General features: G+C 72.1%; 55 protein-coding genes and 1 riboswitch (1 of these 56 only partly in view). Of the genes, 18 read left to right on the top strand and 37 right to left on the bottom strand.

Annotation, left to right across the window (positions count from 1 at the left end; translation table 11 throughout):
* Positions 1–68 precede the first annotated feature (68 nt).
* The 4 genes from OHB44_RS16750 (at position 69) to OHB44_RS16735 (ending at position 3,557) form a co-directional block, all read left to right on the top strand.
* Positions 69–1,340: a GNAT family N-acetyltransferase gene (locus tag OHB44_RS16750; protein ID WP_238685749.1), complete on the top strand. Its 1,272-nt coding sequence runs from the start codon at positions 69–71 to the stop codon at positions 1,338–1,340.
* A gap of 52 nt (positions 1,341–1,392) precedes the next feature.
* The gene (locus OHB44_RS16745; RefSeq protein WP_238685750.1) at positions 1,393–2,124 is read left to right on the top strand and encodes a histidine phosphatase family protein; all 732 of its coding nucleotides are present in this window, start codon (positions 1,393–1,395) and stop codon (positions 2,122–2,124) included.
* A complete protein-coding gene (locus OHB44_RS16740; protein WP_330437484.1) occupies positions 2,108–2,977 on the top strand; it encodes an NAD(P)H-hydrate dehydratase in 870 nt (289 codons plus the stop codon). The genes OHB44_RS16745 and OHB44_RS16740 overlap by 17 nt, the downstream gene beginning before the upstream one ends.
* Positions 2,978–3,056: 79 nt before the next feature.
* Entirely contained in the window at positions 3,057–3,557 is a 501-nt protein-coding gene (locus tag OHB44_RS16735; protein ID WP_238685752.1) for a hemerythrin domain-containing protein, read from the top strand.
* A gap of 60 nt (positions 3,558–3,617) precedes the next feature.
* Here OHB44_RS16735 and OHB44_RS16730 read toward each other — a convergent pair whose 3' ends face one another.
* Positions 3,618–4,424 carry an SDR family NAD(P)-dependent oxidoreductase gene (locus OHB44_RS16730; protein ID WP_330437483.1) on the bottom strand — a complete coding sequence of 269 codons (807 nt, stop codon included), beginning with the start codon at positions 4,422–4,424 and terminating at the stop codon, positions 3,618–3,620.
* Between the two features lie 149 nt (positions 4,425–4,573).
* A riboswitch (ZMP/ZTP riboswitch) is annotated at positions 4,574–4,663 on the top strand.
* 19 nt (positions 4,664–4,682) lie between these two features.
* Here OHB44_RS16730 and OHB44_RS16725 point away from each other — a divergent pair.
* A complete protein-coding gene (locus OHB44_RS16725) occupies positions 4,683–6,119 on the top strand; it encodes a glycine hydroxymethyltransferase (RefSeq protein WP_238685754.1) in 1,437 nt (478 codons plus the stop codon).
* A gap of 105 nt (positions 6,120–6,224) precedes the next feature.
* Here OHB44_RS16725 and OHB44_RS16720 read toward each other — a convergent pair whose 3' ends face one another.
* The 6 genes from OHB44_RS16720 to OHB44_RS16695 form a co-directional block, all read right to left on the bottom strand.
* Positions 6,225–6,485 (bottom strand): hypothetical protein, encoded by a 261-nt coding sequence (locus OHB44_RS16720; RefSeq protein WP_238685973.1) that lies wholly within the window; start codon positions 6,483–6,485, stop codon positions 6,225–6,227.
* Positions 6,486–6,552: 67 nt separating this feature from the next.
* Positions 6,553–7,887, bottom strand: a complete 1,335-nt coding sequence (locus tag OHB44_RS16715) for an aminotransferase-like domain-containing protein (protein ID WP_330437482.1) — start codon at positions 7,885–7,887, stop codon at positions 6,553–6,555.
* A gap of 3 nt (positions 7,888–7,890) precedes the next feature.
* The gene (locus OHB44_RS16710) at positions 7,891–8,994 is read right to left on the bottom strand and encodes an alpha-hydroxy acid oxidase (protein WP_238685974.1); all 1,104 of its coding nucleotides are present in this window, start codon (positions 8,992–8,994) and stop codon (positions 7,891–7,893) included.
* On the bottom strand, positions 8,987–9,976 hold the full coding sequence (locus OHB44_RS16705) for an alpha/beta hydrolase (RefSeq protein ID WP_238685756.1): 990 nt from the start codon (positions 9,974–9,976) through the stop codon (positions 8,987–8,989). Before OHB44_RS16705 ends, OHB44_RS16710 begins: the two co-directional genes overlap by 8 nt.
* A 7-nt stretch (positions 9,977–9,983) precedes the next feature.
* A complete protein-coding gene (locus tag OHB44_RS16700) occupies positions 9,984–11,195 on the bottom strand; it encodes a cytochrome P450 (RefSeq protein WP_266302578.1) in 1,212 nt (403 codons plus the stop codon).
* A 68-nt stretch (positions 11,196–11,263) separates the two neighbouring features.
* Positions 11,264–12,541 carry an SGNH/GDSL hydrolase family protein gene (locus OHB44_RS16695; RefSeq protein WP_330441241.1) on the bottom strand — a complete coding sequence of 426 codons (1,278 nt, stop codon included), beginning with the start codon at positions 12,539–12,541 and terminating at the stop codon, positions 11,264–11,266.
* A gap of 313 nt (positions 12,542–12,854) precedes the next feature.
* Here OHB44_RS16695 and OHB44_RS16690 point away from each other — a divergent pair, with 313 nt between their 5' ends.
* Positions 12,855–14,420, top strand: coding sequence for an AMP-binding protein (locus tag OHB44_RS16690; RefSeq protein WP_330437481.1), 1,566 nt, complete (start codon positions 12,855–12,857; stop codon positions 14,418–14,420).
* Positions 14,417–15,640 (top strand): MFS transporter, encoded by a 1,224-nt coding sequence (locus tag OHB44_RS16685; protein ID WP_266302580.1) that lies wholly within the window; start codon positions 14,417–14,419, stop codon positions 15,638–15,640. The genes OHB44_RS16690 and OHB44_RS16685 overlap by 4 nt, the downstream gene beginning before the upstream one ends.
* Positions 15,641–15,666: 26 nt before the next feature.
* Here the strand turns inward: OHB44_RS16685 and OHB44_RS16680 are convergent, their stop codons facing one another.
* A complete protein-coding gene (locus OHB44_RS16680) occupies positions 15,667–16,647 on the bottom strand; it encodes a pentapeptide repeat-containing protein (protein ID WP_330437480.1) in 981 nt (326 codons plus the stop codon).
* A 493-nt stretch (positions 16,648–17,140) separates the two neighbouring features.
* Entirely contained in the window at positions 17,141–17,716 is a 576-nt protein-coding gene (locus tag OHB44_RS16675) for a hypothetical protein (RefSeq protein WP_266302582.1), read from the bottom strand.
* Between the two features lie 221 nt (positions 17,717–17,937).
* On the opposite strand from OHB44_RS16675, the gene OHB44_RS16670 reads away from it, so the two are divergent.
* On the top strand, positions 17,938–18,876 hold the full coding sequence (locus tag OHB44_RS16670) for a sialidase family protein (RefSeq protein ID WP_330437479.1): 939 nt from the start codon (positions 17,938–17,940) through the stop codon (positions 18,874–18,876).
* A gap of 39 nt (positions 18,877–18,915) precedes the next feature.
* Positions 18,916–19,608, top strand: a complete 693-nt coding sequence (locus tag OHB44_RS16665; protein WP_238685763.1) for an SGNH/GDSL hydrolase family protein — start codon at positions 18,916–18,918, stop codon at positions 19,606–19,608.
* A gap of 81 nt (positions 19,609–19,689) precedes the next feature.
* Here OHB44_RS16665 and OHB44_RS16660 read toward each other — a convergent pair whose 3' ends face one another.
* From OHB44_RS16660 to OHB44_RS16605, 12 genes are all read right to left on the bottom strand, one after another.
* Complete coding sequence (locus OHB44_RS16660; protein WP_238685764.1) at positions 19,690–21,048, bottom strand: hypothetical protein; 1,359 nt, start codon at positions 21,046–21,048, stop codon at positions 19,690–19,692.
* Complete coding sequence (locus OHB44_RS16655; RefSeq protein WP_238685765.1) at positions 21,045–22,013, bottom strand: alpha-ketoacid dehydrogenase subunit beta; 969 nt, start codon at positions 22,011–22,013, stop codon at positions 21,045–21,047. Before OHB44_RS16655 ends, OHB44_RS16660 begins: the two co-directional genes overlap by 4 nt.
* A 1-nt stretch (position 22,014) precedes the next feature.
* Positions 22,015–22,986 carry a thiamine pyrophosphate-dependent dehydrogenase E1 component subunit alpha gene (locus OHB44_RS16650; RefSeq protein WP_330437478.1) on the bottom strand — a complete coding sequence of 324 codons (972 nt, stop codon included), beginning with the start codon at positions 22,984–22,986 and terminating at the stop codon, positions 22,015–22,017.
* Positions 22,983–23,774 (bottom strand): DUF3050 domain-containing protein, encoded by a 792-nt coding sequence (locus OHB44_RS16645; protein ID WP_330437477.1) that lies wholly within the window; start codon positions 23,772–23,774, stop codon positions 22,983–22,985. Before OHB44_RS16645 ends, OHB44_RS16650 begins: the two co-directional genes overlap by 4 nt.
* A gap of 1 nt (position 23,775) precedes the next feature.
* Positions 23,776–24,705 (bottom strand): phytanoyl-CoA dioxygenase family protein, encoded by a 930-nt coding sequence (locus OHB44_RS16640; RefSeq protein ID WP_330437476.1) that lies wholly within the window; start codon positions 24,703–24,705, stop codon positions 23,776–23,778.
* Positions 24,706–24,760: 55 nt separating this feature from the next.
* Positions 24,761–25,852, bottom strand: coding sequence for a 4-hydroxyphenylpyruvate dioxygenase (gene hppD, locus OHB44_RS16635; RefSeq protein ID WP_238685768.1), 1,092 nt, complete (start codon positions 25,850–25,852; stop codon positions 24,761–24,763).
* Between the two features lie 75 nt (positions 25,853–25,927).
* The gene (locus tag OHB44_RS16630; RefSeq protein ID WP_238685769.1) at positions 25,928–27,166 is read right to left on the bottom strand and encodes a beta-ketoacyl-[acyl-carrier-protein] synthase family protein; all 1,239 of its coding nucleotides are present in this window, start codon (positions 27,164–27,166) and stop codon (positions 25,928–25,930) included.
* The gene (locus OHB44_RS16625) at positions 27,163–28,779 is read right to left on the bottom strand and encodes a class I adenylate-forming enzyme family protein (RefSeq protein ID WP_266302589.1); all 1,617 of its coding nucleotides are present in this window, start codon (positions 28,777–28,779) and stop codon (positions 27,163–27,165) included. Before OHB44_RS16625 ends, OHB44_RS16630 begins: the two co-directional genes overlap by 4 nt.
* Complete coding sequence (locus OHB44_RS16620) at positions 28,776–29,213, bottom strand: beta-ketoacyl synthase chain length factor (RefSeq protein ID WP_238685771.1); 438 nt, start codon at positions 29,211–29,213, stop codon at positions 28,776–28,778. The genes OHB44_RS16625 and OHB44_RS16620 overlap by 4 nt, the downstream gene beginning before the upstream one ends.
* Positions 29,214–29,368: 155 nt before the next feature.
* The gene (locus OHB44_RS16615; RefSeq protein ID WP_266302591.1) at positions 29,369–30,472 is read right to left on the bottom strand and encodes a beta-ketoacyl-[acyl-carrier-protein] synthase family protein; all 1,104 of its coding nucleotides are present in this window, start codon (positions 30,470–30,472) and stop codon (positions 29,369–29,371) included.
* Positions 30,465–30,710: an acyl carrier protein gene (locus tag OHB44_RS16610; protein ID WP_112587240.1), complete on the bottom strand. Its 246-nt coding sequence runs from the start codon at positions 30,708–30,710 to the stop codon at positions 30,465–30,467. Before OHB44_RS16610 ends, OHB44_RS16615 begins: the two co-directional genes overlap by 8 nt.
* Complete coding sequence (locus OHB44_RS16605) at positions 30,710–30,976, bottom strand: acyl carrier protein (protein WP_203119726.1); 267 nt, start codon at positions 30,974–30,976, stop codon at positions 30,710–30,712. The genes OHB44_RS16610 and OHB44_RS16605 overlap by 1 nt, the downstream gene beginning before the upstream one ends.
* A 15-nt stretch (positions 30,977–30,991) precedes the next feature.
* Here OHB44_RS16605 and OHB44_RS16600 point away from each other — a divergent pair, with 15 nt between their 5' ends.
* Complete coding sequence (locus tag OHB44_RS16600) at positions 30,992–31,678, top strand: 4'-phosphopantetheinyl transferase family protein (protein ID WP_266302592.1); 687 nt, start codon at positions 30,992–30,994, stop codon at positions 31,676–31,678.
* Here OHB44_RS16600 and OHB44_RS16595 read toward each other — a convergent pair.
* From OHB44_RS16595 to OHB44_RS16545, 11 genes are all read right to left on the bottom strand, one after another.
* Positions 31,606–32,994 carry a class I adenylate-forming enzyme family protein gene (locus tag OHB44_RS16595; RefSeq protein WP_266302593.1) on the bottom strand — a complete coding sequence of 463 codons (1,389 nt, stop codon included), beginning with the start codon at positions 32,992–32,994 and terminating at the stop codon, positions 31,606–31,608. The genes OHB44_RS16600 and OHB44_RS16595 overlap by 73 nt on opposite strands.
* 286 nt (positions 32,995–33,280) lie before the next feature.
* A complete protein-coding gene (locus tag OHB44_RS16590) occupies positions 33,281–34,108 on the bottom strand; it encodes a M55 family metallopeptidase (protein WP_330437475.1) in 828 nt (275 codons plus the stop codon).
* 156 nt (positions 34,109–34,264) lie between these two features.
* Positions 34,265–34,582: an antibiotic biosynthesis monooxygenase family protein gene (locus OHB44_RS16585; RefSeq protein WP_238685776.1), complete on the bottom strand. Its 318-nt coding sequence runs from the start codon at positions 34,580–34,582 to the stop codon at positions 34,265–34,267.
* Positions 34,582–35,853, bottom strand: a complete 1,272-nt coding sequence (locus tag OHB44_RS16580) for a beta-ketoacyl synthase N-terminal-like domain-containing protein (protein WP_330437474.1) — start codon at positions 35,851–35,853, stop codon at positions 34,582–34,584. The genes OHB44_RS16585 and OHB44_RS16580 overlap by 1 nt, the downstream gene beginning before the upstream one ends.
* Positions 35,850–37,124, bottom strand: coding sequence for a beta-ketoacyl-[acyl-carrier-protein] synthase family protein (locus OHB44_RS16575; protein WP_112673494.1), 1,275 nt, complete (start codon positions 37,122–37,124; stop codon positions 35,850–35,852). The genes OHB44_RS16580 and OHB44_RS16575 overlap by 4 nt, the downstream gene beginning before the upstream one ends.
* A complete protein-coding gene (locus OHB44_RS16570; protein WP_112587250.1) occupies positions 37,121–37,525 on the bottom strand; it encodes a cupin domain-containing protein in 405 nt (134 codons plus the stop codon). Before OHB44_RS16570 ends, OHB44_RS16575 begins: the two co-directional genes overlap by 4 nt.
* Complete coding sequence (locus OHB44_RS16565) at positions 37,518–38,273, bottom strand: SRPBCC family protein (protein WP_330437473.1); 756 nt, start codon at positions 38,271–38,273, stop codon at positions 37,518–37,520. Before OHB44_RS16565 ends, OHB44_RS16570 begins: the two co-directional genes overlap by 8 nt.
* On the bottom strand, positions 38,270–39,706 hold the full coding sequence (locus OHB44_RS16560; RefSeq protein WP_330437472.1) for an acetyl-CoA carboxylase biotin carboxylase subunit: 1,437 nt from the start codon (positions 39,704–39,706) through the stop codon (positions 38,270–38,272). The genes OHB44_RS16565 and OHB44_RS16560 overlap by 4 nt, the downstream gene beginning before the upstream one ends.
* Positions 39,707–39,725: 19 nt before the next feature.
* Positions 39,726–40,256 carry an acetyl-CoA carboxylase biotin carboxyl carrier protein gene (locus tag OHB44_RS16555; protein ID WP_330437471.1) on the bottom strand — a complete coding sequence of 177 codons (531 nt, stop codon included), beginning with the start codon at positions 40,254–40,256 and terminating at the stop codon, positions 39,726–39,728.
* The gene (locus tag OHB44_RS16550) at positions 40,253–42,001 is read right to left on the bottom strand and encodes an acetyl-CoA carboxylase carboxyltransferase subunit alpha (protein ID WP_238685781.1); all 1,749 of its coding nucleotides are present in this window, start codon (positions 41,999–42,001) and stop codon (positions 40,253–40,255) included. Before OHB44_RS16550 ends, OHB44_RS16555 begins: the two co-directional genes overlap by 4 nt.
* Positions 41,998–42,336, bottom strand: a complete 339-nt coding sequence (locus OHB44_RS16545; RefSeq protein ID WP_238685782.1) for a TcmI family type II polyketide cyclase — start codon at positions 42,334–42,336, stop codon at positions 41,998–42,000. The genes OHB44_RS16550 and OHB44_RS16545 overlap by 4 nt, the downstream gene beginning before the upstream one ends.
* A gap of 425 nt (positions 42,337–42,761) precedes the next feature.
* Here OHB44_RS16545 and OHB44_RS16540 point away from each other — a divergent pair, with 425 nt between their 5' ends.
* The 4 genes from OHB44_RS16540 to OHB44_RS33490 all read left to right on the top strand — a co-directional run bounded on the left by OHB44_RS16540 (position 42,762) and on the right by OHB44_RS33490 (position 47,000).
* Positions 42,762–43,559 carry an AfsR/SARP family transcriptional regulator gene (locus tag OHB44_RS16540; RefSeq protein WP_238685783.1) on the top strand — a complete coding sequence of 266 codons (798 nt, stop codon included), beginning with the start codon at positions 42,762–42,764 and terminating at the stop codon, positions 43,557–43,559.
* 130 nt (positions 43,560–43,689) lie between these two features.
* Entirely contained in the window at positions 43,690–44,100 is a 411-nt protein-coding gene (locus OHB44_RS16535) for a TcmI family type II polyketide cyclase (RefSeq protein ID WP_238685784.1), read from the top strand.
* Between the two features lies 1 nt (position 44,101).
* Positions 44,102–45,451: an FAD-dependent oxidoreductase gene (locus OHB44_RS16530; RefSeq protein ID WP_330437469.1), complete on the top strand. Its 1,350-nt coding sequence runs from the start codon at positions 44,102–44,104 to the stop codon at positions 45,449–45,451.
* 295 nt (positions 45,452–45,746) lie between these two features.
* Positions 45,747–47,000: a helix-hairpin-helix domain-containing protein gene (locus OHB44_RS33490; RefSeq protein WP_442932610.1), complete on the top strand. Its 1,254-nt coding sequence runs from the start codon at positions 45,747–45,749 to the stop codon at positions 46,998–47,000.
* A gap of 407 nt (positions 47,001–47,407) precedes the next feature.
* Here OHB44_RS33490 and OHB44_RS16520 read toward each other — a convergent pair whose 3' ends face one another.
* Together OHB44_RS16520 and OHB44_RS16515 are read right to left on the bottom strand one after the other, a co-directional pair.
* Positions 47,408–48,124, bottom strand: coding sequence for an isocitrate lyase/PEP mutase family protein (locus tag OHB44_RS16520; RefSeq protein WP_330437468.1), 717 nt, complete (start codon positions 48,122–48,124; stop codon positions 47,408–47,410).
* 35 nt (positions 48,125–48,159) lie between these two features.
* Complete coding sequence (locus tag OHB44_RS16515; RefSeq protein WP_330437467.1) at positions 48,160–48,333, bottom strand: SDR family oxidoreductase; 174 nt, start codon at positions 48,331–48,333, stop codon at positions 48,160–48,162.
* Here OHB44_RS16515 and OHB44_RS16510 point away from each other — a divergent pair, their 5' ends adjacent.
* Entirely contained in the window at positions 48,334–48,924 is a 591-nt protein-coding gene (locus tag OHB44_RS16510) for a TetR/AcrR family transcriptional regulator (RefSeq protein WP_330437466.1), read from the top strand.
* A 22-nt stretch (positions 48,925–48,946) separates the two neighbouring features.
* On the opposite strand, the gene OHB44_RS16505 is transcribed toward OHB44_RS16510, so the two are convergent.
* Positions 48,947–49,249, bottom strand: a complete 303-nt coding sequence (locus tag OHB44_RS16505) for a GNAT family N-acetyltransferase (protein WP_330437465.1) — start codon at positions 49,247–49,249, stop codon at positions 48,947–48,949.
* Between the two features lie 155 nt (positions 49,250–49,404).
* Between OHB44_RS16505 and OHB44_RS16500 the strand changes: the two genes are divergently transcribed.
* From OHB44_RS16500 to OHB44_RS16490, 3 genes are all read left to right on the top strand, one after another.
* A complete protein-coding gene (locus OHB44_RS16500) occupies positions 49,405–50,100 on the top strand; it encodes a DUF1223 domain-containing protein (RefSeq protein WP_330437463.1) in 696 nt (231 codons plus the stop codon).
* 40 nt (positions 50,101–50,140) lie between these two features.
* A complete protein-coding gene (locus tag OHB44_RS16495; protein WP_238685791.1) occupies positions 50,141–50,563 on the top strand; it encodes an MmcQ/YjbR family DNA-binding protein in 423 nt (140 codons plus the stop codon).
* A 157-nt stretch (positions 50,564–50,720) separates the two neighbouring features.
* Entirely contained in the window at positions 50,721–53,588 is a 2,868-nt protein-coding gene (locus tag OHB44_RS16490) for a glycosyl hydrolase (RefSeq protein WP_330437460.1), read from the top strand.
* Positions 53,589–53,686: 98 nt separating this feature from the next.
* Here OHB44_RS16490 and OHB44_RS16485 read toward each other — a convergent pair whose 3' ends face one another.
* Together OHB44_RS16485 and OHB44_RS16480 are read right to left on the bottom strand one after the other, a co-directional pair.
* Positions 53,687–55,066: an endo-1,4-beta-xylanase gene (locus OHB44_RS16485; protein WP_266302608.1), complete on the bottom strand. Its 1,380-nt coding sequence runs from the start codon at positions 55,064–55,066 to the stop codon at positions 53,687–53,689.
* 322 nt (positions 55,067–55,388) lie between these two features.
* Positions 55,389–56,436 carry the 3' portion of a family 43 glycosylhydrolase gene (locus OHB44_RS16480; RefSeq protein WP_442932676.1) on the bottom strand. Its footprint extends 803 nt past the window's final position, so only the last 1,048 of its 1,851 coding nucleotides appear in the window; its start codon lies beyond the right edge, outside the window; its stop codon occupies positions 55,389–55,391.

The raw sequence follows: 56,436 nt of genomic DNA, 5'->3' as shown, positions 1-56,436 counted from the left end.
CCCGACGGCCGCCCGGGCACCGACCGGCGTCGATCGCACTCCTTGACCCGGTCGGGCAGGATGGCGTCGTGCGCCAGCAGAAGACCGGATCGGGCGGGGCAGCCACCGTCCGGATCGACGACGCGTCGACCGAGGACATCCCCGCCCTGCTCGCCCTCGACGCGCTCTGTTTCCCGCCCGGCGACCCGGCGTACGAGCCAGCGGCGCCGAGCGAGATCGAGAACGGCGTCGCGGCCGGGCACGTCCGGGTGGTCCGCGCCGGCACGGAGATCGTCGGCTTCCTCCAGTACGAGTTGCCGAGCGCCCATCACCTCTACCTGAGTGGGCTCGGGGTGCACCCGGATCGGCGGCGCACCGGTGTGGGTGCGGCACTGCTCGACGACTTCGTGGCCCGGGCGCGGGCGTTCGGGGTGCAGCCCCACCCGACCATCTCCACGGTGACCAGCCCGGAGAACCTGGCCATGCTCGGGCTCCTGCTGTCTCGCGGGTTCGTTGTGCGCACCATCGTGCCGGACTACTTCGGCCCGGGACGCGACCGCTACTACTGCCAGCACAAGTCACGGGTCGAGTACGTCGACGCCGACGAGCGCTATCTGATCCCGGTTGCCGCGTCGTCGCAGATCGCCACCCTGCTGGCCAGCGAGCAGAACGTCATCACCGGACTGGTGAACCTGCCCGCCGGGCCGGCCCTGGAGCTGTCCCGATTCGAGAAGGAGGACTTCGCGGCCCTGCAGTCCGACGAGAGCGCCGCCGGGATCGCCTTCTCCAGCGGCATCCTCGCCTCGATCGCGTTCGTGCTCGGCCTGTCGTTCGCCTCCCCGAACTATCCCGATGGGGTCCGGGTGCTGCTGATGTGCTCGGCCCTGGCCACCACCGCGTCGCTGATCATCTATGCCAACACCTCCGGTGAGCTGGCCCGGCTGCGAACCAACAGCTTCGGCAGGTACACCAAATGGGGCAACGTGCTGTCGGAGTTCGGCGGTGTCTTCCCCTTCCTCATCGCCCTACCTGTCACCTTCGCGAAGATCACCTCCTCGGTGGGCGTGGCAGTGGCGGCCGCGGCCCTCTTCGGCGCCGCTCTGCTCGTCTACGACAGGTCGACCTTCGCCATCTCGGCGCGCTTTCGACAAACCGTCAGCACAACCGCGCTGTCCGTCTTCGTCGCCGCCGCGCCGGTGCTGGGCGTCCTCGCGGTACGCCACTCCGCTCCGATGGTCCCCTGGGCCTGGACGGGAGCGGTACTCCTGGCCCTCGCCGCCCAGTCCTTCACGTACCTCTTCCGCCGACGCGACGAGTCGACGCTCCAGGCAGGGCTGCGTCCCTGGCAGAGCCGCCGCTAGGCGGCGGACGGCGGTCCGATTACCGGACGCTCGTGCCGGGTAGGGGGGCCGCATGGCGGAACTGGCAACCCTGTGGATCGTCCGGCACGGCGAGAGCACCGCGAACGTCGCGGCGACGCACGCCGAGGCGTCGGGCGCGGAGCTGATCGACCTCACCCACCGCGACGCCGACGTGCCACTGTCCCCGACCGGCGAGGAGCAGGCTCGGGCGACCGGCCGTTGGCTGGCCGAGCTTCCGGACGCGAGGCGCCCGGACGTGGCGGTGGTGTCGCCGTACCTGCGCGCGGTGCAGACCTCGCGGCTGGCGCTGGCCGGCACCGACATTCCCGTGCACCGCGACGAGCGGCTGCGCGACCGGGAGCTGGGCGTCCTGGACGGGCTGACCGGGCACGGGGTGCGCCGACGGTACCCGGACGAGGCCGAGCGCCGGGAGCGGTTGGGCAAGTTCTACTACCGGCCGCCGGGCGGGGAGTCCTGGACGGACGTGGCGTTGCGGCTGCGGACGCTGCTGGGCGACCTGCGCCGCGACCACGAGGGTTGTCGGGTGCTGCTCTTCGGCCACGACGCGCTGGTCTTCCTGCTTCGCTATCTGCTGGAGGGGTTGACCGAGGACGAGCTGATGGCGCTGACCCGGCAGGACGTGATCGCCAACTGTTCGATCACCGAGTGGTCGGCGGACGGCGAGGACCGCCTGGCCCTCACCGCCTTCAACGATGTCGCGCACCTGCGTCAGCAGGGTGCCCAGCCGACCAGGGAGGACGAGATCCATGCCGAGCCGGTCTGAGGTGAAGGTGATCACCCCGGCGTTGTTGCGGGACTGGGCGCTGCCGGTGCCGGTCGGGGGAAAGGAGAGCCGGGGCACCGTGCTGGTGGTCGGCGGTTCCCGCTTCACGCCGGGCGCGGTGCTGCTCGCCGGGGTGGCCGCGTTGCGCGCCGGTGCCGGGGTGCTCCAGTTGGCCGCCGCCGAGTCCACCGCCGCCGCGCTGAGCATCCAGGTGCCCGAGGCGCTGGTGATCGGTCTGCCGGAGACCGCCGACGGCGCGGTGGCCGCGGATCGCGACGGCCAGCTCGGCGACCTGGTCGCGCAGGCCGACGTGGTGGCGGTCGGCCCCGGTCTGAAGGCGATCGACGAGACCAACCGCCTGCTGGGCCTGGTTCTGGAGGCGGCCCGTCCGGACACGTCGCTGGTGCTCGACGCGTACGCCCTGGGTGCGCTCAGCCACGCACCGGACCTGCTGGTCGGCTCGGGTCGGCCCGTGGTGCTCACCCCCAACGTGACCGAGGCCGGGCACCTGCTCGGGCGCGAGCCGGGCGACGACCTGGACGCCGAGGCGGCCGAGTTGGCCGCGCGGTACGAGGCGGTCGTGTCGCTGTACGGGCACGTGGCCGCCCCGGACGGTCGGGGCTGGCGGGAGGAGAGCGGCGACGCCGGGCTGGGCACCTCCGGCAGCGGGGACGTGCTCGCCGGGTTGCTGGCGGGGCTGCTGTCGCGGGGCGCCGACCCGGCGCAGGCGGCCTGCTGGGGCTCGTTCGCGCACTCGGTGAGCGGCCAGCGGCTGATTCCGCGCTACGGCCGGATCGGCTTTCTGGCTCGGGAGTTGCTCGACGAGATCCCCCGCACCCTGGCGATGGTCTGAGGCGGTTTCACCTGTTTCCGCAATCGGCGTCGGGGTACCGGAACTCCACCAGCCGAGACTCTTCAGGGAGGTCATACCGGTGTCGACCGATGCCATCGTCCTGCTCAAAGAGGACCACAAGGAAATGCGCCGCCTGTTCAAGGCCTTCCAGGACGCCGAGGAGGGGCCGGCGAGCCAGCGGCAGAAGCTGGTGGACCAGATCCTGGAGGCACTGACCGTGCACACCTACCTGGAGAACGAGGTGATGTATCCGGAGGTTCGCCGGTTGCTGCCCGACCTCGAGGACGACATCCTCGAGTCGTACGAGGAACACCACGTCGCCGATGTGCTCTGCGCCGAGCTGGCCAGCATGGACGCCGACGACGAGCGGTTCAACGCCAAGACGACGGTGCTGATCGAGAACGTCACCCACCACGTCGAGGAGGAAGAGCAGGAGTGGTTCCCCAAGGTCCGCGACGCGCTGGGCCGCAAGCAGCTCCAGGAGATCGGCGAGAAGATGATCGCCTTGCGCGCGGACGCGCCGCGGACCCCCACCGCGCCGAAGGCGATCAAGAAGGCGCTCGATGCGGTGACGGCCTGAGGCACCCGCTCACACCGAAGGGCCCGGCACCGTGCCGGGCCCTTCGTCGTGCGTCACGGGTCAGGTGCCCGATCCCGGCTCGGCCATCCTGCGGTGCTGCTCGGACTTGAGCTTGTCCGGAATGATCTTGCCGGCGGCCGTCTGCACCTTGTTCATCAGCGAGCCGGCGGTGATCGTCTGATCACCCCTCATCATCGCCTCGAAGCCCTGCTCGGCGACCTTCGCCGGGTCGTCCTTCTTGCCCGAGCCCACCCGGGTGTCCTCCATGTCGGCCCGGTCGAAGAACTCCGTGTCGGTCGGCCCGGGCATCAGCGAGGTCACCGTGACGCCGGTGTCCTTCAGCTCGTTGCGCAGCGCCTCGGCGAAGGACTGCACGAACGACTTCGACGCGTTGTAGACCGCCTGGAACGACCCCGGCATGGTGGAGGCGATCGACGAGGTGAAGAGGACCCGGCCCGTGCCCCGCTCGACCATCCCGGGCAACAGCCGCTTCGCCAGGTGCACCGTCGACCGCACGTTGAGGTCGACGATCTCCAGCTCGTCGGCGAGGTCCGTGCCGCCGACGAAGGCGCCACCGGCGCCCCGACCGGCGTTGAGCGCCAGCGCGTCCAGCGGCCGTCCGGTCGCGGTGACGGCGGCCACGAGTTCCGTCACGCCCTGCTCGCGGGCCAGGTCGACGCGGACCGACCAGATCTGCGGGCCCCCGTCGCGGCGCAGCTTCTGCGCGGCCGCCTCGATGCCGTCGTCCTCGGCGGCGATCACCAGGTCGAAGCCGTGCTCGACGAACTGCGCCGCGAGCTCGTACCCGATTCCGCTGGAGGCCCCGGTCACCAGGGCGAGCGGCCGGTCGGAGGTGGGTGTGGTCATGTTCTCGACTCCTTCTGTACGAACCCTGACCGCACCCGTGACGGTGCGGTGGTCTCCTACCGTGTGCCCCGCGACGCACCGCCCAATCACGTTGGCGGGGTCGCCTCCCGGAGGGCGGCCCGAACGGCCGGTTCCGGCCCGGTAGGATCCTTCCGGGCCGTTACTGGCGCGTGGGGATGGAGAACCATCGGGGAGCGGCCTCGTCACGTGGACGTTTGCCGAGCGCCTGGGCCTTCCCGCACGTCTGTTGGAGGTCGCATGTCCCGCAACGCCGAATCCACCGCATTCCGGAGTGCCCTTGAGGTGATCCGGGCTGTCGAGCCGCGGGTCGCCGACGCCATCGGCGCCGAGCTGACCGACCAGCGGGAGTCGCTCAAGCTGATCGCCAGCGAAAATTACGCCTCCCCGGCGACCCTGCTGGCCATGGGCAACTGGTTCAGCGACAAGTACGCCGAGGGCACCGTCGGCCGCCGCTTCTACGCCGGCTGCCAGAACGTCGACACCGTCGAGGCGCTCGCCGCCGAGCACGCCCGGGAGCTGTTCGGCGCCGCGCACGCGTACGTGCAGCCGCACTCGGGCATCGACGCCAACCTGGTCGCCTTCTGGGCGGTGCTGGCCGACCGGGTGGAATCTCCCGCCCTGAAGAAGGCCCAGGTCCGCCAGGTCAACGACCTCACCGAGGCCGACTGGTTCGCGCTGCGCCGCGAACTGGGCAACCAGCGGATGCTCGGCATGTCGCTGGACGCCGGCGGCCACCTCACCCACGGCTTCCGGCCGAACATCTCCGGCAAGATGTTCGACCAGCGCAGCTACGGCACCGACCCGGCGACCGGCCTGATCGACTACGACCGGCTGGCCGAGGCCGCCCGCGAGTTCAAGCCGCTGATCCTGGTGGGCGGCTACTCGGCGTACCCCCGGAAGGTGAACTTCCGGATCCTGCGCGAGATCGCCGACTCGGTCGGCGCCACCTTCATGGTCGACATGGCGCACTTCGCGGGCCTGGTGGCCGGCAAGGTGTTCACCGGCGACTTCGACCCGGTGCCGCACGCGCACATCGTCACGACCACCACGCACAAGTCGTTGCGCGGCCCGCGCGGCGGCATGGTGCTCTGCCAGCCGGAGTTGGCCGACCAGGTGGACCGGGGCTGCCCGATGGTGCTCGGCGGCCCGCTGCCGCACGTGATGGCGGCCAAGGCGGTCGCGCTCGCCGAGGCCCGCCGGCCCGACTTCGCCGACTACGCCCAGCGGATCGTCGACAACGCGCAGGCGCTCGCCGAGGGGCTGCTGAGCCGGGGCGCCACGCTGGTCACCGGCGGCACCGACAACCACCTGGTGCTGATCGACGTGTCCGGCTACGGGCTGACCGGCCGGCAGGCCGAGCAGGCCCTGCTCGACTCGGGCATCGTCACCAACCGCAACTCGGTCCCGCAGGACCCGAACGGCGCCTGGTACACGTCGGGCATCCGGATCGGCACCCCGGCTCTGACCACTCGGGGCCTGGGCACCGCCGAGATGGACCAGACCGCCGAGCTGATCCACACCGTGCTGACCCAGACCACCGCCGGCGCCAACGCCGACGGCACCCCGTCGAAGGCGAAGTACAACCTGGACGCCGGCCTGGCGGACAAGGTGGCCCGGCAGGCCACCGATCTGCTGGCCACGTACCCCCTCTACCCCGGCATCGACCTGAGCTAGCCCCTCGACCGCGTCGATCATGGAGTTGTGGTGCCCGATCCGGGTTGGTGCACGACTGTCGTCCACCACCACAATCCCATGATCGACGCGGGGGGCGGGGAGTCCTCAGTCCATCGGGCGCTTCAGGTGGTAGCGGTGGACCTCGGTGCTGCCCTGGACGTTGTTGACGTCCTCGGCGGCGGAGACCAGCTCCCACCCCTCCCGGCCGGCGCGGTTGAGGTGTGCGATGGCGGTGTCGCCGTAGGCGGTGATGTCCTTGCGTGACCCGTCCGGGGCGTACCAGACGAACGAGACGTGAAAATTGCGGCCCTGTCCCTGATAGCGACGGACGAGCAGGGCGTACTCCCAGGCAACCATGCGGTTTATTATGACCGTCCAACCAGGACGGCGGCACGCGGGTCGTCGCGCATTGCCATCCGATGAACGCGGTGTGTCAACCCGCCCGGCGCGCCACCTCGTCGGTGATCAGCGCCGCGAGCCGATCCAGCCCGAGGTCGATCTGTTCCGGTGTGACAGCGCTGACCGACAACCGCAACGCGTGGACCGGCGCGTTGTCGTCGTAGAAGTGCGCCATCGGCGTCCACAGCACCCCGTAGTCGCGCCCCGAGCGGTCCAGCAGCGCGTCGTCGACCGGGAACGGCACTGTCACCACCACGAAGAACCCGCCGGCCGGCACCGTCCACCGCACCGCGGGTCGGTCCGGCCGGTCCGGCTGATCGGGAAAGCGCCGGGTGAGCCCGGCCACCAGGTGGCGCAGATTCCGTGTGTACGCGGACCGCTCCCGGGTGTTCGCGGCCACCAGGCTGCATCCGTGCTCCAGCAGCCGGCCGCCGATCACCGCCTGCGCGATCGGCGACGTGTTGACGGTGACCATGCTCTTGATCATGGCGAGTTGGTCAGCGAGCGGGCCGACCCGCCCGTCCGGGCCGGCAACCCGCTGGTCGGCGACGACGTAACCCACCCGTGCGCCGGGGAGCACGGTCTTGGCGAACGAGCCGAGGTAGACGACCCGCCGGCCGGTGTCCAACGCCTTCAGGGTGGGCGGGCGTGGTCCGTCGTCGCTGTGGAACAGGCCGTACGGGTTGTCCTCCAGCAGCAGCAGATCCTCCTGCCCGGCCAGGTCCAGCAGCCGTTGCCGGTCGGCGGTGTCGATGCTGACCCCGGAGGGGTTGGCGAAGTCCGGCATGAGGTAGCAGGCGCGTGGACGCAGCCCCGCCGCCCGGACGCGGTGCACCTGGGTGGCCAGGTCGGCGAGGTCGACCCCGCCCGACCCACCGGCGACCGGCCACACCGGCAGGTCCACCAGCCGTGCCGCCCCGGTCAGCCCGACGTAGGTCGGGGCGACAGCGAGCAGCACATCGGTCGGCCCGGCCCGCAACGCCCGCAGCACCAGGAACATGGCCTCCTGGCAGCCGACGGTCACCACCACGTCCTCCGGGTCGACGGTGATCCCCTCGTCGACCGCGAGGTTGCGGGCGATCAGGTGGTGCACGATGCCCTTGGTCCGGCCGTACTGCAGCAGCAGCCGCCGGGCCTGCTCGGGTCGGTGCCCCAGGTCGTCGACGAGGTGCCGGTGGAAGGTGTCCAGGTGCCGGTGCACCGCCGCGAGGTCGAAGAACTCCTCGTATGGCCGTCCGGCCGCGAGGGACACCGCCGCCGGGTAGCGCTCGGACACCTCGTTGAGGAAGTTCATCGAGGTCAGCGCCGGATCGCCCAGCGCGGGGTGCAGGTCGGCGACGGTCAGGTCGACCGGTTCGGGGGCGCTCACCCCTCAGCCCACCCCGAGGGTGCGCAGCTCGCCGGCCGCCACCACGTCGGCGCAGCCGGCCAGGGTGAGCGCATCGGTCAACTCGGCGACGAGCAGCCCCAACGCGTCCCGGGCGGCCGGTTCGCCACCGGCGGCGAGGGCCCAGAGCAGCGGCCGGCCGACCAGCACCCCGGCCGCGCCCAACGCCAGCGCCCGCAGCACGTCGGTGCCGCACCGGATGCCGCTGTCCAGCAGCACCTGGCAGTCGTCCCCGACCGCGTCGACAACCTCCGGCAGCATGGTGACGCTCGCCGGTGAGCCGTCCAGTTGCCGCCCGCCGTGGTTGGAGACGACCACCGCGTCCGCGCCGACCCGTACCGCCTCGGTCGCGTCGCGCGGGTCCAGCAGCCCCTTGACCACCAGCGGCAGGTCGACCTGCTCGCGCAGCCACGCCAGGTCGGCCCAGCGCAGCGCTGGCGCGAACGACGCGGCGGTGTGCGCGGCGATCGCGGACACCCCGGGGGCACCGGAGTGCGCCAGCGCGTCGCGACCGTCGGGAAGGTTCGCGGCGACCACCTCGGCCGGCAGCCGGAACGCGTTGCGCAGGTCCCGGGGACGTCGGCCGAGCACCGGGACGTCCACCGTGACCACCAGCGCCCGGCACCCGGCCGCGACGACCCGGTCCAGCAGGTCGCGGACGAGCGCCCGGTCGCGCAGCCAGTAGAGCTGGAACCAGACGTCCGCGCCGGCCCCGGTGACCTGTTCGATGGGGGTGCTGCCCAGCGTGCTGGCCAGGTACGGGATTCCGGCCGCGCCGGCCGCCGCCGCCAGACCCAGCTCTCCGTCCGGGTGCACCAACCGCTGGTACGCCATCGGCGCCACCCCGACCGGCATGGCGTACCGACGGCCGAGCAGGTGGGTGCCGAGGTCGACGGTGTCCACCCCGCGCAGCACCCGGGGCAGCACCGCGACCCGGTCCAGCGCGCGACGGTTCGCGGCGAGGGTCACCTCCGACGCGCTGCCGCCGGCCAGGTAGTCCCACACGTCCGGCGGCAGCACGGCCCGGGCGCGCTCGGCGTAGTCGGCGAGCGCCACGGCCGGCAGGTCGGCCAACACCCGCTCACCCATCGCCCGGGCCCGTCGCGGCATCCGGCTCGGCCGGCTCACGCACCCCGCTCGGCCTGGCCGGGAGCCCGAAGCGCTCGCGGAGGAAGGCCGCGGCGCTTTCCTGCGCGCGCCGCCCGTCGGTGAAGGTGCCCGGCATGGCGAAGAATCCGTGGATCATGCCCGGGTAGTGCTCCAACCGGGTGGACACACCGGCGTCGCGCAACCGCTCGGCGTACCGCTGTCCCTCGCCGCACAGGGGATCCAGTTCGGCGGTGATCACCAGCGCCGGCGGCAACCCGGACAGGTCGTCGGAGAGCAGCGGCGAGGCCAGCGGATTCTTGGCGTGCGCCGGGTCGGCCAGGTAGAGCCTCCGGTACCAGGCGACCGAACGGCTGTTGAACAGCGCCGGGTCGTCGTCCCCGGCCGGTTCGCCGCTCTGGTCGGTGTTCGGATAGACCAGCAGCTGCGCGGCGAGCGGCGGCCCGTCGCCACGGCTGAGCAGGGTGACCGCGGCGGCCAGGTTCCCGCCGGCACTGTCGCCCCCCACCGCCAGCCGGGTCGGGTCCACGCCCAGCTCCTCGGCGTGCCTGGCGATCCACGAGGTGGCGGCGTGGCAGTCGTGCACCGCCGCCGGGAAGGGGTGCTCCGGGGCGAGGCGGTAGCCGACGGTGATCACCTGACAGGGCACCGCGTTGGCCAGGCGCCGGCAGATGCCGTCGGCGGTGTCGATGCTGCCGAGCGTCCAGCCGCCGCCGAAGAAGTACAGCACTGTGGGCAGCGGACCCGAACCCGTCGGCCGGTACACCCGCAGCCGCAGCTCACCGGCGGGCCCGGGGATCCGCTCGTCGCGTACCTCGGCCACCGGCTCGACCGCGCCGCTGCCGGCGCGGATCGCGGCCAGGTCCGCGGCGCGCGCCTCGGACAGGGTCTGTGCGTACAGCGGCGGGGTGCCGGCCGCGGCACGGGCCGCCCGGTAGGCCGCCACCTCCGGGTGCACTGCCATGTCGCTCCTATCCACCGGTGCTGACCAGCAACGTGTCGATGCCGCGCAGAAACAGGCTGCCGCTGTACGTCGGCGTCTCGGTGACCGTCAGCGCGGGGAACCGGGCGAACAGCCGGGGCAGCGCGAGGCGGCCCTCCAACCGCGACACCGCCGCGCCGAGGCAGAAGTGCGGGCCCACCCCGAAGGCCAGCGGCGGGGGGCCGGAACGGGTCGGGTCGAAGGTGTCCGGCGCCGGGAAGCGGGCCGGGTCGCGGTTGGCGGCCCCGATCATGATGAGCACGTTGTCGTCAGTGGCGACCGGCACGCCGTGCAGCACGGTGTCGGCCGGCGCGGCGCGGGCCAGGAAGTGCACAGGGCTCGCCAACCGCAGCACCTCGTCGACGCAACCCTGCGCCAGCGTGGCGTCGGTGGGCAGCGCCGCGACGGTCTCCGGGTGGGCCAGCAGCAACGGCAGCCCGTTGCTGAACATGTAGACGGTGGTGACGAAGCTGGCGTTGAACAGCACGATCAGGTTGCTGACCAGCTCCTCCTCGGTCAGCTCCACCTCCCCGGAGTCGAGCGCCTCGACCAACGCGCTGAGCAGGTCGTCCCCGGGCACCCGGCGGCGGTGCCCGAGCAGCTCCCGGTAGAAGGCCCGCAACTCCCGCGCGGCGGTGTTGGCAGCGGCGAGCCGCTGCGGGGTCTTCCCCGCCACGTCCAGGAACTCGTCGATCCACTCCACCCGCTCGCGGTACCACTGCAACTCGGCGGCCGGGATGCCGATGAACTCGGCCATCACCAGGGCCGGGATCGGGTATGCGAAGTCGGCCACGAAGTCGACTACGCCCTCCCCGGCGTCCGCCATCCGGTCCAGCAGTTCGTCGACCACCCGCAGGATCACCGGTTCCAGCGCGCCGAGCCGGCGCGGCGTGAAGGTACGGGAGAAGACGTGCCGCATCCGAGTGTGATCGGGCGGGTTGACGAACATCATCGAGGTTTGGAAGGTCCGCAGGATCTCCTGCGCCTCCCAGCCCGGCGGCGGCTGTTTCGTCCACTCCGGATCGCGCAGCAACCCGTCGACGAGGTCGTAGCCGACAGCGACGGCGGCCACCGTCCGGTGCTCGGCGCGCGACGGCACCGCGCTGATCGGGCCGAGCCGGTGCAGGTCCGCGTACCACGGGTACGGGTCCTGTCTGCCCTCCTCGCTGTACAGGCCGGTGAGTATCTCGTCCACGTCCACTGCCAACTCCTCCCCCGCCGATGTCGGTGACCGGGGGCGGCGGGGATCACCCGCCGCCCCGGCCCGTGTCACAGGTCGAGCAGCCGCAGCGGCACGGCGTTCGCCAGTGCCTGGTTGCCGGCGTCGTTCGGGTGGATGTGGTCCCCCGAGTCGTACGCGGGCAGCAGTTGGCTGGGCCGTGCCGGGTCGCGCAGCACCCGGTCGAAGTCGAGCAGCCCGTCGAACTCCCGACTGCCGCGCAGGTACGCGTTCACCGCCTGGCGGGTGGCCTCCTTCTGCGGCGTCCACACGCCCGGCGCGCCGTGCCCCTCGTACGGCGTCAGCGTGGCCACCAGACTGGTCAGCCCGCGCTGCTGGAGCTGCTGGTTGATCTGCCGCAGCGTGCCGATGATCGCCTCGGGTGAGTCGTTCGACATCCAGATGTCGTTGATGCCCAGGTGGGTGACGACGGTACGCACCCCGGTCTGGCCGAACACGTCCTCGTTGAGCCGGGCCGCCGCGTTCGGGCCGAGCTGGTAGTAGCCCGGGTAGTTGCCGTCGCCCGGCTCGGTGCCCTCGTGGTTGAGCCGGTTTCCGGCCAGGCTCAGGTTGAGCACGCCGGGGGTGCGCTTGTCGGGCCGGTCGGCGAGCAGCCGGTCGGAGAGCAGGTCGGGCCAGCGCCGGTTGGCGTTGACGGTGCTGCCGTTGCCGTCACCGACGGAGTCGCTGAGCACCACCAGCGCGCCAGGGCTGCCCTTGCGCTGCACGTCGACCCCGGAGAGGAAGAACCAGCAGCAGGTGGGACGGGTGGTGAACCCCGTGCCCTCGGCCACCCCGGTCAGATCCCCGGCGCCGATGAAGTTGGCCTGCTGGGACTGCCCGTGGAACGTGGTCGGGCCGGTCGGCGTCGGGAAGTGCACTGTGACCACGAGGTCGCTGTCGTCCGCGACCGGGAAGGCCAACGGGTCGCTGAGCAGCTCGGCGCCCCGGTTCATGGTCGCCGTGGTGGCACCGGTGAAGGTCAGCGGGCGTACCGAGGCGGCGTCGATGTCGGAGAGGTCGTCGGGGGTCGCGGTGTTCGGCCGGGCGACTGTGGCGCGACCGACAGAGACCGCCTGCTCGCCGTAGAGGTTGCTCAGGCGGACCCGCAGCGCCGGGCCGCCCACTGAGACGTGCACGATCATCCGGACGCTCTGGTTGTTGAGGCCGGTGTTGGTCAACCCGACCGAGTTGCCCCGGGTGACAGCGGTGGCCCAACTGCCCGCCCACTCGGCGCGGTCGGGTCGGCTGGCGGCGGTGCCGGACGGGCCGGCGCTGGCGACGACGGCAGGTGCGCCGGCGACCAACAGCGCGGCCGCGGCGGCGATGACAGGCCATCTCTTCGGGGTTGCCGTTGCCATGGAACCTCCATCGTGTGGCAGCCCAGGGCCGTCCGCTGACGGCGCCCGCCTGGACGATGGTCCAGAAACCTAGCCGCCGCCGCTGACGGGCGTCAATCAACCTGATCGACGCGATCAAATGTCCGGCGGGCCGCTCGGACCGCCCGTCGGCACGGTTCCGACCAGCCGTTTCCCGCCTAGGCTTCCAGGCGGCGGCGGTGCGGTCGCCCGAGCGCGCCACCGTCGCGTCGTCACCGGGAGCTGCCCGGGGACCGCCGCTTTCTCGGATGGGGGCTGCCGGATGACTGACGGACCCGGGCACACCACTAGCTACGTGCACAGGGTGTTGGACCTCTTCGCCGAATTCGGCGATCGGGAGGCGTTGGTCGGCGCCGATCGGCGACTCACCTACACCGAGGCCGCCGCGCGGGTCCGGGCGATGGCCGCGACGTTGACCCGGCACGGCGTACGGCCCGGGTCGGCGGTGCTGGTGACCGTCGCGAACGCGGTGGAGGGTCCACTGCTGCAACTCGCCCTGCACCTCCTCGGCTGCCGGACGATGTGGGTCGCCCCGGTGACCGCGCGCCGGGAGGTCGACGAATTCATCCGCCTGGCCCGCCCGGACGCCCTGGTCTACGACGCCCGGGACCGGGCCAGTCTGGGCCCGGGTCTGGCCGCCGCGCTGCCCGGCACACCGGTCTGCTGTCTGGGCGCGGGCGGCGCCGGCCCCGACCTCACCGCCGACAGTGACGCCGACGTGGCGGAGCTGCCGGCGTCCGTGCCGGCGCCCGAGTCGTTCCTGCAGACCAGCGGCACCACCGGCAGCCCCAAGCTGGTGCACCACCGGGAGAGCTTCTACGCCCAGATCCTCACCCTGGCCGCCGACTTCCGCGCCGCCGGGTTCCCGTTGCTGCGGCACCTGTCGCACTCGCCGATGTGGCTGGCCAGCGGGCAGATCACCACCCTGTTCAACCTGTTCACCGGCGGGGTGCTGTTCCTGCGTGACGACTGGGACCCGGTGGCCTTCGTGGACACCGTGCAACGGGAGCGGATCAACTCCACCTTCGTCACCCCGCCGATGCTCTACGAGGTGTTGGACCACCCGGCGCTGGTCGGCGCGGACTTCTCCGCCATGTTCATGTTCAACGTGGGAGCGGGGCCCGCCGCGCCCGCCAGGCTGCGCCAGGCCATCGCGCGGTTCGGCCCGGTGCTGCGCATCGTGTACGGCCTCAGCGAGGCGGTCGTGATCACCGCGCTGCCCGGGCTGACCGACGATCCGGAGCACCCGGAGCGGTTGCGCTCCTGCGGGCGGCCCTACGGCGACGTCCACATCGAGATCCGCGACGACGACGGCGCGGTGCTGCCGACCGGCCGCGACGGCGAGGTGTGGGTGCGGACCCGACTGAGCTTCGCCGGCTACCACGGTCAGCCCGAGCTGACCGCGCAGACGCTCGTCGACGGGTGGGTGCGTACCCGCGACATCGGCCACCTCGACGACGACGGCTACCTCTACCTCGTCGACCGGGCGCACGACATGATCGTCACGCATCGCCGGAACTGGGCGATCTTTTGCCGTCCCATCGAGGACGTGCTGGTCGGGCACCCCCAGGTACGGGCCGCCGCCGTGATCGGCGTGCCGGACGAGACGGTCGGCGAGGTGCCGTACGCGTACGTGGTGCTCGGGCCGGGCGCGACGGTCACCGGGGCGGAACTGATCGACCTGGTGACCGCCGAACTCAACGAGATGTGGGCGCCGGCCGCTGTGGAGTTCCTCGACCGGCTTCCGGTGAACCGGTCGATGAAGGTGGACAAGCGGGCGCTGCGCACGCGGTACGCGGCCCGTCGGGCGGCGGCGGTCGGGGCGTGACCCCCCGCCGGCAACTGGTCGTCCTGGTCAGCGCCGACCTGATCTCCAACCTGGGCACCCGCATCTCGGTGGTGACCATTCCGTGGCTGGTGCTGGTCACCACCGGCAGCCCCACCAAGATGGGCCTTGTCGCGTTCGCCGAGACCCTGCCGTACCTGCTGTCCAGCGCGTTGGGCACGCCGTGGGCGGACCGGATCGGCCTGCGCCGTACCTCGATCCTCTGCGACGCGGGCAGCGCGGTGGTGATGGTCGTCGTGGCGCTGACCCCGTGGTTGGGCTTCGTCCCGCTGGTGGCGCTCGTCGCGGTGGCCGGCGCGCTGCGGGGCATCGGGGACCGGGTGAAGCACGTGATGTTCCGCCCGGTCGCGGAGGCCGCCGGAGTGCCGCTGATCCGGCTGACCTCCGCGTACGACGGGCTCAGCCGCGTGGTGACACTGTTCGGCGCCGCAGTGGGCGGTCTGCTGATCGCCGTCTTCGGGGTGACCGAGGCGATCCTCATCGACGCGGCCAGCTTCGGGGTCTGCGCGCTGCTCATCGGTCTCCTGGTCCGCCCGCCGGCCGTCCCGACGCAACCCGCCCAACCGGAGAGTTACCTGCGCGCCCTGCGGGGTGGCTTCAGTTACCTGGGCCGGGACCGGCCGCTGCTCGGCATGCTCGCCGTCATCTCGGCCCTGAACATGGTGGCCAACGCCAGCGTGGCCGTCTACATCCCGGTCTGGGTCGCCCGGGAACTGCCCGGCCCGAGCGGTCTCGGCCTGGTGCTGGCCGCGTTCTCGGCGGGTGCGCTGCTGGGCAACCTGGTGTTCACAGCGCTCGGGCCCCGGCTTCCCCGGCGGCTGACGTTCCTGGTCGGCGCGCTGGTCGCCGGCACGCCCCGGCTGGTGGCGCTGGCGATCAGCGACGAACTGCCTGTGGTGCTCGTGGTGACGTTCCTGTCCGGAATCGGCATCGCGGCGGTCAACCCGCTGCTCGGGGTGGCGCTCTACGAGCGGGTGCCGCCGGAGTTGCAGACCCGGGTGATCGGCATCGCCGGTTCGTTGGCGTTCGTCGGGTTGCCGGTCGGCGCGCTGCTCGGCGGCTGGTCGGTGGACGCGCTGGGACTCACCCCGGCCCTCCTGATCATGGCGGCGGCGTGCCTGGTGGTCACCGCGTACCCGCTGCTGAGCAGGGCCTCCGGCCCGGAGACACCGGCCCGGCCCACCCCCGTCACCACACCCTGACCGACCCCGACCTGCCTCGCGAGGTCCTACCGCACCGCTGCCCGCTCTGCCCGACGGGCCCGGCACTCGGGGTCGTCGCGGTCGGCGTCGGCTGCCGGCCGGGTCACTCCGGGCGGCAGGCGCGTCTGCCCGTTCACGACAGCGCACTGGATGTTCCAATCCGAGAGCAGTCTCGCCCGCTCGACGTTCGCCTCGGTCAAATCGACGCCGAGCAGGTCGACGCCGAACAGGTCCGCGCCCGTCAGGTCCGCGCCCGTCAGGTCCGCGTCGGTCAGGTCGGTACTGGACAGGTCCGCGTCGGTCAGCACGGCAGAACGCAGGCTCGCCTCGACCAGGCTCGACCCGGTGAGGGTGGCGTGGTCCAGTCGCGCCCGGTCCATCTGCACGTGCTGCAGGTCCACCCCGCTGAGGTTGGCGCCGCGCACGTCCGTGCCGATCAGTTCGACGTCGGTCAGGTTGGCGCCGGCCAGGTCCGCGTCGGTCAGATCGGCGTCGGAGAGGTTCGCCCCTTCCAGATTCGCCAGAGTCAGGTCCATTCCGGCCAGGTCCATCCGGCGCAGGTCGGTGCGGGACAGGTCGACGCGGGTCAGATCCGGCCGGCCGCCGATCGAGTCACTGTCGCCCAGCGCGGCCAGAGCGGCCTGGATGTCCACCGGGGGCAGTGCCAGGGTGTCCTCGACGGCGGCCGCCCCCGCGGCCTTGTCGCGGCGGGCCGGGGTGGGAGCGGACACCCCGCCGGTGGAGTGGACACGGACGAACGCCGACAGGATCTGCACCACGGCAGGACGGTCGGCCGCGGAATCGCGCATGATCCGTCGCAGGGCGTAGATGGCACCCAGGCGCACGTCCACCTTCTCGGCGCCGGGCTGCCCCAACTGTTCGATCGACGCGGTGAAACGATCGGTGATCTGCCCCTGCGCGGTGAGGCGTCGCTGCTCACGGTCGGCCTCCTGTTGCGCACGGTTGGCGGCGTTGGTGACGTACAGCCCGACGGCGAGGACGATCACCGACAGGATGCTCCCCAGGCCGAGCAACCGTTGCCACGGGTCCGGTCTGAGTTCCAGGGGGGCGCTCGGGGCCAACTCCAGCCGGGTTGTCGACGGTCGGCGGGGGTGCAGGGCGCGCGGTGCGACGGTAGCTGGCCGAGGCCGTCCACCGCGGGTTGGGCGAACGGGGGCTGCGGTGGGGGCACCGGCACGCCAGGCGGCGCGGACGGCGGCTAGTCGAGCGCGGATGGTCGCCACGACCTCCATTTGACCCGACCTGCGCTACCCCTGCTGTCACCCTCCTCCGGACACCGCGCAAACCGCTCGCCGCCTTCCGCGCCGCGCTCGGTCTCGACGACGCCACCTGGGCCCGAGGACGAGGCTGGGCCCTGTGGAAGGCCCTGATCACCCTGGACGATGAGGACCCGGCCACGGCCGAGTGGGCCGGGCGGGTGCTCGGCGAACTCCTCGCCGAGCACAGGTGGCGCGCTGAACCCGTAGAGGCCCCGGGCCGTCAGCGGCCGGCGGCAGCCGGGGTGGCGTGTTCGGTACGGCAGCGCGGGCAGCGCAGTCGCGTCCCGGCTGCCGTGCGGGGCACCCGGAGCCGCTGACCGCAGCCGCAGGTCACCACCGGGGCCGACGCCCGTAGGTATTCGTCCCGCTCCCGGCGTGGCCACCGGCCGTGGCAGCGGACGCACCACTTCGGTGGGTAGCTGTGGTAGTGGGCCAGGCCGAACGCGCCCGCGACCATCAGCGCGGCGGGGACCAACAGGCCGAGTGGCGCGAGCAGCGCGGCCGGCACTCCACCGACGCCGTCGGAGACCAGCGCGGCGACCACGGTGAGCACGACCACCGGCACGCCGAGCAGTGTGAACCCGAAACCCCAGGCGAAGGCCAGCAGGGACGGCAGGAACATCCACATGCCGCCGGGCGCCCAGCGGCGGACCCCGTACCCGCCGCAGCGTGGGCAGTTCGGCGAGGCGCGGTGCGGCACCGACCGCAACGCCTTCGGGGCCAGCCACTGAACGAGAAGCTTGAGGATCTCCTCGACCAGTTTCGACGCGAGGGCCTGAAGGAACGAACCGAGCATGCGGTCACCTCCGTCGCCGATGGATTCCACGGTCGGCCCACCGCCCATGGTGGGCGGTGGGTGCCAACAGCCGACACCAGCGCGCCGACGCCGCGTCGTCCACGACGCCTATCCGACAGCGTCCGCGCGTTGTTCGTCGGACGTTCGGCTGCTGGCCGCGCGGGCGTCGGCCGGGGACGGCTAGCGTCGGTCGTCGTCACCGCACCTGGAGGCCGCCGCGCATGACGTCGTCACCCACCCGCCGCCGCACCGCCGAGGTCACCGCCGTACGCCGGATCGGCGACAGCGCGCCGCACAGCGCGTTCACCGACCTCGTCCGGTACGCCGGACGTTGGTTCTGCGCCTTCCGGGAGGCCCGCACCCACCTCAGCGACGACGGCGTGATCCGGGTGCTGACGTCGACCGACGGCCGGGCCTGGACCTCCGCGACGGTCATCGCGCAGGCCGGCGCCGACCTGCGTGATCCGCGCTTCGTGACGCGACCCGACGGGCGGCTGCAACTGCTGGCGGCGGCCGCCACCGGCACGGTCACCACGACGTTCCAGACGGTGACCTGGCTCTCCACCGACGGGCACACCTGGGGCGATCCGACCCCGGTGGGCGATCCGGGCGTCTGGGTGTGGCGGGCGGCCTGGCACGACGACGCGATGTACGGCGTCGGCTATGCCACCCGGGAGCCGAGGTTCGCCCGGCTCTACCGCAGCACGGACGGCGTTGACCTGCGTCCCTGGGTGCCGACGCTGTTCGAGGACGGGTACCCCAACGAGTCCGGTCTGGTCTTCACGCCGGACGGCACCGCCCTCTGCCTACTGCGGCGGGACGCGGGCAGCGCGACCGCACAACTCGGCCGGGCCGTGCCGCCGTACCGGGACTGGACCTGGACGGATCTGGGTGTCCAGGTGGGCGGGCCGACGCTGCTCCGACTGCCCGACGGGCTGCTGCTGGCCGGGGTGCGCCTGCACGACGGTGAGATCCGCACCGCGATCTGCGTCGTCGACCCGGGCCGGGGCGAGCTGACCGAGCTGGTCGCGTTGCCGTCCGGCGGTGACACCAGCTACCCCGGCCTGGTCTGGCACGACGACCTGCTGTGGGTGAGTTACTACTCGTTGCACGAGGGGCGGACCTGTGTCTACCTGGCCGAGGTCAGCCTGACCGGCTGAGCCTGGCCGGGCAGCCCGGCGGTCGGCTAGCGTGCCGGCATGCCATCGACGCCCACCGAATCGACTGACCCGTACTGTCTGCGCCCCGGGGAGGCCGCCGAACTGCTGCACGGGCACCAGTGGCGGCGGTTCGTGGCGCTCGGTGACAGCGTCGTGGAGGGCATGTGTGAGCCGACACCGGGCTACCCGGACGTGCAGTGGGTCGACCGGGTCGCCGCCGAGTTGACGGCCGTGAGCCCCGAGCTGGCGTACCGGAATCTGGGTCGACGCGGGCTGCGCGCGCACCAGGTGCGGGCCACCCAGCTCGCCCCGGCGCTGGCCTTCGCACCGGACCTGGCGCTGGTCGTCTGCGGCGGCAACAACGCCTTTCACCCGGCGTACGACGCGGAGGCGGTGGACGCCGAGCTGACCGCGATGATCACCGCGCTGCGCGACGTTGGCGCCGACGTGATCACGGTGGGCATGTTCGACGTCTCGCACAGCCCGGCGGTGCCCGAGCACCTCCGGCGCGGTCTGGGCGAGCGAATGCGCCGCCTGTCCGCCCACACGGCCACCCTCGCCGAACGCCTGAGGACGATCCACGTCCACCTGACCGACCATCCTCTGACGGCCGACCCCACCCTCTACAGCACCGACGGCCGCCACGGCAGCGCCCGCAGCGACGCCATAGCGACAGCCCAAACCCTCCGCACCCTCTCCGGCCACCGTCCCCTTCGCGACCGACGCCGTTGATCATGAAGTTGTTGCCCTCCGTGGCGGCGTGTCGTGGCAATAAGTTCATGGTCAACGATGGCCAGGCGGGCCGGGGCGCGGTCAGTCGGTGAGGAGGATTCCGGTGAGGAGGACGCCGTGGGCCAGGTTGAGGATGCCGTCGCAGCCGGGGTAGCCGACCCTCGCCAGGCCACCAGAGGCGCGCCGACCGAACAGGTATGGGGCCAGGGAGTACGGGACGTCGGCGGTGACCGTCTCACCCGTCTCGATCTGGACGAAGTCCATCGACACCCGGTCGGTCGGCAGGTACTCCTGGAGGATGGCGCCGCCCTGGTCGACGGCGGCCCGCACACCGTCGGCCCAGTCCGCCGCGCTCAACTCCGGGCCGAGCAGGACACCATGCCCGGCCGAACCGTCGGCCGGCTTCGCCACCAGCGCGGCCTGCTCGGCGATGGCCCGGTCGAGCACCGCCGCGGTCAACGGCACCGTGTACGGCACGTGCCGGCGGATCAGTGTCTGGTCGTCGGCGGGCAGCCCGTCCACGTCCTCCCACAGCCAGGCGAACGTGGTCTTGTTGCCCAGCAGCCAGGCCGCCGCCGACACGAACATCGGTAGGGTGCCGGCGGCGAGGGCCACGGTCACCGCGTCCAGGCCGGCGGTCGGGGTGACCCGGTTGGGCACGAACAACCGGAACAACGCGTCGACCGGCGCGCCGTCGACGACCAGGCGGTTGTCGGCGTCCACTGCGGCCGTGGCGACCGGGGCGATGACCAGATCGATGCCGAAGTCGCGGGCCCGTACGGCGAGGGGGTCGAGGATCCGAATGAACGTCTGCGGGTCGTCGAGGCCCGGATAGTCGCCGTCGAAGTCCATCAGCAGCGCCACCCGGGCGCCGTCGGGCAGTCGCAGCTCCTCACGGATCGCCACGAACCGCTGGTCCAACAGCGACGGCGCGGCCCGCACCGGCAGGCCGTCGAGGATGCCGTGCTCCCGATAGAGGCCCTCGTACCGCTGGATGACGGTGTCGGCGTCGAACCCGCCGCCGAGGCTGCTGTCGATGTTGTACTCGACGAACTTCGGCACCCCGGCGGAGAAGATCACGTCCGGGCGGTACGCGGCCAGCAGCGCCTCGGTCAGCGGCTCGGCCTCGTCCAGCAGCCGGGTCTCCCCCGCCGGTACGCCGAGCAGCCGGCGCAGGTCACCGGCGCTGTCGGCCCTCCGACGGCAGGCGTCGAGGATGAGCTGGGCGAGCCGGTCGCAGACCCCGTTGAGTTCCTGCCAGGCGTCGGCGGTGAGCACCGGGGGTCGGGCCAACCGCCACTGCTTGTTGTAGGTGGCCCGGCCGTGGAAGACCTGCTCCCAGGCCGCCGCCCCACTGGCCACCATGGCCCGACGGGCCGGCTCCGGAAGGTCGGCCCAGGCCCGGTCGGCAGCCGGCCACGGATAGTTCGGGTCGATCATGATCCGTCCTTCAGTGTCAGGTGGATGGCGGTGGCGAGCTGGTCCCGGCCGGGTTGGACGGCCCGGTCCAGTGCCGGGGCGAACGGCAGCACCGCCCCGTCCGGGCGGGTGACCCGGCGCGGCGGGGCGAGCAGCCGGACCCGCTCCACCACGCTCGCGATGATCTCGGCGGCCATTCCGCAGGCACGGTTGCCGTCGTCGAGCACCACGAGGCGTCCGGTGCGGGCAACCGACTCGATGAGACCGTCGATGTCGAACGGGTACAGGGTGCGCGGATCGAACACCTCCACCGAGACCTGGTCGGCCAACTCCTCGGCGACGGCGAGCGCGTCGTGCACCAGGTGCCCGATCGCGACCACTGTCACGTCGTCACCGAAGCGGTGGATCCGGCCCCGGCCCAGCGGCACCGGCGCCAGGTCGTCGACGTCGTCACGCACGTCCATCGCGCCAGCCGGCGCGAATACCACCACCGGGTCGTCGTGGCGGATCGCGGTGACCAGCAGCCCGTACGCGTCGGCCGGGGTGGCCGGCACGACAGTGACAACGCCGACGTGGGCGAAGAGGCTGTACGGGTGGTCGGAGTGCTGCCCGGCCCACCCGGTACGCGAGCCGGAGCCGGGCACCAGGTAGGTGACGGGGACACTGCACTGGCCGCCGGTCATCAGCGGGAACTTGTGCGCGTGGTTGACGATCTGCTCGAAGACCAGGAACAGCAGCGACGGGATCTGGAACTCGATCACCGGCCGCAACCCGGCCAGCGCCGCCCCGGTGGCGAAGCTGGTGAACGCCTGCTCCGACAGGGGGGTGTCACGGACCCGTTCGGTCCCGAACCGTTTGGCCAGCCCGGTGGTCACCAGCGACGCCCCGACCTGGACGTCCTCGCCGAGCAGGAACACCGCCTCGTCGCGGGCCAACTCGTCGGCGAGGGCCCGGGTGAGCGCCCGGCGGTACGACAGTCGGGGCACCTCAGCCACCTCCGGTGCGGGCGGTCAGGCCGCTGGCGTACAGGTAGGTCAACGCGTCGGCCGGGTCGGGTTCCGGGCTGCCCAGGGCGAACCGCACCGCCGCGTCGAGGGTCGACTCGACCTCGGCGTCCACTGTGGCGCGGTCGGTGTCGGTGAGGCGTTCGCCCTGGATGCGCACCGGGTCCCGGGCCCGACCACGGGTCACCTCGTCGGGTGGCCGGTAGTCGAGGCGTACCGCGTGTTCGAAGGTGTGGTGGACGTCGAAGCGGTAGGTCCGGGCCTCGATCAGCTCGGGGCCGCCGCCGGCGCGCATCCGGTCGACGGCGGTGCACGCGGCGACGCGTACCGTCTCGGGGTCCTGGCCGTCGACCCGCACGGCCGGGATGTCGAACGCGGCGGCCCGGCCGGCGATGCTGCCGGCCACCGCGCCGGCGACCGGCATGGTGGTGGCGTAGCCGTTGTTCTCGCAGACGAACAGCACCGGCACCCGCCACAGCGCGGCCAGGTTGAACGCCTCCAGCAGCATCCCCTCGTTGACCGCGCCGTCGCCGAAGAAGCTCACCCCGACGGTGTCGCGGCCCCGGCGGCGCTGCGCCCAGACCGCGCCCGTGATGATCGCCCCGGAGGCGCCGACTATCGCGTTGGCGCCGAGCACGCCGATGCTCAGGTCGGCGGCGTGCATCGAACCGCCCCGGCCGGCGTTGAGGCCGGTGACCCGGCCGCACAACTCGGCGAGCATCCGGGCCGGGTCGGCCCCACGGGCCAGGACGTGCCCGTGGCCGCGGTGGGTGCCGGCGAGCACGTCGTCGGCACCCAGGGCGGCGCAGACGCCGGCGGCGATCCCCTCCTGACCGAGGTACGGGTGGATGCCGCCGACGATCTGCCCGCCGTGGACCAGCTCCACCGCCCGTTCCTCGAACCGGCGGATCAGCCGGACCGTGCGGTAGAGCCGGACCGGGTCGGCGTCGGTCACGCCGGGCCCTTGATGGCGGCCAGGATGTCGTCCCAGAGTCGGGCCCGGGCAGCGAGGGCGGTGTTGACAGTGTCGGCGCACTCCTGCCACTTGGTGTCGTCGTCGCCGCACAGGTCGGCGAGCATCTGCATGGCCATCGGGGTGTGCTGTTCGCCGTCGACCTCGATGTGCCGCTCCAGGTAGTCGACGAACGTGTGCAGCCGGTTGCTGTGCTCGTTGACCGAGACGACCTGGGTGAACATGTCCGGGATCAGGTCCTCCCGGCCGAACGCGAAGGCCGCCGCCTGGCAGTGCACCGGAGTGGACTCGATGATCTGCCAGGTGGTCGCCGCGAACCTCGCCGACGCGGCCGGCACCCCGGCCTCGGCGAGCGCCTCGGTGACCGGTCGGCCGGCGCGCAGCAGGTCGATGAGCGCGTTCACCGCCGTGGTGTCCGCGCCCGCCTCGGCCATGCCCTGCACGTACAGCTCGAAGTGGCTGATGTAGCCGCCGCCCAGTTCGTCGCTCTCCTCGACCATGACGATGTCGTTGATGAGGCGGCGGCTGCCGGTCGGGCCGGTCGGGATCCACGGCACCGCGACGCAGGTCAGTTGCCGTTGCAGCGACTTCAGCAGGGACATGAAGTCCCAGACCGCGAAGACGTGGTGCCGCATGAAGGTGACCAACGCCTCGTGGGTGTCGAGGTTGGCGTAGAGCGGGTGCTTGACCACGGCGTCGCGCCGGTCGGTCACCGCCCGCTCCAACCGCTCGATGCCCGGGTGCGTCTTACCCCAGTCGTACCGTGACATGTCAGCCTCCCTGCTGGGCGCGGTGGCGCCAGATGACCGGGCAGTAGTCGGGGTCCGCGTAGTCCGGCCGCCCGTCGTGGGTGCGGCGGACCAGCACGTCGTGGTTGTACGCGGCGAGCGTGCCGTCGGAGAGCGCATACTCCCGCCAGGCGTTGTCGCCGTCCTGCAGGTGCAGCGAGATCGCCTGTCGGGGGCGACCGCTGACGTTGGGGCCGCTGCCGTGGTAGGTGCGGCAGTGGTGGAAGCTCACGTGTCCCTTGGGGATCACCATCGGGATCTTGCGGATCTCCGCGCCGTTGTACGCGGCGTTCTCGGCCAGCATCTCCTCCAGCTGGCTGTGGTCCCGGTCGGCGAAGTGCCGCACCACGGTGTCGTCCGCGCCGATCTCCCTCCACCGGTGCGAACCGTCGACCATCGTGATGGTGCCCATCTCCTCCCCGCAGTCGTGCAAGGGGATGAACGCGGTGAGCATCTTCTCCGACGACGAGGACGCCCAGTAGTGCTTGTCGAAGTGCCAGGGCACGATGTTGCTCGGCTCGCCGGAGATCGGCGGCTTGTAGATCAGCGTGGACTGGAAGACCCGGATCTCGTCGACCTGGGCGAGCCGAGCGGCGACAGCGCCGAGCAGCGGCTTGCGCAGGATCGCGCCGAGCCCGTCGTGCTCGTGGTGGACGTAGTCGTTGTGCCGCTGCACGGGGCCCTTGGAAGGCTCCCAGTAGGCCAGCTTCGGTGGTCGTACCGGCAGCCGCCGGTCCCGCTCCCCGTCGTAGTAGCGCTGCGTGGCGGCGGCGAGGGCGTCCACCTCATCGTCGGTGAACACCTTTTTCGACAGGTACCAGCCGTGCTCGGCGTAGTGCCGCACGTCGTCGTCGGACGGCAGCAGCGCCTGCTCCTCGGCGGTCAACGTCGGCTCGTACTCGGTCGCGGTCACTGTGCCTCCTTGGTTCGCGACTGCGGGGCTCGCAAACCCGGCTCACTCCTCGCGCTCACGCCCCCACCCCCTGTGGCGTGGCCGCCACGGCGGCCAGTTCCCGCTCCTTGGCCTCGTAGAGCGCCTTGATGTTGCCGCTGCCGAAGCCCCGCGCGCCGCGCCGCTCGATCAGCTCCAGAAAGAGCGTGCGACGCACGTGCATCGACTCGGCGAAGATCTGCAACAGCTGGCCGTCGTGGTCGGAGTCGACGAGCACACCCAGCTCGCGCAGCCGGTCCAGTGGGGCGTCGATCCGACCGACCCGCGCCTCCAGGGCGTCGTAGTAGCTGGCGGGGGTGCCGGCGAAGCGCACCCCGCGCCGGCCCAGCGCCTCGACCGCGCCGACGATGTCGTCGGTGCGCAGCCCCAGGTGCTGCACTCCCCCACCGGCGTGCTGGTCGAGGAACGCGTCGATCTGCCCGGGCCGCCGGGTGCGGTCCGGTTCGAGCAGCACCACTGTGACCCGCCCGGACGGGCTCTGCACCACCTTGGAGTTCATTCCCTGCCCGTCGACCTCGATGTGCTCCTCGAAGATCTGCGCGAAGTCGAACAGCGCCTCGAAGTGCCGGACCGTCTCGTCGAGCTGGCCCGGTGGCACGCAGACCGCCAGGTGGTCGATCTCGGCGAGCACCGGCGGGTGGCCGTCCGCCGTGGACGGCGCCGCGATGATCGCGCCGGGCAGGAACTCGCCCCCCTCGCCCCGGCGCTGCACCAGCCGGTGCCGCACGTCGGCGAAGCCGTCCACCTCGGCGATCACCACCTCGGCGTCCGCGCCGGTGCGGGTGGTCGGCGGCGTCACCCCGATCGCGCCCCGACCCACCAGCTCGGCGTACGCGGCCGACACGTCGTCGACCTCGACGGCGACGACCCCGATGCCGTCACCGTGGCGTTGCACGTACCGCGACGCCGGATGCTCGGCGCTCAGCCCGGAGGTGAGCAGCAACCGGATGTCGCCGTGGCAGAGCAGCAGCGAGCGCTGTCCCGCCAGCCCGGTCTCCGGACCACCCTGGCCACAGATCTCGAAGCCGACGGCGGTGCTGAAGTAGAAGGCCGCCTGTCGGGCGTCCCCCACATAGAGTTCGATGTGGTCGATACCACGGATGTCCATGTCCCCTGAAACCCTTCCCACCCGATTCCCCCTGTGTTGCCGACCGGGCACACCCCGCCCGGGTTGCCGCCTCGATCACCCCCTCGGCTCGGCGACGCGCGCCAGCAGCAGGCTCACGTTCTGGCCGCCGAACCCGAACGAGTTGGTGACCGCGTACTCCAGGTCGGCCTTGCGCGGCGCGCCACGGATGTGGTCCGCCGGGCAGGCCGGATCCGGATCGTCGAGGTGGTACGTCGGCGGCAGCAGCCCCCGACCGAGCGCCAACGCGGTGGCCGCCGCCTCCAGCACCCCGGACGCGCCGAGCAGGTGACCGGTGAGCGCCTTGGTGGAGCTGACCGGCACACCGCCGACGCCGAAGACGTCGGCCAGGGCGGTGGTCTCCGCGATGTCGCCGAGCTTCGTGCCGGTGCCGTGCGCGTTGACGTAGCCGACCGCCGCCGCCGGCACACCGGCGCTGCGCAGCGCCCGGCGGATGCACGCCGCCGCTCCGGTGCCGTCCGGGCGGGGGGCGGTCGGGTGGTAGGCGTCCGTCGTCGCGCCGTGGCCGGCCACCTCGGCGTACCCGGCGACGCCGCGCGCCGCGGCGTGCTCGGCGCGTTCGAGCACCAGCAGCGCGGCACCCTCGGACAGCACGAACCCGCTGCGGGAGGTGTCGAACGGGCGACTCGCCCGGCCCGGGTCGGTGCCGGCGCGCGCCAACGCCCGCGCGTTGCCGAAGGTGTCGGCGAAGGTCGGGAAGAGCGGCGCCTCGCTGGCTCCACAGATCACCACGTCGACCTCTCCGGTCGCGATGAGCCGCACCCCGTCGGCGACCGCCTGGGCACCGGAGGCGCAGGCGGTGCCGACCGACGAGCTGTAGCCCCGAATACCGTGCGCGATGGCGATCCGCGCCGCCGGCATGTTCGGCAGGATCCCGGTGAGCAGGTACGGGCTGACCGCCGCCCGACCCCGGGCCGCCCGGGCCAGCACCTGCGACTCCAGTGTGGCCATCCCGCCGACCCCACCGACGATCACACCGATCCGCTCGGGGTCGACGTCGCGGCCCACCTCGATGCCGGCGTCGGCGAGAGCGTCGGCGGCGGCGAGCAGGGCGAGGACGACGATCCGGTCCAGCACCCGGGTCTCCGGCCCGGACGCGACTGTGCGTGGGTCGATGTCGGGCAGCAGGCCCGCCACGTCCAGCGACGTGCTCGCCGGGTGCCCCTCGGGCGGGCGGGTCAGCCCGGACCGACCGGTGGTCAGCGCGTCGAAGGTTTCCTCGACACCCCGCCCGACCGGTGTGAACAGACCCATCCCCGTGATCAACGCGGTCACGAGCTGGCCTCGGTGAGGTAGCGCTCGCGCAGGACCACCTTGCGGACCTTGCCGGTCACGGTTACCGGGATGTCGGCCGAGCGCACCGGCACGACCCGGCGCAGTGTGGCGCCGACGTCCGGGCCGAGGGCGGCGCGGACCCGCTCGGTGCGGTCCTCGGCCTCGTCGGCGCCGGCGGCCAACTCCAGCAGCACGTCGGTGACGACCGCGCCGGTCTCGGCGACGATCACCACGGTGCAGTCGGTGACGTCCGGGCAGGCGGCGAGGATGCGCTCCTCGGACAGCGCGGTGTAGAAGCGCCGCCCGTCACCGGCGTCGACCGAGTCCACCGCCCGGTCCAGGTGGTAGTAGCGGCCGTCGGCGTCGGCGCGGACCAGGTCACCGGTGAGGTACCAGCCGCGCTGGCGGAAGCGGTAGGTGGTGACCGAGTCGTTCCAGTAGCCCCGGAACAGCGACGGCGAGTCGATGCCCAGGAAACCCACCTCGCCGACCGGCACCGGCTCGCCGTCGGCGTCGAGCACGGCGACAGTGGCGAACCGGTACGGGCGGCCGATGCAGCGGCCGTACCGGTCGGTGTCGGCGCGGTGGGTGATGTGGAACATCGAGTGCCCCATCTCGCTGGAGCCCAGCCCGTCGATGAAGACCGAACCGGGCACCTTCGCCACCCCGTCGCGGGTGACGGTGTCGTGCCAACCGACAGCGACGAGGCGGCGGATGTGCGGCTCGTGCGAGGCATCGCCGGTGTTGAACCACAGCCGCACCGAGTCCAGGTCGTACCCGGACAGGTCGAAGCGGGCCAGCTCCGCCCAGGTGACCGAGAAACCGAACACCCCGTCGGGGCGCCAGCGTTGGATGGCGTCCAGCACCCGCTCGCCGCCCTGCTCGGAGAGCAGGAACATCTGCGCGCGGTTGCCCAGCGCCTGGTTGACCATCAGCACAGTGGCGGTGTGCGGTGCGGGCAGCGCGTTGAGGATCCGGGTGGTGCCCTGCGCCTGCGGCATGGTGAGCAGGTGCCGGGTGGCAGCGAAGAGGCTGGCGTGCGAGTGCAGCACCGCCTTGGGCACCCCGGTCGTCCCGGAGGTGTGGGTGATCACGATCGGGTCGTCCGGGTGGTGCCGGTAGTGCGTCGGGGCCGTGTCCGGGTCACCCGTGCCGGCCTGCGCGGGGGTGCCGAGCACTGGTACCCCCAGGTCGTGCCCGGCCAGCAGCGCGGTGTGCTCGCCGTCGGCCAGCACACCGACGCCCCGCAGGCGGCGGATGTACTCGGCGGCGATCTCCGGGCGGAGCTTGCCGTTCATCAGCGCCGGGATCGCCCCGAGCCGGGCCAGCGCCAGGTAACTGAGCACCATGTCGGCGGCGGCGGTGGCCCAGACCGCGACCGGGTCGCGGGGGCGTACCCCGTGTTCGTGCAGCCAGGCGGCGCGGGCGGCGACCCGCTCGTCGAGCCGCCCCAGTGTCAGTGGCGTCTCGGCGGGGTGCCCGTCGACGGCGGTGTCGAAGGTCAGGCCGGGCCCGTCCGGGTCGGCGCCGTGCGCCAGTACCCGGGCCAGGACGTTGCCCGCACCCAGCTCGGTGTCGGCGGCCAGTGCGCCGCGCAGTCCCCGTGTCCTCATTGTCGTGCTCCTCCCCCCAGTAGCACCGCGACGGCCTCGGTCGGCCCGTCGGGTGCCTGTTCGATCAGGATCAGCAACACCTCGTCGGCGTCGCCGTCATCGCGCAGCAGGTCGGCCTCGGCGACACCGTCGGTGTATGGGTCGCCGGTCGGGCAGAGGCAGACCACCGGCCCACGCAGGTCCCAGCGGGCCGCGAGGTGCCCGGCGACGCTGTTGGGCACGGACTGGAAGAAGAACAGCGGGCCGATCCGCCCGCCGGCCTCGACGGTGGCCCGTACGTGTCGGGCGCTGGCGAGATCACCGCTGGCGCTGACCAGCACGATCCCCGTCCGCACTCCGGCGGGCACTCCCGCCGACCCGTACCCCCGCCGCAGACACCGCTCGGCGACGGCCACCACCACCGGCGCGAAGTCCGAGTGCACAAACCCCGGCACCCCCGCCGCGCCACCGTCCCCACCCTCAGGCCAGAAGGCCCGAGCCCGCTCCCCGGCCCGCTCCCCCGGCGATCTTGCGGTTTCGGTCGTCGTTTCGAGTCGTTGGTCGGATTCGTCGGGGCAGAAAGTGCACGATCGCGGGGAGTGGGGGGCGGTCATCCGACGCCGACCAGGAGAGCGGTGTTGGCGCCGCCGAAGGCGGCGTTCAGGGTCAGGGCATGGGTGGCTTCCGTCTTCTGCGGACGGTCCTTGACGACGTTCAGGGGGCAGGAGTCGTCGGGGCCCAGCCAGCCGGCGTTGACCGGCAGTTCGCCGTGGCGCAGCGCGAGCGCGGTGACCACCAGTTCGAGCAACCCGGACGCCTCCAGCGCGTGCCCGTGCACCGACTTCGTGGAGCTGACCGGGACCCGGGTGGCGTGCCCGCCGAGGGCCCGACGCAGGGCGGCGGCCTCGGCGGCGTCGCTCTGCGCGGTACCGGTGGCGTTGGCGTTGACGTAGCCGACGGCCTGCGGTGGCAGCCCGGCCCGGCGCAGCGCGCCGTCGACCGCGCGGGCCAGCCCGGCGCCGCCGGGTTCCGGCTGGCAGGGGTGGAACGCGTCGCCGGCCCGCCCCCAACCGACCACTGTGGCCACCGGATCGACACCGCGTCGTCGGACGGTGCTCGACTCCAGCACCACAGCGGCCACGCCGTCGCCCAGCAGCAACCCCCGGCGGCCGACGCTGAACGGGCGGACCGCCCCGTCGACCGCGAGGGCACGACCGGCGTCGAAGAGCGCGAACTGGTCCGGCTCCACCAGGTAGCCGGCCGCGACCACGACCCGCTCGACGTCACCCCTGGTGATCCGGGCTGTCGCGTCGGCCACCGCCGTGCTCGCCGACACGCAGGCGCTGGTGTAGACCCGGGTGTGACCGGACAGTCCACATCGGGCGGCGAGCTGACCGGCGAGCACTGCCGGCGTCGGGCCCACGGCCGGGCCGCCGTGCACGGCCAGCAGCAGGGCGCACCCGGCGCGCTGCGCGCGGTGAAGACCGGCCGCACGGCAGGCCGTGTCGATCGCGGCGACCAGCTCGTCCGCGAGCGGACCGACCTCGGGCACTGTGGCCGCCACCGTGACCCGGCGGGCGGCGGTGTCGAATCGTCGCACCTGTCCGAACGCCGGCACCCCGGCCAGCACACCGGCGAGCTGCGCGTCGGCGCCCCGCCCCAGGGCGCTGACCGCGTACACACCGGTGAGCTGGGCGACGCGCGCCTCAACCATCTGCGGAGGCGGTCAGCGACGCCCGGAACACCACCAGGGCGTCGTCGACGGTGCGGATGCCGGCCAGCTCGTCGTCGGTGAGGTCGAGCCGGCGTTCGTAGCGCTGCTCGACGAGGTGCACCAGCCAGGCAAGCTCCATCGAGCCGATCCGGTCGGACACCTCGGCAGCCGGTTTCGCGGTGAGTTCGGCGAGCATGGTCATCAGGTCAGCTCGCCCCAGATCGGGCTGACCGCTCATCAGCCTTTGTCGCTCGTCGCCTCGGTGACGCGATTGGCGACCATCGTGGTGAACTCGCCGACAGTCATGAGGGCGAGCTGCTCCGACTCGTCGTCGGCGAACGTCAGGCCGTACCGGTCCTCGACCCGGACGGACAGGTCGGCCAGGGCGAGAGACTCCAGGTCGACGCCGGACGGGCCGAGCGTGGTGTCGTCGTCGAGCCCCTCGACGTCGTAGTTCATGTCGGCGAGCTGCTCGACGACGAAGGCGCGGACCTCGGCTCTCATGGATACCCTCTCTGCGTGGCTCAGCTGACGGTGTCCGGTCGGGACACCGTCTACGTGTGGGTCGGCCGGGACACCGGCGGTCAGCCGGATCGGGCCGCTGTGCTGGTGCGGCGAGCGGGTGCTCTGCTGCTCGGTCACCCGGAGACCGGGCTGGTGCTGACGCACGACCGCGACGGACGGCCGGTCGTCCGGGTCGCCGAGGTGACCGGGTCGGTCGAGCTGGCGGTCAGCGTCAGCCGCACCGCCGGGCTGGTGGTGGTCGCCGCCAGTCGGGCCGGCGCGGTCGGGGTGGACGTGGAGCGGATCCGCCCGCTGCCGGCGCTCGCGCTGGCCCGCCGCTGGTTCCCGCCCACCGAGCTGGCCTGGTTGGGCGATCGGCCCGAGGCCGGCCGGACGGTGGACTTCCTGCGGTTGTGGACCGCCAAGGAGGCGGTCGGCAAGGCGCTCGGGCGGGGGTTGCGCGGCGGCGGGCTGCGCCGGTTGATGCCGCCGCCGGGGCTGCCGTTGCGACAGGTGCCCGGCGCCGAGCCCCTGCGGGTCGGTCACCCGCGGCTGGGCGGGGGCCTCGTCCTGGCGGTCGCCATACGGGCGAGCACGCAGGTCGACGTCGAGGTGGTGCAGCGGCCCGGTCACGGGGTGACCGCCGAACGCAGCGCGTCGGTCGAGCGGACCAGCTTGCCGGTGGTGGTACGGGGCAACTGATCGAGCAGGTGCAGCGCCCGGGGCCGTTTGTAGCCGGCCAGCCGCTCGGCGAGGAGCTTGTCCAGCGTCTCCTCCGACAGCGGGCCGTCGGGTTGGACGTACGCGGTGATGCCGTCGTCCCAGACCACCACGGCGGCGGCCACCCCGGTCAGCTCGGCGACGGTGGCCTCGACCTCGGTCAGGTCGACCTTCATCCCGCCGACGGAGACCTGCGAGTCGAGTCGACCGCGCACCGTGACCAGGCCGGTGTCCACATCGACGGTGCCGGCGTCGCGGGTGTGCAGCCAACCGTCGGACCAGCGGGTCGGGTCGCTCAGGCCGACGTACGGCGACGCCGGGCAGGACACCCACAGCTCACCGCCGGACTCGCGGACCTCGATCCCGGGGGCGGGGGCGATCGACGGTCGGTGTGACCCGTGCAGGTCGGTGCCGATCACCCCGACCTCGGTCATCCCGTACATGTTGCCCAGCGGCACCCCGTACCGGTCGGTGAACGCCCGGGCGACGGCGGCCGGGACCAGCTCGCCCCCGGTGGTCATCCGCCGCAGCTGCGGCAGTGGCCCGGTCGGGCGGGTGGAGGCGAGCAGTCCGATGTGGAACGGCACTCCGAGCACCGTGGCCGGTGTGGTGCCGGCGCTGATCGCGGCCAGCACGGCGTCGCCGCTGAGCCGCTCCGGCGGCACCAGTTCGACCCCGGCGTGCAGCCCGTAGAGCAGGCCACCGACCAGGCCGAGCACGTGCACCATCGAGGGCAGCAGGATGATCCGCTCGCCGGGCAGCGCCACCCCGTCGATCCGGGTGTAGCGGTGCACCTCGGCGACCAGGTCGGCGGCGGTGCGGCCGATCACCTTGGACGGGCCGGTGGAGCCGGAGCTGAGCTGGATCACGGCGTGGCCGCTGACCGCGGGGCGGTCGGCGTACCGGGTGACGCCCTCGGTGACGTCGACGAAGATCTTCAGCGCGCCGCCACCGGTTCGCACCGGAGCGACCACCACCTGCGGAGTCAACCGGGCCAGCGCCCGGTCCACCTCGTGGTCGGTGAGCCGGTGGTCGAGCAGGATCGCCTGCCCCCCGGCGCGCCAGGTGGCGAGCAGGTTCACCACGTACGCCAGCGACGGTGGCAACCGCAGCGCCGCGGCACCGCCGGGGCGCAGTCCGGCGGTGGTCAACCGGTCCTGCGCGGCGGTGACCAGCCGGTGCAGGGTGGCCCGGTCGACGGGCTCGGGCAGACGGAGACAAACGTCGGTCGGGTGGCCGACGAAGAGGACTTCGTCCACCCAGCCGGGGTCGGTCGCCGTAGGATCTTCTGCCGTCACTGCCGTTCACCGCCCAGCATGAAAGAGGGCGAATCCGCCCATCACGTACGCTTGTCGGGGTGCTGCGGGGAACCATACGACGCCCACAAGGCCATTGCTAGATGCGAATGGATGGATCAAAAGCAGCGGCCAGCCGGATTGCCGACAGCCCGTTCGGCGGGCAGGATCGGGCGGCCGACTTGGCGGAGCGTCACCGAGGCATGACCCCTCGCACAACCGGCGGGCCGGTGTCAGCCGGACGGCCGATGGCGTCCGGTTGTCTGCCGAGCCCGACGGCTCTCGGGCGCTAGGCGGGTTTGATGCCGGCGAGGTGGACCAGCAGCTGAACCAGCCGGTACGCCTCGGCCACGTCGACGGCGTGGAAGGCGACAGTCCGGCCGCCGCCGACGCGGACCGCACCCGGCACCAGGACGGCGAGGTCGACCGTGTACGGGCCGTAGAGGTCGATCTCGACGTCCAACGGCCCGGCCATCGTCGCCGGGGGAATCGAGGCGCGCCGGGCGATCGCGTCGGCGGCGGCGCGGCGCAGCCGCTCCCGCGCCTCCTGCGGATGCACTGCCACCGCGGCGGCCTGCCCCAGGGTCTGCTTGACGGCGACGGTGACCGCCGAGGGCACCAGCTCACGGAATTCCGCGCAGGCGGTGTCGTCCCCGCTGAGCAGGACGACGGGCACGTCCAGGTGGCCCGCCATGGCGACGTTGAGGCCGATCTCGCCCAACGACCGGCCGGCCACCCGCACGTCGAGGACGGCGTCGCTTATCGTGTGGGCCAGGACGGCGGGCCCGGCACCGGCCCGAGCGTGATAGCCGACGAGCAGAACGGCATCCGTGTGCTCGTCCAGCCCCGCGAGCATGCCCAGCGGGCGGGGTTTGCCCCGCACGAGGTGAGCACGCCGGTCGAGGTCCTCCGGCAGGATGTTGCGAAACGTTCCGTGCGCGTCGGCGACCCACACCACCGCCTCGGGTTCGGCATCGAGGACCCCGGCGATCACCGCGTTCGCCTCGGCCGTCATCAACGCCCGGCCCCGCTCGTAGTCGTACCGATCCGGGTTCGTCTCGCTGGGGTGCACGACCCCCGAGATGCCTTCCAGGTCCACCGAGATCAGCACCTTCATGGCTCCAGGACCCTACGCGCTCCCGAGAAATACGGCCCGCCCCACCGCGCCGATCTTGCAGTTTCGGTTGCTGTGATGCGTGGAATGTCCATGATGTCGCGACAGTAAGTGCAAGATCGCGGAGAGCGGGCGGGGGCGGGGGCGGGGCGGGGAGCGTCAGGCTAGGGCTGGGGTTTGGGCGTGGATGTGGAAGCGCAGCGAACGGGCGTCGGTGAAGCACTCCCGCATCGGGCGCACGAGGTCCCGGTGCTCCGGGCTGCGTTCCCAGTCTTCGAAGTCGGCCAGGCTCGCCCACTCACTGGTGATCAACCACTGCTCCGGGTCGGTCGACGACCGGCACACCTGGTCGACCAGGTGCCCCGGCACACCGCCGGCGACCAGGTGCCGCACCTGTTCGTACGCGGCGAGGAACTGCTCGGTGCGCGGTACCGGCACCCGTACCAGAAAGACCACCCGGGCCCGTTTGTCGCTCATCATGCCTCTCCCCTCATCGGCGCGGCCCCACGCAGGACCAGCGCGCTGTTGAACCCGTCGAAGCCCCGCGCGCAGATCAGGGCGAGTCGGTTTCGCGGTCGGCGGTGCTCACGCAGGAAGTCCAGCTCGCAGCCCTCGGCCACCTCGTCCGGTCCGGCCGACGCGGGCAACGTGTCATGGGCGAAGGCGAGCAGCGCGGTGGCCACGTCCAACGCCGAGCCGCCCTGGTACGCCCGACCGGTCAGCGGTTTCTGCGTGGTCACCGGGGGCGGCCGGTCGGCGAACACGGCCCGCAGCGCCTCGGCCTCGCTGCGGTCGTAACGGGGCACGCCGAGAGCATCGGGCAGCACCACGTCGATTCCGGCGGCGGCGACGCCCGCGCGGTCCAGGGCCAGCCGCATCGCCCGCGCGTACTGGCCCGGGTCGCCGCTGCTCTCCGCCGTGGTGTGCGCGGCGTCGTGGGTGGAGCCCCACCCGCTCACCTCGCCGTAGACCCGGGCGCCCCGGGCCAGGGCGTGCCCCAACTCCTCCACCACGAACACGGCTCCACCCTCGGCCGGCAGGTAGCCGCTGGCCGTGGCGTCGAACGGCCGGTACGCCCGCTCCGGGTCGGCGACGTCACTGAGCAGCCCCGAGCGCAGCTGGCAGGCGAGCGCGTACGGGCTCAACGGGCACTCGGTGGCCCCCGCGATCACGACCGGGGTGCCCCGGCGCACCGCGCGGGCGGCGTGCGCCAGGCTGTCCAGCCCGCCGGCCGACTCCGCGACCAGCACCCCGCTCGGGCCCTTGAACTGGTGGTGGATGGAGAGCTGCCCGACGCTGGCAGCGTAGAACCAGGCGATGGACTGGTACGCCCCGACGGTCCGCGACGTGCCGCCCCACAGCCGTTGCAGTTCCCGCTGACCGAACAGGTTCCCCCCGGACGAGCTGGCCAGGGTCACCGCGTAGCCGTACGGGTCGGGGGCCCGGTCGGGCAGGCCGGCGTCGGCCAGCGCCAGCCGGGTGGCGGCGAAGCCGAGGTGCGTCCACCGGTCGGTCTGCACCAACTGGCGACTGTCGGCGTAGGAGTCGGCGGTGAAGCCGGGCACCTCCCCGCCGAAGCGGGTCGGATAGCCGGCCGGGTCGAACAACGTGATCGGCCCGGTCCGGCGGGTGCCGGCGAGGACCGTGCGCCAGTGCGCGTCCGCGCCGATGCCGCTCGGCGCGACCACCCCGATGCCGGTCACCACCGCCCGGGCCGTCGCGCCGGCACCGTGCGAAGCGGCGCTCACGCCGCCACCGCGCCGAGCATCCGACGGAAGACCATCGCCGACTGGAAACCGCCGAACCCGCTGCCCACCGAGAGGGCAACGTCCACCGGGACCTCCCGTGCCTCATTGGGTACGTAGTCCAGGTCGCACTCCGGGTCCCTGGTGCTCCAGTTCGCCGTCGGCGGCACCACACCGAACTCGATGGCCAGGGCGCACGCGGCCATCTCGATCGACCCGATCGCGCCGAGCGAGTGCCCGACCATCGACTTGATCGAGCTGATCGGTATCCGGTACGCGGCCTGACCCAGCGCCCGCTTGAACGCGGCCGTCTCGTGTCGGTCGTTCTGCCGGGTGCCCGAGCCGTGCGCGCTGATGTAGGAGACCTGTTCAGGCAGGATCCGGCCCTGCCGTAGCGCGTCGGTGACGGCGAGACCCATCTCCAGCCCGTCCGGCCGCAGCCCGGTCATGTGGAAGCCGTTGCTGCGACTGGCGTAGCCGGCCACCTCGCAGTAGATGTGCGCTCCCCGCCGCCGGGCGTGTCCGGCCTCCTCCAGCACCAGCACCGCCCCGCCCTCGGCCAGCACGAACCCGTGCCGGTCGGCGTCGAACGGGCGGGAGGCGTGCGCCGGGTCGTCGTTGTCCGGGCTGGTCGCCTTGATCGCGTCGAACGAGGCGACGGTGACCGGCGAGATCGGCGAGTCGGACGCGCCGGCCAGCATCACGTCCGCCTCACCGTCCACGATCATCTGGTGGGCGTACCCGATGGCGTCGATGCCGGAGGTGCAGCCGGTGGACACCACCTGCGCCGGGCCGTGCAGCCCGTGTCGACAGGCCACGTCCGCCGCGAGACTGCTGGGCACCAGCGCCTGATAGAGGTACGGGCCACCGCGCGCCCCGTCCACCAGCCACCGTCGACCGTGCTCGCTCACCGTGACGTACTCCTGCTCCAACGCCATCGTGCCGCCCACCGCCGTGCCCAGCACCACCCCGGCGCGATCCCGCTCCGCGTCCGTGAGCACCAACTGGGCGTCGGCCACCGCCTCGGCGGAACAGGCCAGCGCGAACTGCACGTACCGGTCGGCCCGGCGTCGCTCGGCCTCGCTCAGCCCCGCCGCGACCGGGTCGAAGTCGCACTCCGCCGCGATCTGCGACCGGAACGCCGACGGGTCGAAGAAACTGATCCGCCGGGTGGCGGTCCGCCCCTCGGTGATGGTCTTCCAGAAGCGGTCCCGGCTGGCGCCGCCCGGGGCGACCACCCCGATTCCGGTCACCACCGTGCGGCGCCCGGTCATGACCCGCCCCGTTGCTCGACCAACTCGGTGTCGACGTGGCCCAGTTCGGGCCGGGGGGCGAGCGGGCCCAGGTGGAAGACCACCTCGGCCGGCTCGACGCCGGTGTTGCGCAGCCGGTGCCGCACATTCACCGGCACGAACAGCCCCTCACCGGCGGCCAGCAGCGTCGGCTGGTCGTCCAGGTCCACTGTGATCGCGCCCCGCACCAGGTACAGGAACTCCTCGCTGTACGGGTGGTAGTGCTCGGCGATCCGCTCCCCCGGCTCGAGCGTGGCCACCCCGAGGAAACCCGAGGTGCTGCCGACGGTGCGGGGGCCGAGCAGCACCCGCAGCTCACCGCCGCGCCGGCGGTCGGCGGGTACGTCCCGGGCGGCGATCGGGCGGGTGCTCAGGTCACTCATCGTCGGCTCCCGTCGGTGCGTCGCTGGCGGTCGGGCCGCCCTGGTCGGCGCGCTGCCAGGCGATCCGCTCCACCCGGTCCTTGATCACCGCAAGTTGGATCACGCTGTTGGTGTTGATCCGCTCGGTCATCGCGACGTTGTCGACCGGCGCGGTCGGCTTCATCGCGAAGTCCTGCGTCCAGGCCATCCGGGTGCCACCGGCCTCCTCGGTGTAGCGCCAGTGGATGCGCATGTACTCGAACGGCCCGGTCTCCACCCGGTGCGCCCGGACCTGCCTGGTCACCGGGTCGGCGGTGCGCTCGCTGACCCAGCTCCAGGACACCCCGTTCTCGTCGGGGTACATGGTGAGGCGGAACCGCACCGTGTGCCCCTCGCGGTGCAGGATCTCCATCACGGCGTACTCGGTGAACAGCTCGGTCCAGTTCGCCACGTCGTTGGTGACCTCCCAGACCAGCCCCAGCGGCGCGTCGATGACCACGCTGTTCTCGGTGTGCCCGGGCGGGTCGGCGCGCCGGGCGACCAGGTCGGCCACCGCCGGGATGCTCAACTGTCCGGCCTGTTCGGGGATGACCACCTGCCAGCGGTCGGCGACGACCGCCGACAGTTCCAGCAGGGCGAGCGAGTCCATGCCCAGCTCCTCCAGAGACGCGGCGGGCGCCCGGGCCGCGGCGTCGGCGTCCAGCCCGCAGTGCGCCACCAGGATGTCGGTGATCTCGGCGGTCATCGGGCGACCATGGGTGACGGTCATCGGGTCCTCCTGTGGGTTGCGTCGGGATCTGCGGCGGGCGCGGTGCGCGGTGCGGGAGGGACGGTCGGCTCCGGCGCGGGCGCGGGCGCGGCGAGCAGACGGTCGACCAGGCCGGTGGTGTAGCGGCCTTTGCGGAATGCGGCGTCGTCGAGCACCCGCCGGACGAACGGGATGGTGGTGTGCACGCCCGGACCGGCGATGTCGAACTCGTCGAGGGCACGTTCCAGCCGGTTGAGGGCCAGCTCCCGGTCGGGCGCCCAGACGATCACCTTGGCGAGCAGCGAGTCGTACCAGGGGCCGACCAGGTAACCGGCGCTGGCGTGGGTGTCCACCCGGGTGAACGGGCCACCGGGTGGGGTGAACCGCTCCAACCGGCCGGGGGTGGGGGCGAAGCCGCGCGCGGGGTCCTCGCTGTTGACCCGACACTCCACAGCGACGCCGTGTAGGCGGATCTCCTCCTGCCGCCACCGCAGCGGTACGCCGGCGGCAATGTGGAGTTGCTCGTGCACCAGGTCGATCCCGGTGACCATCTCGGTGACCGGATGCTCCACCTGGATCCGGCAGTTGATCTCCAGGAAGTGGAACTTCTCCTCGGCGTCGACCAGGAACTCCAGCGTGCCGGCACCGACGAAGCCGACCTGGAGCGCACCCCGCAGGGCGGTCTCGGCGATGGTGTCGAGAACGGCGGCGGGCAGCGCCGGGGCGGGCGCCTCCTCGACCAGTTTCTGGTGCCGGCGCTGCACCGAGCAGTCCCGGGTGCCCAGGTGCACCCCGTTGCCGTGGGCGTCGCACAGCACCTGCACCTCGACGTGCCGCGCCTCGGTGAGGTAGCGCTCGACGTACACCCGGTCGTCGCCGAAGGCGGCCTGGGCGGCGGCCCGGGTCCGGGTGTACGCGCGACGCAGCTCGCCCGGGTTGTGCACCACTGTCATCCCCCGGCCCCCGCCACCGGCGGCGGCCTTCACGATCACCGGGTAGCCGACGGCGTCGGCCACCTCGGCCGCCGCGGCGGCGGTCGGCACCGGCGCGACACTGCCCGGCGACAGCGGCAGGCCGGCGCGGCTCATCAGTGCCCGGGCCGAGGACTTGTCAGCCAGCGCGGCCATCACCGCCGGCGGCGGGCCGATGAACGTCAGCCCGTTGTCGGCGCAGATCTCGGCGAAGTCGGCGTCCTCGGAGAGGAAGCCGTAGCCCGGGTGCACGGCCTGCGCCCCCACCTGCCGGGCCGCCTCCACGATGGCGGCGGCGTTGAGGTAGCTGCGCCGACTCGACGCCGGTCCGATCCGGACGGCCTGGTCGGCGAGGCGGACCGCCGCCGAGTCGGCGTCGGCGGCGGAGTAGACCACCGCCGTTCGCACGCCGAGCTCCTTGCAGGCACGCAGCACCCGCAGCGCGATCTCGCCCCGGTTGGCGATCAGCACGGTCTCGAACATGGTCAACCACCCCGCGCCGTCATGCCGGGTCCAGTTCGACGATCGGCTGGTCGTACTCGACCGGCTGACCGTCCTCGACGAGGATCGCGGCCACCCGGCCGGCCCGGTCGGCGGTCACCTCGTTCATCAGCTTCATCGCCTCGACGATGGCCACCGGCTGGCCCGGGCGGACCAGGTCGCCCACCGCGACGAACGGCCGCGCGCCGGGCTCCGGCGCCCGGTAGAAGGTGCCGACGATCGGTGCCCGCACCGCGGCACGCCCAGGCACCGGCGGCCGGAGCACCGAAGGTGAGGCACCGGGCGCCGGCCCGACCGCCGGTGCCGCCTCGGCGCGGGGCAGCGGTACGTCCGGTCGGGTCACGTCCTCGGGGTGCCACTCGACCTCCAGCACCGCCGGCCCGCTGCGCAGCCGGATCCGGCGCACCGGCCCGGCCAGCTCGGCGATCAGGTGCTGCGCCTGCCGGCGCAGTCCGGCCAGCGCCGCCTCGCCGTCCACCCCCACGTCGTCGGACGCGTCGACTGTCGACAGCGCCCGGTCGCTGGCGGTCATCGCAGGCCCGCCCGGACGCCGACGCGGTTCGCGCCGAACCGTCGGAATCGTTGCCGACGCAGGCGGACCAGCATGGCCGGCGGCACGTCGAGCAGCGGCAGGAGGTTGGCCAGCAGCGCGGCGCGCAACCGGTGCGCGGTCTCCGCCGGGTCGTCGTGCGCGGCGCTCGACGGCTCGGACACGACCTCGTCGACCACCCCGAGCCGGCGCAGGTCGGGCGCGGTCAGTCGCAACGCGCGGGCGGCCTGCGGCGCCGCGGACCGGTCCGGCCAGAGGATCGCCGCACACCCCTCGGGGCTGATCACCGAGTAGACGGCGTTCTCCAGCATCAGCACCCGGTCGGCCACCGCCAGCGCCAACGCGCCGCCGCTGCCGCCCTCGCCGGTGATGACCGCGAGCACTGGGGTGGGCAGCACGGTGAGGGTGAGGATGTTCTCGGCGATGGCCGCCGCCTGGCCCTGCTCCTCGGCGCTCACCCCCGGGTCGGCGCCGGGGGTGTCCACCAGGGTGACCACCGGCAGGCCGAGGCGGGCCGCGAGGCGCATGAGCCGCAGCGCCTTACGGTGCCCGGCCGGGCTGGCCATGCCGAAGTTGCGGGCGACCAACTCGGCGGTGGTGTGGCCCTTCTGGTGACCGATGACCATGACGTGCCGGCCGGCCAGCCGGGCCACCCCACCCACGATGGCCGGGCAGTCCGCGCCGAGCCGATCGCCGTGCAGCTCCACGAACCCGTCGAAGACCGAGTCCAGGTAGTCCAGTGTGGTGGGCCGCCCCGGATGCCGCGCCATCCGGACGGTGTCCCACGCGTCGCGTATCGCCGGGATACCGGCGTCTCCCTCGGCCGCCGCATCCGTCGGCCGCGCCAGGACCGCGCCGTCGTCGGCGAGGCGCTCGCGGTGCGAGGCCGGCTCCTGCCGGGGTACGGGCGGACGCGCCGGACGGCCGGCGCGGGTCGCGGCGAGCAGCGCCGTCAGCCGTCCGCGCAGCGACCGCCGTTGCACCACCATGTCGACCTGCCCGTGTCGGAGCAGGAAGTCGGCGGTCTGGAAGCCCTCCGGCAGGGCCCGCCCGGTGATCTGGCGGATCACCCGGGGGCCGGCGAAGCCCATCCGCGCGCCACTCTCGGCGAGCACCAGATCGGTGTTGGTGGCGAACGAGGCGGCCACCCCGCCGTAGGTCGGGTCGGTGAGGACGCTCACGGTGAGCAACCCCGCCTCGCGCAACGCGGCGATGGCCTGACTGACGGTCGCCATCTGCATCAACGACAGCGCGCCCTCCTGCATCCGCGCCCCGCCGGAGGCGGTGATCAGGACGAGCGGCGTGCGGTCGTCCAGCGCCCGTTCGGCCGCCCGGGTGATCAGCTCGCCCACCGCGCAGCCCAGGCTGCCACCGAGGAAACGGAAGTCCATCACCGCCAGGGCCACCGGGTGCCCACCGATGGTGGCCGTGGCGCAGACGACCCCCTCGGCAAGACCGGTGCTGGCCCGTGCGCCGGTGAGCCGGTGCGGGTACGGCAGCACGTCGACGAAGTCGAGCGGGTCCGCCTCCGGCAGCCGGTCGGGCAGCAGGCGCAGGGAACCCGGGTCGACCAGTTGGCGCAGGCGTTCCGGCGCGCCGAGTCGGGCATGTTCGCCGCACTCCGGGCAGACGTCGAGGTTGCGGCGCAGCCGTTTGCGGTACAGCAGGCTGGCGCAGCCGGCGCAGCGGGACCAGAGCTGCTCTTCGCGCGGCGCGGTGGCCGTCACGACCGCCGCCCGGCGTCCGGGGCGTCGAATCGGTAGAAGCACCGCGCCATGGCGTCGCGCGGCGAGCGCCAGGTCGACAGGTACGGCGACACGTACGGGCGTAGGCGGTCGCTGACCCGGATGAACTCGGGGTGGTCACGAGCGGCCTCCACAGCGCCCTCCGCCGGCTGCGCGGTCTCGAGAAGGTGCACGTAGAGGTCGTGCAGTCGGTACAGCGAGCGGTGTCGGACACCGACCAGGCGCGGCAGCTCCGTAGCGTCCGACTCGGCGAAGATCTCGGCGACCCGCTCCTCGGCGGTCGGATCGACCTTCGCGACGATCAGCGATCGGTCCATGTTGGGCCTCCCCCCACAGCGTCCGGCCGGCGACGGGTGGCCCCCGGACGCGCTGGACGACTGCCGACACGATGCGCCGATCCTCGTCACGGCGGCGTCACCGCGCCGGGTCGGCCAGCGACGAATGGCGGTGACGCTGCGTTGACGCAACCTGTGTATCAGCTATGTGCCTGCTGCGCTTGATGCGCTAATGTTTATGCAGTTCAGAACCGATCTCGGGTTGACTGTCGGCAAGAGAAGGTCCACGCTGACATTGACGCAACGTGACCATCATTGATAATCTTCAGCGTGGTCAGTCCGGCGGCCTCGGCGGGCGGGGCCGCGCCCGGCCACGCCGTGATCGGCGGGGTCGACAGTGGCGTCGAGGGCAACCGATCCGGGACACAGCAGACAGTCGGGACGAGCGTTCCGCAGGGGGTGCCGCCGTGGCCGCTGATCCGTCCGTGCCGACCGCCGGAGACCCGCCCGAGGAGGGCGTCTCACTGCACCTGCTCGGAGGTTTTCGACTCCTCCGCGAGGCGGTGCCGGTGGTGGTGCCACGCGGCCTGCAACGGGTGATCGCGCTGATCGGGCTCCGCCCCGGCGCCACCCGCAGCCAGCTCGCCGGGCTGCTCTGGCCCGACGCGTCCGAGGAACGGGCGCTGTCCTCCCTGCGTACCGCCCTGTGGCGGCTGCGACAGGACCCTTGCTGCCCGATGACAGTGGCCAGCGACACCGTACGCCTCGGCCCGGCGGTTCGGCTCGACGTGGACGACCTGGTCGGCACCGCGGCCCGGGTCCGGGACGGCGACGACCCACGCACCGCGGCCGGGGCGCTCGCCGCCGGGCGGCACGACCTCCTGCCCGGCTGGTACGACGACTGGGTGCTGCTGGACCGGGAACGCCTGCGCCAACTCCGCCTGCACATGCTGGAACAGGTGGCGGGGCACCACCTGGCCGCGGGACGGCACGGCGAGGCCCTCGAAGCCGCGTTGGAGGCGATGGCCGCCGAGCCGTTACGCGAGACACCACACCGGCTGGTCGTCCGCATCCACCTGGCCGAGGGCAACGCCTTCGAAGCCGTGCACGCCTTCTACGTCTACCGCGACCTGTTGCGCCGGGAACTGCGGTTGGAGCCGAGCCCCGCCATGAGCGCCCTGCTCGACGACACCCTCGCCCCGATCCGCCAGGCCAGCCGCGAGGCCCTCACCGACCGCCCGTCGCCCGCCGTTCGGCGTACGTGACGGCGACGCCCGTCACCGCCCGGTCGGCGTACGTGACGGTGATGTGACAGGCCCTGCGGCACGGTGGGCGCACAGAGCACGTGGCACCGGCCCCCGAGGGGTCGGACAGGCCACCGGCGGAAGGGGTCCCATGAGTCGTCTACTGATCGTCAGCCGGATCATCCCGGGAGCGGAGGGGCGGGTCGCGCAGATCTTCGCCGAGTCCGATGCCACCGACCTGCCCGGCCTGACCGGCGTCACGCACCGATCCCTGTACTGCCTGCACGACCTGTGCGTACACCTGCTGGAGACCTCGGACGACGTCGACCCGGACGCGCTCGCGGCGGCCCGCAACCACCCGCTCTTCCGACAGGTCAACGAGCGGCTCTCCGCGCACACGTCGCCGTACCTGCCGACCTGGCGTTCCCCCCGGGACGCGATCGCCGGCTGCTTCTACCGGTGGGACGCCGTCGAGGCGCCCACGGCGCGCCCGGCCGGCACCGACGCACCCGCTCCACGCCCGGCCGTCACCGAGGCGCCCGCCGCGCACCCGGCCGGCTGACATGTCCGCCGCGCCGCCGCACGTCCTGATCATCGGCGCGGGCACGGGCGGGCTGTGCCTGGCGCACGGCCTGCGCCGGGCCGGGATCAGCGTCGCCGTCTACGAGCGGCACCGCGACCGCGCCGAGGGGCTGCTCGGCTATCGGGTCGGCATCGGCCCCACCGGTAGCAGGGCGCTGCGGGAGTGTCTGCCTCCGGAGCTGTTCGCCACCTTCCTGGCCACCTGCGCCCGGCCGCCGCACTACTTCAACGTCGTCACCCAGGGGCTCCGTCAGACCGCGTCGTTCGCGCTGCGGCCGAGCGCCGACCCGGTACGCACCGAACACTCGGTGGCCCGGATGGTGCTGCGCCAGGTGCTGCTGACCGGCCTGGAGGACGTGGTGCACTTCGACAAGACCTTCACCCGGTACGAGCAGCGCGACGACGGCACTGTCACCGCCCACTTCGCCGACGGCACCAGCGCCACCGGCGACCTGCTGGTGGCGGCCGACGGCACCCATTCCGCCGTACGCCGCCAGTACCTGCCGCACGCCGTCACCCGCGACGCCGGGACGATCAACATCGCCACCCGGATCCCGCTGACCCCGCACACCAGCGGTCTCATTCCGGAGCGGGTCCAGCAGGGCATCTCGCTGATCTTCGGCGTCGGCGGCATGATGGGCGTGCTGCACGTCATGGAGTTCAAGTGGGACGCCGAACGCGCGATCAAGCCCGGCGTCAGCGAGCCCGACGCCGCAGTGCTCCGGGACTGGCCCGGCCTGGCCCACGACACCACCACCGACAACATCAACCTGATCATCTGGAGTGCGGCCAACCGGTTCCCGACCGACATCATGGACCGCCGCGGTGAGGACCTGGTGCAGGTCGCCCTCGACCTCACCGCGAACTGGCACCCGCACCTACGGGAACTGCTCGCCCACGCGGACCCGGCCAGCGCCCTACCGATCAAAGTGTCCACGTCCGAGCCGGTGCCGCCCTGGAAGAGCAGCACCGTCACCATGCTCGGCGACGCCATCCACACCATGACCCCGGGTCGGGGCGTGGGCGCGAACACCGCGCTGCGCGACGCCCGCCTGCTCTGCGCGCAGCTCAGCCGCGCCACCGCCGGCGAAAAGACGCTGCTCCAGGCGGTCGCCGACTACGAGGCCGTGATGGCGCCGTACGGCTTCGCCCGGGTCGCCGAATCGCTGAACCGCAGCGGCACCAGCGGCGACGACCGGATGTACCGGCCGGTGGTGGGTCGGCTCGCGCTGCTCGGCGCGCGCGGCTACTTCGGAGTGACCAGCCGGGTGCCACGGCTCCGTCGCCGATTCGTCGACGACTTCCACACCTACGAGGGCGACCGGGACTGAACCCCGCATCGCCCGACCCGGGCTCGGCGTCCAGCGCCGGGCCCGGGTCTCATCGTTCCGGAGAGCTCTGCCCGACCAATCCATGCCTTGCCCGCTCCATGCCCGACCCGGTCTCGTCGGGTCGGGTTTTTCGGGTGATCGGGCGACGCTGTGTCACCCGGCAGGCACCGGCTGAGGTGGCTGTCCCACCCGCAACGCTGACGGCCGATCCTGCCTGTCGTCGGCAATACGCGTGTGCGAAGCTGCGGCGAGTTTTTCTCGTGACTTTTCCAACGACCTGAGAGGGAGGTTCGCCGTGGCGTGGTCTTTCGGACACTCGCTGATAGTGGTACTGGCACTGTTGCTGGGCTTGGCCGCCGGGTGGCTGCTGCGCGGCCGACGGGGCGTACAGGGCAATTCGATTGTGGATGGTGACCCCGTCGCCGGCCTGGCCGTGATCACCACGCCCACGCCGGCTGCCACCACCGACGAGGCCCGGCCCGCGGCCGCCGTCGACCCGGCACCCACCGCGGTCGCCGACGAGCCGGTGCCGGTCGACACGGTCAGCGCGCCCGCCGCGCTGACCGAACCGGACGGTCCCACCCCGGTGCCCGTGCCGGCGGACGCCCCGAGCGCCGTCGACCCGGCGGACATGGCGCTGACCGAGAACCCGCCGCCGGTGCCGGCCACCGAGCAGTCCGACGCCGCTGAGCTGCGGCAGGAGCCGGGCGTGGACTCGACCCCCGAGCCGGTCACTGTCGACGACCAGCCCGCCCCGGCGGCCGTGGTCGCCCCCCGCCAGCCCGCGGATGATCTCCCGCCGGCCGACGCGGCACCGCTGGACACGACGCCGGCCGACGATGCGGCGATCGACGCTGCGCCGGTAGCGGCCACCCCGGCCGACACCACCCCCGCCGACGACGCGCCGGTCGAGACCGCGCCCGTCAACAGCACGCCGATCGACTCGACGCTGATCGACGATGCGCCGGCCGACGATGTGCCGGCCTCCGTCGGTCCGGCCGACGACGTGGAGACCACGGCCACTGCGGCCGATGCCACGCCGGCAGAGACGTTGGCGAGCGCAGGACCGTCCGACGCCGAGCCGGTGCAGGCCGGCTCCGTGACCGCCGAGCCGGTGCAGGCCGGCTCCGTGACCGCTGAGCCAGTGCAGGCCGGCTCCGTGAACGCCGAGCCCGCGGTTGCCGCTGCCGTCGACGAGCGGGCGGCGGTGGCCGCGCCTCCGGTCCGCCCGACCGCCGCCGCGACCCCTCCGGTTCGTTCGGCCGCGGACACGACGAACAGCGGCGTCGACGCCGACCCGACCGGCCCGGCCGACGACTTCCGCCGGATCCAGGGGATCGGGCCGAAGATGGCGGCTGCGTTGCAGGACGCCGGCGTACGCACGTACGGCCAGCTCGGCGAGTTGGACGAGCCGGCACTGCGCGACCTGATCCGGGCCGCCGGCCTGCGCGCCGCACCTGGGCTGGCCAGTTGGCCGCAGCAGGCACGCGTGCTCGCCGGCGCCGGCGACGAGATGGCAGCGGTGCTGCCGAGTGGCAATCAGGCCTGACCGCCTGCACTCGAGCCCCCGGCAGCCGTCCACCGCGACGGCACGCCGGGGGCTCGGCCGTGGCTGCCGAAGATCCTCCGACGCCCACCGCGCCGAGTGATCGACTCGGCGTTCAGGAAACCGCGGTCGGCCCGAGCGGGTTGCCCCGACGTCCAGAACTCGAGTCGATCAGCCCGCCGGCAGCCGCTTACCCGCGCCGTCGGCGCACAGCGACCGGCACACGGCGGTTCGTGCACGGCGGTTCGTGCACGGAGACCGGCGCGCCTCCCCCGAGATCGCGCTCGATCCTGGATGTAGTGGTGTCAGGTGCGGCGAAGGCCACTACATCCACGATGTTGCGCGATCTTACGGGCGGCATCCGACGCTGCCGAGCCGGAGCGCCGGCACCGCGGGGAGTGACGCCCGCCTCAGGCGCGCAGCTTGGCCGCGAGGTCGCCGATCGACGCCATCGCGTACCGCTGCATCCCTGGACCGAAGGTGATGCGTGTGGCGCCCTGCCGGCCCAGCTCGGCCACGGACTCCCGGTCCGGTCCGGCGGCCATGTTGATCGGCCCGGAGATGCCCTCGCGCAACTGCGGCAGCACCTGCGGTGGCGCCAGGATCGGGTAGACGCAGTCGGCGCCGGCAGCCACGTAGAGGCGGGCGCGTTCCACCGCCTCGGTCGGGTCACCCGTTCCGACCAGGAAGGTGTCGACGCGGGCGTTGATGAACAGGGAGTCACCCGCCTCCGCGCGCACTTCGGCCAGCCAGTCGGCGTGCCTCCGGGGGTCCTTGAGGGTGGCGTCCCCCTCCGAGTCCTCCAGATTGCAGCCGACGGCGCCGGCCTCCAACAGCCGTCCGACCAGCTCGCGGGGGGCGAGGCCGTAACCGCCCTCGACGTCGGCGGACACCGGAACGGACACGGCGCGGACGATGCGCGCGACCGCCGCGAACATCTCGTCGGGCGGGGTCGCGCCGTCCTCGTAGCCGAGCGAGGCGGCGACACCCGCGCTCGGGGTCGCGAGTGCCGGGTAGCCGGCGTCGGCCAGCACCCGGGCGCTGGCCGCGTCCCAGGGGCCCGGCAGAACGAGCGGGTCACCGGCGGCGCGGTCGTGGTGCAGGGCACGGAAGGTGGAGGCTGTCATCGTTGTGATCTCCCGACGGGCTGCGGAGGGCGGGCTCAGGCGGTGTGTCCGCCGTTGGAGTCAAGCACGGCGCCGGTGATGTACGAGGCTGCGGGGCTGGCCAGGAACGCGATGCCCGCGGCGGTCTCGGCGGGGTCGCCTGATTGTTGACCGATCGGTCCACCATACGTTTGGTGGACCGCCCGGTCAACAATCGCTACGCTGGTCACATGGCCAGGCCACGACAGTTCGACGAGGAGCAGGTGATCCGCGCCGTCCGGGATCAGTTCTGGGACGCCGGCTACGCGGCGACCTCACTGGAGGACCTGGTCCGCGTCAGCGGGCTGGGCAAGGGCAGCCTCTACGGGGCCTTCGGCGACAAACACCGGCTGTTCCTGCGGGCGCTGCGGGAATACACCGACACCAGCGGCGGCTACCTGCGCGAGATGCTCGCCTCCGCTCCCCGCGCCCTGGACGCGCTGCGCGCGTTCGTCATGGCGCCGGTGAACGACCCGGGTGGTGCTGCCGCCCGGCGCGGCTGCCTCATGGCCAACAGCACGTACGAACTCGCCACCAGCGACCCCGACGTCCTCGCCGAGGCGCGGCGCACCTACGAGGCGACGACCGCCCTGGTCGCCGAGAGCGTCCGACGGGCCCAGGGCGAGGGCGACCTGCCGCACGACGTCGACCCGGTCGAGACGGCGCGCGCACTGCTCGCCGCACAGCAGGGCCTGGTGTTCATGGGGCGGACGGGGCTGGACATCGACACCCTGACCGCCACGGCCCGCACCCTCGCCGCCAGGCTCCTACCGGACGCCTGACACCAGCCCGACCGGGGCGGGGTTATTTGATCTTGCGGGTGGACCGGACCACGATGCTCTCGTACTCCGGGTGCTTGACCACCCAGTCGGCGATGAACGGGCAGATCGGCACGACGGTCCGGCTCCTGCTCCGCGCGTCGTCCAGCACGGCCCGCGCCAGCGTCGACCCGACGCCCTTGCCCTCGTACGCCGGATCGACCTCGGTGTGCGTGTAGGCGATGATCGAGCCGGTCAGCTGGTAGGTGACGAACCCGACGACCGCGCCCGCCTCGTCGCGCGCCTCGAAACGCTCCCGCGCCGGCGCGTCTGTCACGGTGAACTGCACCCGACCATCCAACCACCCGGCCCGACGGCGCTCGCTGCGAGGCCGGCAGGGGACGCGACCCCACGCGCATTGTCCCGGCCGAAACGGGAAACGCAACGCCGGGCACCGGGAGTACGCGACGCCGCCGGGCACACCGTGGGAGGGGACACGCCACCATGACGAATCCATCGACGGACGGCGGCTTCGCCGTCGTCGAGATGTTCACGTCCCAGGGCTGCAACAGTTGCCCTCCCGCTGAGGAGTTGCTGAGCGAGATCGAGCGCGACGCCCGGGACCGGGGCCAGAACGTCTTCGCCCTCGGGTTCCACGTCGACTACTGGGACGACCTGGGCTGGCCCGACCAGTTCGCGGACGCGGCGTACACCGCGCGGCAGGAGGCGTACGCCCGCGCGTTGGGTACCCGAGGTCTGTACACCCCGCAGATGGTCGTCAACGGCACCGTGGAGTTCGTCGGTTCCGATCGCCGCCGGGCGGCCGCCGCGATCATGTCCGCCATGGCCTCGACCGCCGCCACACCACTGGCGCTCTCCATTGCCAACCTGGGCAATGACCGGGTGATGGTGGACTACCGGACCGAACAGCCGCCGGAGCGCGCGGTGTTGCACGTGGCGGTCGTGGAACGGGAGTTGACCAGCGAGATCGCCCGGGGGGAGAACGCCGGGCGGACGCTGCGACAGGACAACGTCGTACGCGCCTTCAGGTCGGTGGGCCTGGACGCCGAGCGGGGACAGGTGGAGCTGGCGACACCACCTGGTCTTGATCCGCGGAGCGCCAGCGTGGTCGGCTACGTCCAGGAGAGCGGCGAACGGGCGATCGTCGGCGCGACGGCCATCGAGCTGTCCACCGCGTAATCTCAGCCCATGCGGATGGTGCGGGGTGCGAGGCGGTTCGGTGGCTGACGCGGACGACGTACGCCGGGTGGCGTTGGCCCTGCCGCAGGCGGTGGAGATTCCCAGTGACGGCTTCGACTTCCGGGTGGCCGACAAGGGCTTCGTCTGGTCCTATCCGGAGCGGACGCCGGGCAAGCCTCGGGTGATCCGGCTCGACATCGCGGTGCTGTTCGTCGGCGACGAGGCCGAGAAGCAGGCTCTCCTGCTCGGGGAGCCCGAGATCTTCTTCACCACGCCTGGCTACCAGGGCCTGCCCCTGGTGCTGCTGCGTCTGGCGGCGGTCGACCTGGACCGGCTGACCGAGCTGGTGACCGACGCGTGGCGGATGCGCGTGCCGAACGCGCTGTTGAACGACAGTGAAGGCGAAGCATTGAACGACAGTGCGGGCGAACCGCTGGGCGACCGTGCGGGCGCCGGCAAATAGCGACATCAGCACGCAACGGGTTGGACACATTGACGGGGATCTCGGTACTCCATTACCGTGGCCGAGAGAGCGCTCTCTCACCTGACCTTCCCCCCAATTCAGACGCATAGCGCTGGACCCGGCAAGGGCCGCACCCGGCGCGCGCGATGGAGGCACGATGAAACCTCCCGTCCCCCACCGCCGATGGGCCCTGGCCGCCGCCACCGCGCTGGCCCTGGTCGTCGGCGGACTCACGATCCCGGTCACCCGCGCAGCCGAGGCCGCGCCCGTCGGCGCCGGCAGCTACACCACCACCCCGGTCGGCGCGCTCCCCAGCGGCTGCGGGGCGATGTCCAGCAACCCCCGGCAGTTCGCAACCGCCAACGCGCCCGCCGGGCCGATCCCCACCAACGACTGGTGGTCCTCACTGCTGTGGAAGCGCACCGACTGCTCGTTCAGTGAGCCGCTGCACGCCCACCCGATCTCGTACGACACCTTCGGCGACGGGCTGGGCTTCTCCGCCAACTCCACGCCCGCCATCAGCGGCACCGCCACCGGTGTCGGCGAGTTCCACTACCCGTACGTGCAGGACATCCGGGTCGGTGTGGCCGGGCTCGCCGCACCACTGGTGAAGGTCGACGGCTGGACGGACTGGACGGTCAGCCCGCACTGGAGCGACGGCACGCGCACCATGCGCGCGACCATCGGCCACGGTCTGCCCTTCGCGTACTTCCAGACCACCGGCGGGAACGCGCAGATCAGCACCGCCGGCACCCCCGACGTCTGGTCCAACAGCGGCGCCACCATCGGCTTCCGGGTCAACGGCCACGACTACGTCGGTTTCGCGCCCAGCGGCGCCAGTTGGACAGTGGCCTCCGGCCGGATCTCCTCCACCCTCGCCGGTCGCGGCTACTTCTCCGTCGCCCTGCTGCCGCCGACGTCCAGCGCGACCGAGCGCGCCGCGCTGGCAGCGACCTACGGTCAGTACGCGCACGCCCACGTGACCGGCACCCAGCTCTCGTACGCGTACAACCCGGCGACCAGCGGCCTGACCACCACGTACGCGTTCACCACTACCGCCCGGGAGGGCACCGCCACGCAGACGGTGGTCAGCCTCTACCCGCACCAGTGGAAGTCGCTGAGCGGGTCCACCGCGATCACGCCGACCTACCCGTCGGCGCGTGGCCGGATGAAGGTGCTCACCGGCGTCAACCAGTTCCGCACCGCCATGAAGTTCCAGGGCATCCTGCCGGAACTGCCGGCGGTCGGCGACGGCACCGGTGGTGACCTGTCGACGCTCACCGGGCACCTGGCCGCCACCCGCGCCAACCCGATGGACCAACGCGGCAACGACACCTACTGGACCGGCAAGGGGCTCGGCCGGGCCGCGCGGATCGCCGAGATCGCCGACCAGGTCAACGACACCACGACGCGCGACAGCGCGCTGAACGCGATCCGTAGCACGCTCACCGACTGGTTCACCGCGTCCAGCGGCAAGACCAGTCGGGTCTTCTACTACGACAACAACTGGGGCACCCTGATCGGCTACCCGGCGTCGTACGGGTCGGACCAGGAGCTCAACGACCACCACTTCCACTACGGCTACTACATCGCCGCCGCGGCGACGCTGGCGAAGTTCGACCCGGCCTGGGCGGCCACCAGCCGCTACGGCGGCATGGTCGACCTGCTGATCCGCGACGCCAACAACTACCGCCGCGGCGACAGCCAGTTCCCGTATCTGCGGGACTTCGACATCTACGCCGGCCACGACTGGGCGTCCGGGCACGGCTCGTTCGGCTCCGGCAACAACCAGGAGTCCTCGTCGGAGGGGATGAACTTCGCAAGCGCTCTCATCCAGTGGGGGCAGACGACGGGTAACACCGCCATCCGTGACGCGGGCGTCTTCCTCTACACCACCCAGGCCGCCGCCATCCAGGAGTACTGGTTCGACGTCAGCGACCAGAACTTCCCCGCCGCCTTCGGGCACTCCACGGTCGGGATGGTCTGGGGCGACGGCGGCGCGTACGCCACCTGGTTCAGTGGCGAGCCGGAGATGATCCAGGGCATCAATCTGCTGCCGGTCACCGGCGGTCACCTCTACCTGGGCAACAACCCGGCGTACGTGCGGACCAACTACGCCGAACTGGTCCGTAACAACGGCGGACAACCGACGGTGTGGCAGGACATCCTCTGGCAGTTCCAGGCCCTCGGCGACCCCGACGCGGCGCTGGCGAACCTTCGCGCGAACCCGGGCTACACCCCGGAGGAGGGCGAGAGTCGGGCGCACACGTTCCACTGGATCCGTAACCTCGCCGCCCTCGGCAACGTCGACACGACGGTGACCGGCAACCATCCGCTGTCCGCGGTCTTCTCCCGCAACGGGGCCCGCACCTACGTGGCGTCGAACCCGACGGCGACGCCGATCACTGTGACGTTCTCCAACGGCACCACGCTCGCCGTGGGCGCCGGCAAGACGGCCACCACCGGGGCGTACACCTGGAGTGGTGGCAACGCGGCCGGCGGAGTCCCCCCGACGACGCCGACGGACCCCCCGCCGACGACCGACCCGCCGACGACCCCGGGCACACCCACGCGGTACCTGCTGCCCGGGGGTGGGTTGGGCGCCGCCGGTAGCGCGGCCACGACGACTGTCGCTGCGGCGAACGGCAACCACGACGGTACGCCCACCAACGCCCAGGTCTTCACGGCGACCGGCCTCAACCTCGCCTACGCGGGCGGGCAGACGGCGTTCGACCTGTTCGTGGACGCCGGGACGGCGGTCGGCAACGGCGTGCAGGTGCGGATCTCCTACGACCTCACCGGCAACGGCAGTTGGGACCGGGTGGAGACGGGGCGCTACTTCGCCACCGACCCGGTCACCGGCTACGAGCACTACACCCAGAGCGCCGGATTGTCATCGGCCACCGGCACGCTGGGCGCGCTGAGCAACGGCAGGGTCCGGGTGGAGGTCTGGTCGGCGATCGGCAACAACCCGACCACAGTGGGCATCGGCAACCAGTCGGTGCTGCGGCTCCCGTACTCCTGATCGACAGGCACGGCGCGACATGACGTCGGCCGGTGCGGAGGGCCACGAGGGGTCCTCCGCACCGGCCGACGTCGGTCGTTCAGTCGGTCATCGGGTGATCACGAGGCGGTGCAGGTCGGCGTGACGCCGGAGGCGCTGCCGGTGCCCTGGAAGCCGAACTCGGTGACCTGGCCCGCGCCGAGCCGGCCGTTGTAGTTCACGTTGGCGAACCGCACAGTGCCGGTGGAGCCACTGGCCGTCGCGCTCCAGGTGTTGGTGACGCTGGCACCACTCGGGAGCGTGAAGCCGACGTTCCACCCGCTCGTGCCGGCGGAGCCGGCGGTCACCTTCACGGAGGCCACGAATCCACCGGTCCACGAGTTCAGTGACACCGACGCCGAACAACCAACCGCCGGTGGGTCCGTCGGCGGATCGGTCGGCGGGTCCGTCGGAGGGTCGGTCGGCGGATCGGTCGGCGGGTCCGTCGGGATGGCCGGGCCGGCGTTGAGGGCGTTCAGGACGTTCGTGTACGCGGCCTTCTTGTTGCCGTTGCAGTCGAACAGCAGTGCGTTGTCCGAGCCACGCCACGAGTCGCAGTCCCGCACTCCCCACACCGTGATACCGGTGCAGCGCGAGACGTTCATGCAGGCGCGGGTGACGGCGCCGTAGATGTTGGCCTGGTTGCCACCGGTCATCACGTCCAGCTCGGTGATCTGCACATCCACACCGAGATCGGCGAACCGCTGGAGGTTGGCCTGGTAGTCACCGGCCAACGAGGTGCCCAGGTGCGACTGGAAGCCCACGCAGTCGATCGGCACGCCACGGGACTTGAAGTCCCGCACCATGTTGTAGATCCCCGTCGACTTCGCGTTGATCCCGTCGGTGTTGTAGTCGTTGTAACACAACTTCGCACCCGGATCCGCCGCCCGCGCCGCCCGGAACGCCGCCTCGATCCAGTCATTACCGGTGCGCTGCAGATTCGAATCCCGACGCGCCCCGGAGTTACCGTCAGCGAACGCCTCGTTCACCACATCCCACGAGTGGATCTTTCCCCGGAAATGCGTGGCGACCTGGGTGACGTGGTTGATCATCGCGCTGCGCAACGCGCTGCCTGACATGCTCTGCGCCCAGCCCGGCTGCTGCTGATACCACAGCAACGCGTGACCCCGCACGCTCATGCCATTGGCCTGCGCGTGACTGACCAGACGGTCACCACCGGTGTACCGGAACTGGCCCTGCTGCGGCTCGGTGGCGTCCCACTTCATCTCGTTCTCGGCCACGACACTGTTGAACTCACGGTTCAATACGGTCACGTACGCGCTGGTGGACAGCTTGCCCGTCGCGACGGCGGCGCCGAAGTAACGGCCCTTCTCGGCCGCGGACGCTCGCAGGGTGGTGCCGGCGCTGGCCGAGGTGGTCAGCGCCATCGTCATACCCGCGGCGAGGGCGCCGGTGACCGCGACGGTCACCGCCGCCCGCAGAACTCTTCTGTGTTTCATGCGGATTCCTTGTCTGTGGTGGTGCAGCGATGGGGGCGCGGCGCCGAATCTGCTGCGAGATCGGAGACGGCAGCACCTGTCGCCGTCACGGCAGCAGTGCGGGAAGTCCTGACTCGACGTCCGGCATGCCCTGGGCGGACGTCGAAATCCGAGGGGCCACAGCGGGTTCGCCCGGTGAACCACAGGAGCGGCCGCCCTCAACCATCGACTGTGAGCGATAACATGCCGTTCGTCAAGTCGTAACCAGACGTACCGAACACGGGTCGCTCCGATGGGACGCTGTCGCTGCCGGAGCCGTACGATCACGGCTCCGGCAGCACCCTCACTGGAACGAGGCGTCGTCGACCAGGAGGCTGTCGGTGCCCTCAGCCGTCTCCACGTAGAAGGCGGCGCTGGTCAGCGTGCCGCTCCACGACACGGTCGCGGTGCCGGTGAGCAGGGTCCAGCCGTTGACGTTCACCCCGACCGCCGGCGTCAGCTGGAGGTAGTTCGTCGTGCCGTTCGCGGTCAGCGACAGCGTCGCCTTCGCCGACGGGGTGCCGCTCTGTGCTCGTACCCAGGCGTTTGTGGTGTAGCTCTTGCCGTTGGTGAGCTTGGCGGTCACGTCCTGACTGGGGCCGTTCCAGGCACCGGTCCGGCCGGTGATCGACAGCGATCCGCTGCCGCCGTGCGCGAGTGTGGTGTTCCTGGCGAGGGTGCCGCTGCCGTGCACACCCCAGCCCGTCGTGCCGTTCTCCACGTCGCCGTTGGTGAGCAGGTTGGTGGCGCTGCCGCCGCCGGTGCCGCCGAACTGCCACCAGTTGATGTTGAACAGGTTGCCGCTGCCGCCGGCGAAGCGCAGGTAGAGATCATGGGTGCCGGTCGCTCCGCTGACCGCGCAGGTGCTGGTGGTCCAGGTCTGCCAGCCGCCGGTGCCACCCACTGCGCAGGTGCCAACGGTCGGGCCGGTGGCGCTGTCGAGACGAACCTCGATCCGGCCGCCGCTGGTGGCCGACGCGACCCGGGCGCTGAACGAGGTCGCACCCGCGCCGAACGCGACGCCCTTGACCTTGATGTAGTCGCCGTTCTCGATCCAACCGACGTTCATCCCGCCCTCGCTCGACGCCTCGGTCTCGATTCCCGAGCCCCACGCGATCGTCTCGGCCTCCTGTCGCACGTACGGGTTCAGCGTGCCCACCTGTGGGGCACCGGTGTTCGTCATCGTGATCGTCGGGAACAGGCCATTGCTGGTATAGCTGAACTTCTCCACAGCGACCGAGCGGGTGTAACCACTACCACCCGGCAATGCTCCGTTGTGATAGAAGAAATACGAACCACCCTGGAATTCGATCACACCCGCGTGATTGGTGAAGCTGGCGCCCTGTCGGGGC

The sequence above is a fragment of the Micromonospora sp. NBC_00821 genome, assembly GCF_036347035.1.
Taxonomy (GTDB): domain Bacteria; phylum Actinomycetota; class Actinomycetes; order Mycobacteriales; family Micromonosporaceae; genus Micromonospora; species Micromonospora hortensis.
The sequence above is the reverse complement of the archived record's forward strand: the minus strand, read 5'-3'. Positions and strand labels throughout refer to the sequence as shown.

Excerpts from the sequence above, each read along its gene's own strand:
- OHB44_RS16745 (WP_238685750.1), top strand. The coding sequence starts at position 1,393 with ATGGCGGAACTGGCAACCCTGTGGATCGTCCGGCACGGCGAGAGCACC.
- OHB44_RS16740 (WP_330437484.1), top strand. The coding sequence starts at position 2,108 with ATGCCGAGCCGGTCTGAGGTGAAGGTGATCACCCCGGCGTTGTTGCGG.
- OHB44_RS16730 (WP_330437483.1), bottom strand. The coding sequence starts at position 4,424 with ATGACCACACCCACCTCCGACCGGCCGCTCGCCCTGGTGACCGGGGCC.
- OHB44_RS16725 (WP_238685754.1), top strand. The coding sequence starts at position 4,683 with ATGTCCCGCAACGCCGAATCCACCGCATTCCGGAGTGCCCTTGAGGTG.
- OHB44_RS16710 (WP_238685974.1), bottom strand. The coding sequence starts at position 8,994 with ATGGGTGAGCGGGTGTTGGCCGACCTGCCGGCCGTGGCGCTCGCCGAC.
- OHB44_RS16705 (WP_238685756.1), bottom strand. The coding sequence starts at position 9,976 with ATGGCAGTGCACCCGGAGGTGGCGGCCTACCGGGCGGCCCGTGCCGCG.
- OHB44_RS16690 (WP_330437481.1), top strand. The coding sequence starts at position 12,855 with ATGACTGACGGACCCGGGCACACCACTAGCTACGTGCACAGGGTGTTG.
- OHB44_RS16675 (WP_266302582.1), bottom strand. The coding sequence starts at position 17,716 with ATGCTCGGTTCGTTCCTTCAGGCCCTCGCGTCGAAACTGGTCGAGGAG.
- OHB44_RS16670 (WP_330437479.1), top strand. The coding sequence starts at position 17,938 with ATGACGTCGTCACCCACCCGCCGCCGCACCGCCGAGGTCACCGCCGTA.
- OHB44_RS16665 (WP_238685763.1), top strand. The coding sequence starts at position 18,916 with ATGCCATCGACGCCCACCGAATCGACTGACCCGTACTGTCTGCGCCCC.
- OHB44_RS16660 (WP_238685764.1), bottom strand. The coding sequence starts at position 21,048 with ATGATCGACCCGAACTATCCGTGGCCGGCTGCCGACCGGGCCTGGGCC.
- OHB44_RS16645 (WP_330437477.1), bottom strand. The coding sequence starts at position 23,774 with ATGTCACGGTACGACTGGGGTAAGACGCACCCGGGCATCGAGCGGTTG.
- hppD (WP_238685768.1), bottom strand. The coding sequence starts at position 25,852 with ATGGACATCCGTGGTATCGACCACATCGAACTCTATGTGGGGGACGCC.
- OHB44_RS16625 (WP_266302589.1), bottom strand. The coding sequence starts at position 28,779 with ATGAGGACACGGGGACTGCGCGGCGCACTGGCCGCCGACACCGAGCTG.
- OHB44_RS16615 (WP_266302591.1), bottom strand. The coding sequence starts at position 30,472 with ATGGTTGAGGCGCGCGTCGCCCAGCTCACCGGTGTGTACGCGGTCAGC.
- OHB44_RS16610 (WP_112587240.1), bottom strand. The coding sequence starts at position 30,710 with ATGAGCGGTCAGCCCGATCTGGGGCGAGCTGACCTGATGACCATGCTC.
- OHB44_RS16605 (WP_203119726.1), bottom strand. The coding sequence starts at position 30,976 with ATGAGAGCCGAGGTCCGCGCCTTCGTCGTCGAGCAGCTCGCCGACATG.
- OHB44_RS16590 (WP_330437475.1), bottom strand. The coding sequence starts at position 34,108 with ATGAAGGTGCTGATCTCGGTGGACCTGGAAGGCATCTCGGGGGTCGTG.
- OHB44_RS16585 (WP_238685776.1), bottom strand. The coding sequence starts at position 34,582 with ATGAGCGACAAACGGGCCCGGGTGGTCTTTCTGGTACGGGTGCCGGTA.
- OHB44_RS16575 (WP_112673494.1), bottom strand. The coding sequence starts at position 37,124 with ATGACCGGGCGCCGCACGGTGGTGACCGGAATCGGGGTGGTCGCCCCG.
- OHB44_RS16570 (WP_112587250.1), bottom strand. The coding sequence starts at position 37,525 with ATGAGTGACCTGAGCACCCGCCCGATCGCCGCCCGGGACGTACCCGCC.
- OHB44_RS16565 (WP_330437473.1), bottom strand. The coding sequence starts at position 38,273 with ATGACCGTCACCCATGGTCGCCCGATGACCGCCGAGATCACCGACATC.
- OHB44_RS16560 (WP_330437472.1), bottom strand. The coding sequence starts at position 39,706 with ATGTTCGAGACCGTGCTGATCGCCAACCGGGGCGAGATCGCGCTGCGG.
- OHB44_RS16555 (WP_330437471.1), bottom strand. The coding sequence starts at position 40,256 with ATGACCGCCAGCGACCGGGCGCTGTCGACAGTCGACGCGTCCGACGAC.
- OHB44_RS16545 (WP_238685782.1), bottom strand. The coding sequence starts at position 42,336 with ATGGACCGATCGCTGATCGTCGCGAAGGTCGATCCGACCGCCGAGGAG.
- OHB44_RS16535 (WP_238685784.1), top strand. The coding sequence starts at position 43,690 with ATGAGTCGTCTACTGATCGTCAGCCGGATCATCCCGGGAGCGGAGGGG.
- OHB44_RS16530 (WP_330437469.1), top strand. The coding sequence starts at position 44,102 with ATGTCCGCCGCGCCGCCGCACGTCCTGATCATCGGCGCGGGCACGGGC.
- OHB44_RS16520 (WP_330437468.1), bottom strand. The coding sequence starts at position 48,124 with ATGACAGCCTCCACCTTCCGTGCCCTGCACCACGACCGCGCCGCCGGT.
- OHB44_RS16510 (WP_330437466.1), top strand. The coding sequence starts at position 48,334 with ATGGCCAGGCCACGACAGTTCGACGAGGAGCAGGTGATCCGCGCCGTC.
- OHB44_RS16500 (WP_330437463.1), top strand. The coding sequence starts at position 49,405 with ATGACGAATCCATCGACGGACGGCGGCTTCGCCGTCGTCGAGATGTTC.
- OHB44_RS16490 (WP_330437460.1), top strand. The coding sequence starts at position 50,721 with ATGAAACCTCCCGTCCCCCACCGCCGATGGGCCCTGGCCGCCGCCACC.
- OHB44_RS16485 (WP_266302608.1), bottom strand. The coding sequence starts at position 55,066 with ATGAAACACAGAAGAGTTCTGCGGGCGGCGGTGACCGTCGCGGTCACC.